We start from the raw sequence: 54060 nt of genomic DNA, 5'->3' as shown, positions 1-54060 counted from the left end.
GGTTTTCGTGGACACCTGGTTTTCATAATGGCCGGTAATCTGCGTGTCGCGGGTACAGGTCTTTGACACTGCCACATCGGCGCTACAGGAGTAGTTATCAAACGTCGATTTTGACACGGTCGTCTGTGTACACTGCTGGCTGCTGCCATCCATGATCCCGTCAGCCGTGCCCTCCGCGTTCTTACCAATGGTGATAAAAGGAGCCTTCGGATCAATGGCGGGGGCCGGGTTTGTGGTCCCGGAACTGATCACCGACTGTGCGGCATCATTGCCCTGAAGGGCCGCCTGCCCTTTGCTGGCCAGCCCACCGTCTCCGCCACTCACGCCACCGTAATACCCCTTCTCCGGCGGGTTGGCGGTATAGCCCGGAATGGCGCTGGTCACCGTACCGGGATTTTTCAGGGTGTCTGTCCCGCTGGATGCCGTGCCTTTGCCAAAACTTGCCCCCGCATCAAAGGCCGGATCAGCAGCACCGGCCAGGAGCGGAAACAGCATCAGCAGGGTGAAAAGTGACTTTCTCATCGTGCAGCCTCCAGTAACTGGCGGGCCGTTGCGGCACAGTCACCGCTTTCCGCCACCTTCTCCAGTGCCTTTTGCAACGGCAGACTGCCCCGGATGACGTCATAGTGGCCCGGGCAGGTCACCACCAGGGCGGGCACCGTAGTGATCTGGTACTGGCTGAACAGGGTCGGGTCAATTTGCACGCCGGCATCTTTGTCCTCCTTGTTCAGCTCAAACATGACGGCGGCAGTCTGGCGCATGTCGTTGTTAACCAGACCACGTAACGTGGGCGGGATGTTGTAGCGGCGCGCATCCTTCAGCATGGGGAGTAACCCTTCCCGGGGAATGCCGAGACTCACAAAATAGATGGCCGGAAAGGTGTCCTTGTCCCCCATCGTCGTGGTCTGCGCAGCAATATTGCCCTGCAACCGGTTAATCAGATCCTGCTGCGGCTGCGGTAAGACAGGCAGCCCTGCGCCCGGGTCAGGCATTCCTTCTTTCATCGCTGCCAGTGCGTCCTGCTGCCCTTTGATCCAGTTGTGGTCAGAGACGGAGATATCAGTCTGCGCACTTGCCAGAGCCTGTGGTGCGAGCGACACCATGACGCTGATCATCAGCGCCCGGAGATAAGCGGTATTCATTGGCATGTCCTTAGAGGAAGACGCAGTTACGTTTGCGCCAGAAGAGGTAACCAAAGTTCTTTTTGGAGGACGGGGAATTGTGTTTCATCCCCCAGGTCTGGGTGATTGCGCCGAACGGGTGGCAGTTGGTTGCCTCGGGGTACATGTTCACCATCTGATATCGCCACCGGTCTTTCGGAATAATGGGTGACGGATACTGGTTACAGACCGCGTTGTCAGCCCCGACAGAATTCCAGACCAGCCCCTCGCGGTGCATCTTGAACGCCATTCTCTCCCCGACCAGCAACGAGGTTTCCAGGGGTGAGAATTCGCCACTGGTGTAACCGGTCAGCGGATACATTGTCCCCTGGCTACCGGCACACCAGAAAAGAGGGGCGAGCGACATGCCCGCGGCACTGGCCACCGCATCCGCCGCACAGGCCGCCTGAGCCACCACGTTGCCGAACAATGCGGCTTCCGGGTTAATCAGCATCGAGAGCGTGCTGTCATTCCACAGCGGATCGACTTCCGACAGGTAGGCAATATCCATGTCACCGGTCTGTAAACAGCCCAGACTGGTGATGATATTGAGCCAGAAGATCAATGGGTATTTGTACCAGTGGACGTGATAGAACGCGCCGGCAGCGGGCCGGTCGCTCTGTCCGGACGTTCCGGTTCCTGTTCGCCCCAGGTCGATTTTGAACCCACCCATGTTGACCATCACACCCGGTTCACGCGTCACGTCCACCATCGCCATCGGCTCCCAGAATCCGATGGCCAGACCAATACGGTAGAGCACACCAACGGGGCAAATCTGGATCGGCGATGACGGGTTGGCGGTGTCCTTCTGCGGGCCGGAGGCCAGCTGGATGTTACCCAGCGTCATCGGGAACAGACATTTCCAGCAGACGTCCGTGATGGGGTTAACCCACCTGCCGTCACCGGCGTTACTGGCGGCGGAAGCCTGCACCGGTGTCCAGGACATCAGTACCAGCAGCAGACCGGCAAGCCATGTCAGTCGTTTCATTTCACCTCCCGCAGCCAGATACAGACCGGACCGTCTTCCGTGTCATGAATGGAGCCAATAAACCAGCCGTCACCGGCAGGCGCTGAGGGTTGCCAGTCACTGATGACCGTGTTCCCTTTTTCCCAGGCCGCAATCACATGCGGGGGAGCATCGTTTTCCATCCAGCGGGTGGCACAGGTCAGGTTATGCCGGTGCATCCAGTTGCCGAATTCAGCCCGGGTGGCTTCATCGCTGGCGGACTGAAAATAGTGCGGGTGTGTCCAGAAGCCGTTGCGGTCACGGGTAACCGTCACCGGCCTGATATGTTCAGGGTGAGTCATGGGGTATCTCCGGGAGTGCCGCAGCCACCGGACGGCGGGAGGGCTAAAGGAATGGTTAGTGCGTTTCGGATTTGATTGCGGCTTCCGTGATGAACGTCAGCCGTTCTTCTTTGGTCATACCCTCGAGGGCCAGAAGGCCGGCCCGTAAAACAATCGAGGGATAATAAAGGGGGTTCTCTGCAAGAATCGTTTTCAGTCGCAGAGCCGATCTTTCATCATGCCGGACGGCTGATATAGTGACATTCCGGCCCTTTGTACATTCAGGGTCTTTTTTCATGGCGTTACCTTGTCGGGGTTAATCGGAAACCGTGAGGACATTCAGGCTGAGGCGGAGCGCAACGCAGTGAGCACCGAACATCCTGAATGGCCGCGCGGTTGTATCAGGGGGTGTTTTTTGCGGGCGTCACAACGAAAGCATAACCGCTGTCATTTTCGTAGAGTGCACCGCTGGCTTCACCCTGCTCTATCCTGCGGCCGGCCTCTTCAATATAGAAGGCCAGGGTACTCTGGGTATAAAACCGCCCCCCCTGTGCCCGGACAATGAAATGTCTGTATCCCGACGTCCTCACGGGTGGGAATTGTCCTTCAGTTATATCGTCCGGAACATCACATCCAGTGGGGGAGTTAAACCAGCCCGGAGCCTCTGCAACTTCCCGTTGATGGGCCTCATAATTCAGTTCGCTATTAACCGCGTCAGCAGCGATACACTCCGTTTTGCCGGAGAGTGAAGGCTGGTTTTTCACTTTTTCTGCGATCTCGTTGAGGGTTCTCACCACGTCGCGGGTCAGAACCGCCTGTGTTGCCCTGACGGTTATGGTGACCTGTTTTAACGGAAAGTTCGTCGGGACGAATTCCGGTACCGGTTTTGTGATGTACCACCCTTCCCGCTCACTGCCCCGGATAAGTAAATTCAGCCACGAGCCGGCGTACCCATCGTTCACTGCCGCAACTTCGCTGTCCTGCATCGCCTGCTCAGTGACTCTCGGCGCCGTATAACACTGGCGCGCCCGGATAATCCGGCGGCTGATTTTTTGCCGGTCTGCCTCTGGCATCGTCACGCGCAGTGATTCTTCACGCGTCAGTTCGTAGCCTGCGTCAGTCAATGCTTTTTCCAGTTCGGCCAGCATCACCTGGTAGTATTCCCGGTTAGCAAAGGCATGAACCGCATCAGCATGTCGGGCACCGCCAAATTGTGCCGGCGGGACGGGGATTCCTTGTCTGGTTTCCCGTGCCAGGCGTTCACGTCGCGCCTCTGCTAGGTATTGGATCACCAGCCAGCTGACCAGTAAAATAATCAACACCATAAAGCCACCCAGCCCCTGCCCCATACTCAGGCAGGAAAACACATCCTGCTGCCCGTCCGGACTGGTTAAACAACTGATTAGCGCCATACGTTCATCTCCTCCATCCGGTTACGGATAAGACTGACGAGGTACAGGGGAAACGCCTCATCGCGTTGTTCCGGCACCGCCGGCAACAGACTGTTCTGCGCACACCAGTGATGCCAGGCACCCGCGATCAGCTCCGGTTGCCAGGATTCGATTTCGGGATAGAGCTGACAGAGCTGAGCGACAGCTTCATCGCAACCGGCCAGCTCAGCCTGTTGGTCAGCCCTGCGGGGTGGCGTGGCCGACAACAGTGACGGGTTTATCAGTGACATCCGGCGTTCTCCTGGGCCTCACCTGCAAACAACCTGTCGAGACGCTCAGAAAGCGACATCGTCTGGCCCTTTTTACGTTTCGCCCCGTCTTCTGCCCGCATGTTCTCCAGCAGGAGATGCACAATAAAGTCAGGAAAACCTTCGTCGCGTTTTTCCGGCTCCAGAGCCTCCTTCTGGTTCTGTCCGCACCAGTGAAGCCAGGCTTTAGTCACCAGTACCGGTTGCCAGGAGTCAATTTCAGGGTACAGCGCCTTGAGCCGTTCAGCGGTTCCGCTGCGGGTCGCGGTCGCTGGCGTTTTTCGGTCCTTTTTTTGGGGATGGCGTGGTGCGGATACCGCGTTACGGAGAGTGGGAAACAGGTCACCTAACGTCGTTGCAGTCATTTTTTTGCTCCTGATACCGGAATTTCTTCCACCTTCATCACACGGCCATCTCGCGAGATACGCGCCGGGATGTGTTCAAAACCAAACTTACGGGTCAGTACACCGGACTGGTCAAAGTAGATACGCTCATTCAGGGCATCACTGCTTTCCCTGATGTTGCCTTTCACCAGGATCACCTTAACGTCCGTCTTTCCGGCGATTTGCTGTCGGGTCCAGTTCACCTGCTCCCTGTCATCGCCATCGATGAAATAGAGCACCTGACTGAAAGGCACCTTATCCAGTGGGTTGACCGTGTCACCCTTACGGGCCACCACGTTTCCCTTCATATCGGTGATGGTTTCTTTCACGGTGAAGCTCGGGTCCCAGGCAAAACTGCGGTACGTCACCGCTTTACTGAGTCCTTCAACAGGGGCCGGACGAACGGCGTGTTCTTTTACCCGCGCGGTCGCCTCCTCCCGTAACCGGTCGAGTTCCCCGGTCTGCTCCATTCCCTTCAGGCGGTTCTGGATAAAGGTCAGCATGTCCTGTTCGGCAGGTTCGAACACGTTGCCCCAGGTCCCGAGATCTTTGGCACCACTGCCAGCAGAGAGCGTCAGCAGTATCAGGGCCGTCAGCTGAAGTCGTCTTTTCACAGGCCCCCCTGGGTTCGCCGGGCAATGTCGGCGCGGATTTCACCGGTAATGTCACGCTGCGGACTCATCACCGCCGGTTTCACCAGGATGATCGCGTTATGCGAAGCCTGCCAGGCTCCCAGGCTATCCGTCAGTGCCGTATTAAAGCGGGCCGTCAGGGCTTTCGCCCGTCCCTCATCGAGCTGCAACTGCGCGGACTGCTGCATAAAGAGGTCAACCGTGCCTTTCATATCGAACACCACCACCTCCGGTGTGACGGCTTTTGCCGTCACATAAGCCACGCCGGTCATGATCAGCAAACCTGCCAGCCCCAACATCCCGCCCCTGAGCCAGCGGGATGTTTTTCCGGCCATCACCACCCCATCCCGGACGGAATCGGCGTCGTATGCTTTGTCGTTTTGTTCACTCATGCTGCGTTCACCCATTCTTCAAGTTCACGAAGTTCTTCACCGAATTTCTTCTCGGCCAGCAGATAGGCCGCTTCTTCTGCTGACGCCCCGGCTTTCTGTGCATTCTGCATATAGGCAAAGTCTTCACCGCGCGAGCTGAACATGGCGCGGGTCACAGGGTCGACAAACAGACGGTGGAACGAACTGAATTCACCGGCGCTAATCAGCAGGGAGCTGTAACCGGTCTGTAATGCGGGCTGGAAGCCACGGATAACTTCTTTTTCCATGTCCGAGAACTGATCAGGGTTATCGGCAAGGTACTGTTTAAAGGCCTTCGCATCCTGCAACAGGGTGATTTTGGTGGAGCTGTTGTTCCAGGCCGCTTCCGCTTCCTTACTGGCGCTGAAGTCCTTGATACCCTGGGTGATGGTGATAAACGCGCCACGGTGGCGACGCACGGTACGGTAGCCGGTTTCGATAAAGCGTGCCGCGTGCGGGTTGGAGCCGCCGAGCAGTCGCCAGGCCTCGTCGATGATGCAGACTTTTTTGAGGTCGCGCGGGCTGTGGTACATCTTTTCCTGAATGGCCAGAATGAGCGAGAACAGGATGGACGAGAGCAGCTTCGGTTTGTCCTCCAGACTCAGCAGCTCCAGCACCGCAAAGCGGGTTTCGCCATCGAGGGTCGGCTTGTCTGCGTTGAAGTATTCGCCGTCCGGCCCCCAGGTGCAGTAGGTTTCGAGCAGCATGGCCAGCTCTGCGAGACGCGCGATAATCGTCGGTGTCTCGGCAAACGCCTGATTCACATCTGCGCGGGTAAGGTAGTTATGGACGTCATCGATACGCGCCTTGTTCCCTTTCTTTTCCCACGCATCCATCACCGCTTTTTGCAGGATAGCTTCGCAGACACCATCCAGCGGCTGTGTCGGGCTGGCCAGCACCGTCAGCAGACGCACAATCCCTTCCGCTGAGTGTTTGATGTCTTTGACGTTGGCGAATGGGTTAAATCGCAGCTTCGAGCCATCGAGGTACACCCCGCCGGCCTGGTGACAGTAGTTCTTGTAGCTGTCCCCCATGTCGATAACCCAGGCAAATCCGTTGGCATTCAGCACATCGCGCAGGATGCCCTGCGTCAGGAAGGATTTACCCGCCCCGGAGGTGCCGGTGACTGCGATGTTGAAGTTGGTGCTGCCGTTCTCTTCACCAAACATGTCAAAAAACGCCACCTGGTTACGGTAGGTCGGCAGCGGCATTCCCACGTTGGACAGCTGGCGCTCGGCCACCACCGGCATCAGACTCACCGCATTCCATGACTTGGCGCGAAGCGTAGCCCCGGTCATCTTCAGGTCTTCCCACATGCCTTCCTGCATCACGAACGGGAAACCGGCCAGCCAGTTACGCATCTGCTGGTAATGTACCGTCACCATCTCCAGCTCGTTCTTACGGAACACGTTGACGGCTGCCAGCTCGCAGGCCTGCGCTTCAGTGTTGTTGTCCGGGGCAAACAGGGTCAGGTTGAAGTAGGTACTACAGAGCGCAATTTCATTGCTGTTCAGCTGTTCGCGGGTGCGCCGCCATTCCTCAGCGGCCTTTTTGGTGCCAGGGAAGAGTGCGGCATACGCCGAGTTGGCTTTCTTGGAGAGGTCGGTGTCCTTACGAAAGGCCTCGCCCTGGCTTTTGGTCTGTTCTTCCAGTTCGGTCGTCCAGGTCAGCATAAACGGACAGGGGATGCCGAGGTCAGGGAAGCGCAGGTTTTGCAGGTTGTCTGCACCCTGCCACAGGGCAAAGCGGCGCGGGTTTTTACTGAGCTGCATGTTGATAATGCGGCAGGCAGATGCCGGCAGGCGTGTCCCGCGCGTGTCTATCGTCTCAGGCAGTTCAAGACGGATATGGGACGGGTGGACCTGAAGGTCAACGGCAGGATCGACAATCTGCCGGTTAAGTTTCTCGTCCTCGTTATAATCGCCGGAGGACGTCAGTACCTGTTCCTGCCGGTAATTCATCAGTTCACGTATCGCTGACAGAAAAGCGTTCACGTCGACGTTCTTGCTGTCAATACGTGCCGCCCCCAGGGAGACGCGAATGGTGTTACGGAGCTGAACCAGGTCGTCAATCACCCGCTGCGTCTGGGAGGCCCGTTTCAGCGGTGCGCCGTAGACAATAAAGATACGGTAGTTACGCAGGTACAGGGGATACTCACGCTCGTTGGCCAGACCATGAAGCGCGGAGCGTTGCCAGAATGCCCGGGTGATTTTATTAAGGTGTCCGGCCATCTGGCCTTTCCACATGTCGCTACTCACCCCGCGATCGATACGCTCCCCGACACACTTGCTGGCCGCCAGGATGACGGTCACCGGTGTTTTTCGGGGGAGCTTCTTGCGCAGCATGTCATCGAGAGCGGCCATGACCTGCTCGTTCGCCCCCGGCAGGGGGGCGGCTTCCATAATGAAACCCGCTGAACCGGCGTTAACGAAAATCTCATTCGTGTCGTCGTAATAGCGGTACGGCAGAGCCGCAACGAGGGACGGATAGTCCCAGGTCTGGGACAGGTTGTTACGGGCAGTGGCTGCCCCGTCCTCCTGCTTCCCGCTGTTCAGCATGTCCATCAGGTTTTTAATAAAGCTCATTTGCGGCCCTCCACAGCGGCCCGGATAAGCTCCAGGCGTTGCAGTCGTTCATCATCAGCCTGGCGGGAAAGGGGCTGGTCGTTGCCCCGGCTGAACTGCCAGTCACCCTGCATTCCCTGAATCGCCGCGCGCTCATCTTCCTGACGAAGGGATTCACCACGGAAGTCGGTCATTCTCCGCCCTCCCCGATAACGCGATAGCTCTCATCCCAGTGGGATTTGTTCTTCACGAACTCGACCACGGCGGGCTGGTGAAAGTTATCGTCCGTGTCCACCCAGGGCGCAATCCACAGACGCTGCGTGGCATCAGGGATACGCTGAACCGGAACGCGGCCTGCGGTGTTAACGGGCACCAGCGTGGTATGCGTGGTGCTGACCAGCGGCGTCACTACTGAGCCGGTGGTACTCGACCCTGTCGGGGCAGTCGCCAGCGGGCGCGGGGCAATCAGCTTAGCGGCGGCGGTTCCGGTTGCTGCGACGGAGACAGGACGCCACGGATTCACTTCCGGTGCTGTGTTACGCAGTGCCGGCAGGGTTTCACCCGCAGGCTTTTTTGTGGCTTTGTCGGTGCTCAGGTCGTCCAGACTTTTACCCTGTGCGGCCAGTTTGTTGGCCTCACCGGTTGTCAGGCACTGGTCGGTGGCGGTTTTGTTGCAGTCAAAATCAGAATTCAGACCGGCGCAGCCGGTCAGTGCGCTGCACAGCAGTGCAGCACCCAGTAGTGTTTTCATGGGGTAACTCCGGTTGGAAGTTCAGGGATATTTGCGGGGGGTGCTGATTTAAGGCTTATTAATCAAAAATAAGATAAAGATGGATATTACCTGAAGGATAAAACTGAACAGAACGCAGGTGAAAAACCACTCTATCGACAAAAAATGCAGATTCATTTGAATGAAGCCAAATACGATTATGGAAGCTGCCGCGATGAGCCAGGGCGCGATGGCTCCTGCATACACCCACGCCATTGCCTTTAAATCGTAAAAAACGAATCCGCTGAAGTGCGTGATCAACACACTCGCGAGAAGCCAGATGCGCCATGCGACAAAGTCCTGGTCACCGAGCCCCATCAGGTTCAGCGCCGCCCATACTGTCATTTCGATGGCAAAAATCAGCACCAGAATGGCAAGGTGGCGAAAGTCATACAGCGTTTTCAGCGATAATGGTTGCTTTTGGGTTTTGGTCATAACGAATCCACTTTCAGAGGGTTACAGGATTGAGAAAATGTTTACGGTTCATTCGTCTTTTACATCGCGTCGAACAAAGCCGTAACCCAGAGCCGTTTCAGGAGCGTCCAGCAGGTCGGCATTGGCTTTGCGCTCAGCGTCAAGCCATAACCTGACATCGGCATGTTCCAGCTTTCCTTTCCGCAGTACAGCTGTCCGTAGTGTTTTCCAGGCTTCTCTGTCACGCGGCTCATATACCCGAAGTTCCTTGTCGATAACCTCGTCCCAGCCGCCTGGCGTATTCAGTTCTGAAATCAGAAAAATGGCTAACACACTCAAAGCTGGCAACGAGTAAAGCCCATAAGGGAAAAGCTCATAGTTCAGCACTGTGGTAACGAAGACAGCTGACAACACAGCCAGCAGTATCCCGGCAAGCTTCTTGCTAATACATCCCACCCTCTTACCTTCAGACCATGCTTCACAAGCCTGTTTTATGGTCTTCAGCACCGCAATCCGGTCTTTCATATCTGTCTCCTTATTAGTTGATGGTGTCACCGAGGCGCAGCTGGCTGGCCTGGCGGAGAACATCATCAGGGTTGATGTTGCCGACGGAGGTGGTACTGGATGTGGTGGTCTGGCTGGCAGGTTGCGGAGCAACGGCGTTCTGCGCGGCGTTACCGGCTTTTTGCAGTTCTTCCTTTGCCTTTTCGTCTTCAGCGTCCTCGATGGTTTCAAGGCGGAAGCCCTTCTGGAACACAACGGTCACCTGGTTGCCTGCACCGATATCAATCACTGCATGATACTGCTCAGCGCGCTTAATCCAGTACTGGCTCAGCGTGTCGGCCGCCTTGCTGGCTCCGCCGCCTATACCCTGTTTGAATATATCGGCTGCGCCAACATCGGCAGTCGCACCAAGGCCGACGGATGGTGTGGCTGCAGATTTGATGCCTTCTCCAAAACCGGACAGGAGGCCTGCTGCACCGGCGTAGCCGACAATCATGCCGTTTCGCATGACCGGCTTGCCGCGAATGCCGCCTTTACCCTGGAAGCTGACATGCCCCTGAAACTCCATGTCCACGTGCTTGCCGTTTTTCAGGATGCAGCTGATGGACTGGGTGCGGACGTTTCCGCGCTCACTGGAAATATCGCCCCACATCTCACCCACAATAAAGCAGCCGTCAGCGTTGAACTCCTTGTTATTGGGCATCTGGATGTTGCCCTGCAGGCGGATGGTAACAGGACTGGTATTCTGCTGACCGGTAACGCTGGCGTTCGCGTCAGCTCCCTCAATCAGGACTGCATCAGAGAATGAACCAGAAGGAATCCAGGGCAGCTTTGTGGGTTTTTTCTTCAGGCTGTCATAGTTGAATTTTGTGGTCGACAGACCGCCTGTCATGCGCTGGCCTGAGCCACCCGGATAGAACCCTGCGCCCTGCCCCATATTCACACCAGTGGCGGCCGGTGTGCCTGTGGGGGTCACAGAGTATTCGGGCGGACGGGCCTGACCGGCAGCAACGGGACCGGGGAGTGGTGTTCCGTTCTGGCCGGCAGGTGATGTCTGCTGGCCAGTGGTCGGGTTGCTGCCGGGGGCTTTCGCGAGCTGGTCGCTCAGGCGCTGGATTTCAGCGTCCTTGTCGGCAAGCTTCTGGTCGGTTGCGAGTTTGTTCTGCGCAAACTGCTGGGAGAGCGTGGCAAAATTTTGCTCGAGCGCAGAGGTCTTGGCCTGCTGTTGGGCCAGTGCGGCATCGCTGACCTGCTGGTTGAAGGCTGCGGTCACAACGCCGGTCATGTTCGGTGCGGCAACCGGAGCAGGCTGCTTTTGCTCCTGTTGATACTGCCCGTACCAGATGACGCCGCCTGTCGCTGCGGCACCGCCTGCGATAACCGCCGCGAGGATGGTCAGCTGCTTGCGGCGCGTTTTCAGGTTTTCGTTCAGATTCATGGGTGGGTGTCTCCGTCATCTGAAAACACAATCCAGGCATAGCCTTCGCCGCCAGCATAAAGCTGGTTCTGCGAGAGCGTGACGGCCCTGACGCCCTTGCGCCAGAAGTCGCGCTCGCGAAGACTGCGGGTAATGTTGCCCGGATTGCTCATCCGGAAGCGCACGATGCGCAGATGGTTGCCGACGAACTGGCGTTCCGGTGTCAGGTGTACATCACTGGCGGGTGTGTATGCCGGCATCCGGCTGACCGGGTATTCCTGGTAGTCGTCAGGCGCCTGGCCATTGACCACTGTGCGGGACAGTGCGACCAGTGTCTTTTCATAGGTCTGCCCTTCTTCCCATGCTTTCGCGTCATCGTTCTTGCGAAGTGGTGGTGACATGGGGGTGAAGCGCAGGGTTTTGCCGTTGCCGGGCTGCGGTTTAACGTTCAGGCTCAGCGATGAGCCGTGGTCGGTCTGGATAAAGAGTGTGAAGTTCTGGCCGACAAGTGGGGACAGGATAAGCGCCCCATCATCGGTTGTGCTCTGGTCGTAGGCACCGGTTGGTCCGCTGATGCTTGTGATTAATTCTCCGTCGACAACAACCTTGCTCGGGTTGGTGTTGCTGAGAGTGACATTAAAGGCGGCGTCGTTCTCAAACGGAATGGCTGCGGGTGCGGAGGCGGCCCGAAGGCCGCCAGTAAAGAATCCCGCTGCCAGAAACACAGCAGCAGCTGCCGGTGAAATGCGAAATTTCATGGGCAGTCCTGTCAGTTGGTGGTGGATACCGGCTGGAGTTCTTCGAACGAGTGGAGGTTAATCACGCCATTCACATAACTCAGTTTCAGTCGGTAGATTTTTTCCTGGGGTTTCAGGAAGGTGGTGATTGCACCGTTAGTTGTGGAGGACTTCAGCGTGCCGCTGAAGTCCACGGAGCCATCGTTATTGACCCGGATTTCTTTCGTTTCGAACTGGGTGGTAATCCCTCCTTTTTTGATGCTTTCAGCTTCAATATCCAGGGCTTTCTTGAGTGCATCCCGGTCAGCTGAGGGGACGTATCCAAGAACCATTTTCTGGTTATTGTCGATGTTTTCCGGGGTGACGTTCAGTCGCCAGTAAATAAAGGAGGTGGCGAACTGAGTCATTCCGGTTGCATCTGCGCTGAGTGCGTCAGACACAAAAGGGCGGTTATATGTCATTGGGATGGTGATGGTTTTCTGGGTGGTGGCGAAATGCCACGCCAGCGAACCGGTTAATACATTCCCCGCAGCCATAAGAATGGAGAATGCGGAAAGTCCAATAAATGCATAGCTGAGTTGTTTATCCCGTTCCCCTTTAATTTTTAATTTCATGATGGTTACGCTCTCCAGTGCCGGAAACTTGAATCAGGTATCTGGCGAAAAGTCACTTTAAAAAGGATGGATGGCAGGTGCCAGTAACAGAAATTAAGCAACCAGTATGACCCCTGCCCTTTCTTCAGATATCTGACCAGGAGCCAGAGGATTCCCGCTATTACGGAAAGTTCGACAGACATATTGTTGAGCCCCCCCAGAACAACGAGGGGTGCTGTCACAATTAATTCATCTATCGGCAGACCTAAATAACGCTCCTGCTGATTCAGGGTTTCCGGGAAGTAGTATTTATCCTCTTCCCCGTTCATCGTTAGCTCGCGATGCTGAAAGCAACACGGGTAAAGATGATACAGATGACGATACCGACAAATACCAGAGGGGAGCGGGCCTTAATATAAATAAACAGACCCATAATGATTTCAGCAATATAGAACCATTTGACCAGTGATGAGCCGGAACCAAATGTTGAACTGACGGTTGTGGCCTGTGATGAGAGAAGGTCAGAACCGGATGCGAACGCCGGGTGTGTGACCATAAGTGCAATTAAGAATGCACTCGCTGTCTTTAAGTTAAATTTCATCTGGCGATTTTCGCGAGCCTTACGAAATAAAGACGCTACCGCCCATCCCTTACCGACGTTAAGGGCACTACCTTTGGTTAACATGCTTGTTTTCTCCGGAAGTAAACAAAAGTGATGTGCGTAAGTTGTTGTTTACGCGGGCGCAATTTTCCCATGACCCTAAAAAAAAAAAACTGTGATGCATGTCACATTTTCCAGAATCATTCGGATTTATCTGAATATGTAAGTGAGTAGGCTTTGTTGACCCGAAAGTTCTGAAATGGCTTACAGGATCTATAGCTATGAAAGTAAAAGAGAAAATGTGGGATGGTCGTGGCCGTCCACGGAAGTTCCAGCCCGGTGAGGCTGTGGAGTGGCGGCTGCGCGCGCCGGATAATTTGCTTATGGAGCTTCGAATATGTGCGAGGGCGAGCAACAGAAGCGTAAATGAGGAAATTATCGCAAGGCTGTTGTTGTCCCTGAATTATCAGCCAGGGAAGGCGGTAATTAAAACTGCGGAAGGCGAACGGCTCATTGCACTGGCGGTCAGGTTCGAGGAGTGGCTCGGGAATTTACTGAATGAAGTGGATGGTGAAGCTGAAGAGAAAAATAAGGTTCCGGTGCGCCAGGAGCGGTTGTGGATGTGGCGTGAAGGTGAGCGTGTGTTACTTCCTGGAAAAACTACAGGCTACAGTATGCGTATTCCGGAGAATCTTGCAGATGAAATCAGGGCCATGTCTAAGATTCATAACCGTAGCCTGAATGACGAAATGCTCACCAGGTTAATGAATACGCTGGGGTATTTTACAGAGCGCTTACTTGACCAGAATGAGGATGCTCAGGCGCTGAAAGTGTTATGTATGGAATTTGAGGTATTTTTAAAAGAAAAAATCACGGAAGTGGAAAAGGAAGGTCTTCCGTGGGATGAGGGTGAGTCTCAGTGATTGACATGGCCGGAAAAGTCCGGCCTGAAAAATTAATTGTTATCGTTGATGAAATGCTTTGATTCTGCATCGTCTTCGGCGGTGTTAATGCCGCTAAGAATCATATCCAGTGTGTCTTCGAGTTTTCCCTCGCCATCCTTCCCGGTCATTTTCAAATACATCTCAGCAAGTAGGGTTGCTATAAGTACCGTGCCTTCTCGCGAGCCAGCGGCTTTTCTGATTAGGTCTCTTCTGTAACCTTCCAGGTCGAACTGAGGGCCGTCCTCACCGTCTCTCTTGTAGACCAGTAAGCCGAGGCGTATTAACTCATTACATGTTGCAGATATATTTGCTTCGCTGGTTGAGGCGCCATTCTGAATGTCTTGTTGAACAATGTCGCGAACCTCTCGTTCAATTTTATCTTTAAGATAGATTCCCACCCTGGCCATATTTATAACCTTTCTTTGGTGGTGTCGGAACCGACACTACGCTTACGTTATTTGGCAGCAAGTCTGCTGCGGGATTTTTGCGGCGTTTGCCGGGTATTTGGTGATTATCAGGTTTATACAGTAGTACAATCCGACACTAATATGTACGACAGTGTGACACTGTACGACATGCAATTCAATGTAATTTAACACTATCTACAATTGTACGATATGCGTAACACATACCGACACCAACAGGTGTTCTAATGCTACGACATCTTAGTGTCGGTATGTACGACAAAAACGGGTCATGCTCTAAAATTCCGCATAACACGAACAGATATACCACTGAATCAAAAGAAAAAATCTGCAAGACGAAGTCTTGCGTGGGGTGTGATGTTTTAAGGGGTGAGTAAAGAGCGGCTTGTAAATACGGTAGCCTGCTCCGCTTTCATTATTCCAGCCAGGGGTAAAAGCCATGCCGGAAAGCGCTCACGCGCGTTTGTAGTGAATAAACTTGATTAAGACGATCTGGCGGGGTATTTTTTAAAGAGGCTCCCATTCGTGCTTATATTTCGTTAAAAGGCCAGATGATGAAAATAACATTGTTACCCGTTGCTGTGCTGGCCGTTTCACTTTCGGCGGGCGCAGCTCCCCAGATGTGTTTTGACCAGGCGGGAAAAGACTACCGTATTGATCCACTCCTGCTAATGTCAATTTCCATTAAGGAGAGCAGACTCCGGGCAGGTGCGATTAATGGATCAAACAGGAACGGGACAGAAGATGTTTGCGGGATGCAGGTGAACAGTTCTCATTATGGAAAGCTTAAAAACTTTAATATTACCCGTGACCGGTTGTTAAATGATCCCTGTATCTGTGTCTATACCGGTGCCTGGGTTCTGGCGCACAACTTCCGGTCGTATGGTAAAAACTGGGACAGCGTGGGAATGTATAATACCGGGCCCTCAAAAAAGCTCATCACTCAGCGCCGGGCATATGCCGAAGATATTAAAAATATATACCGCGTCTTGCTGGCAAGAAAAACGATCCTTTCTCAGCGTCTGGATCAAGGCGCGGGGATGGTAAATGCAGGGAAAACGGCAGAGATGGCATCTCAGAATAACACGCAATAAAAAGCCGCTCATCAGAGCGGCGTAATTTTCAGGCCTTCAGCTTTGCAAACTCCTCAGCCATTTTCCAGAGAACCTGATTTAATTTGATATCACCATCAATTCCGGTGACCTCACGCGTTCTGGTCGGTTTTCCTTTTTCCGTTCTGCCACGGATACCACCCCGGATCACATTTTCCTGCACCACGTTAAATGTGGTCCATAAATCCTGTCCCTTGTCGAGGACGCGGCGCGGGTTAATAATCTGCTCTGGTGTAATCGGTGCTGGTTTTCCGTCGTACTTAATTTCCAGAGCCGTAGCACCCAGCAGGCGCTGCTCAGGTAACGTGAGCTGAATGCTTTTCATCAGATCGATATTTTCATCAACCGCGTCAAATGTTTCCAGCACTGTATAAGCGCCCTCGATAACCTGCCCGACAATATCCCCTTTGTGAGGCACACGGATTTCACCAAAATCTTTCCAGGCAACCAGACCATTACTGCAAACCTGGCGAAACATGCCGGGGATCATTTTATAGCTGCTTGAGCCATCATGGCTGTTCAGCAGAATAATTTCCGGGACTTCTTTACCATTTATCTGGTCATGGCGACGCAGGCGAAGCATATGCTTTGTAAAGTCGCGTTTATCCTGGTCACGTGTGCGTGACTGGGTTGCATAATACGGCTGGAATCCCTCATCACGTAAACGATCAAGAATATTAATGGTCGGGATATAGGTGTAACGTTCTGAGCGAGAATCATGCTTATCAGCAGAAAACGCGCTCGGAACAATACGCTGTAATTCTTCATTTGTCAGCGGACGATCTTTACGGATTGAGGTAGGCATACGATAACGGCTTGCGAAACTGACCATTTTTTACTCCTGATTATTTAGTAAGTGATGAAGAAATAACGCGGTGGAAATTATCCAGCGGCATTACAGCTGCGACCGGGCGACCGTCTATAAACCAGACAGAGATATAATCCGGGCAATCGTCATTCATTAACGTCAGCTCAGTGGCATTCGCTGGCGGTGTAAAAATTGCCGGCTGTGGCTCCCCTTCCGTTGCGGCAAGGACCCAGCAAAACAGATCCGTGAACTGGGCCACGGTAAGGTTTGAATCACATCTTCCGGTAGATTCTTGAGCGGCGGTTTTGACGTTGACGTTTCGTGTGTGCATCCTGGTTTTCTCCTGTGGTGATGGTTGTCCATCTCCCTGGTGAGTTCTCTCGCGGCAAAGGGCAAAGGAGCAACGGCGAAGGGAGGAAGGAAAGGGGCGGAGACAAAAGTTTTTGCGTCCCGCAAAAACTTTTGGCGGAGTGCATTTCACCCCTTGGATGACGACCCGACGGTGCTACGACAAGCCCTCCGCGTGAGGACGCACGGGGGATGGCCTCACCGGGGGAACAGGATGCACACACCCGACACGTCGGAACGGCGTGGCGCCATTAAAGCGACGGCATCAGCCGGCGCGGTGAAGGCGTTCCGGACGGCACGGCCGGAGAAGCCGCAGCCCTTGACCTTCGCCATCAGACCCTAGCGTCAGCCCGAAACCGCTTGCGGGTTCGGCGGAGCCCGGCGGGTGCGTCAGCAGCAGCCCTGGCGGAGTGGGGCTCGACGACCGGACAGCAACGCTGGCCGGGAGCCGAAGGGGGCCATAGCCCTGCCCTTTTTCCGTGTTATGACCATGACGGAGCTGCAGCTGAGAAAGATAACCAGCAGGACGCCGGTTCTGATCGCAAGTGAGAAGGGAAGCACTGCAACGGGGAAAGGCAGGAGCGCCTGAGGCGCTTTCGCCCTCCCCGTTTCCCCGCAGGGGAAAGAGGTTTGTGCGGTTGCCCTGATGAACGCCACCAGGGCTGAACCGAATCCTGGATCAAGATTAATACTCACCTGACTCAATTTGCGACTCAAAATCCATCTCGGTCATAAGGTCGTCATGCCTCTGCTTCGCACGTTCTTCCTCAGCCCACGTCAGCATAAAGCCACGCATCGATGCTGCGCCCATGAATACAGGGCGGTCTTTAAGAGTTAATTTAGCCAGGTAGTCCAGCGCCATTCCCAGCAAACTGACCTCATAAATTTCGTAGTACGCGCCGCATGTTTTACCAGCCAGCTTTTCCATACGAGCCAGCACCACATCAGCACGAATGACGTCGAACGGATTACGCGAGTGAATATTGCGTACAAAGCCATCAGTGCGCAGGAGCGTTGTTTTATGTGTCATATTCGTTTCCCTCCGACTCAGGATTTCTTAGTAATTTCTGACAGTGCGCCACGGATGAAATACAGACAGGCATCAGTACGGGTGAACTTATCGCCGTAATGCTCATGGACCTGCTTCATACAGAACATGTTGTAATATCCCCGGCCTATAACCCGTGCAATTTTCCCCTCTATCTTCCTGGAAGATTCTTGAGCGGCGGTTTTGACGTTGACGTTTCGTGTGTGCATCCTGGTTTTCTCCTGTGGTGATGGTGTCCATCTCCCTGGTGAGTTCTCTCGCGGCAAAGGGCAACGGGAGCAACGGCGAAGGGAGGAAGGAAAGGGGCGATGACGAAAGTTTTTGCGGCCCTTCGCAAAAAGTTTTGGCGGCGTTCACTTCACCCCTTGTATGACGACCCGACGGTGCTACAAGCAGCCCTCCGCGTGAGGACACACGGGGGATGGCCTCACCGGACGAACAGGATGCACACACCCGACACGTCGGAACGGCGTGGCGACATTAAAGCGACGGCTCCGCCGGCGCGGTGAAGGCGTTCCGGACGGCACGGCCGGTGAAGCCGCAGCCTTTGACCTCAGCCATCAGACCCTAGCGAAGCCCGAAACCCGCAGGGGTTCGGCGGAGACTGGCTGGTGCGAAGCAGCTGCCTGGCGGAGTGGGGCTCGACGACCGGACGGCGCAGCTGGCCGGGAGCCGAAGGGGGCCATCGCCCTGCCCGTTTTTATCGTTCTGGTCATCCTGGTGGCGCTGGCTGATATCACTGTGATTTGACCGGAAACCTGACCCACACAGTCAAAACAGCAATTACCATTAACGCTAATGTATGCGTCCATTAGCATTAACTTGCAGTCCAGATGGTGGCTGACAGATGAGAATGACCGGGAAACTGAGGGGCACAGCGGTAGCCCCAGAGGCGCTTTCGCCCGCCCTGGCTCCCCGGAGGGGAGCACGGGTTTATGGGGTTGCCCCGATGACCGCACCGGGGCGTATCGTCTGGCGGGATCAGATCAGTTCCTCCCTGTTCCCCCCGCATTCCTGCTCATAGTGCATCATCGCCGTTTCCAGCAGGCCGTTAAGACACCCTGCCCCGCTTCCGTCCGGGTCACACTGTTCACACAGGTGAAGCAGGTTGGCCAGAAAATCGGTAACAACGGTTTCCACGCTTTCACTTTCGCGGTTAAGCCCGGTTTTACAGGCGAAAGCCCACAGCGCCTGTGCAGCCAGTGCGGCGTGGTCTTCCACACTGCGGATTTTTACCGGCTCAGGCTGACCGCTGAGGTGCTCAGCCATTGTCTCCAGCACAGTCGCCGGAATGCCGTTGAGTGTATTATTTTTCATGTTTCTCTCCCGGCGGCAGGTCTGCCCTGCCGCCCTCTCTGTCAGGCGGCCACTGAGGCCAGAAAGTTTTTCATGGCGTCAACACGCTCGCGAAATGCCAGACGTTCGTGCCACGCGTTGAAGTAGTAAACGGGCGTATAGCGCACACAGCTGGCCTTAAGGGTCAGCGTATTGCCGGTCACCACTTTCGCGGGAATACCCAGTAGTGCCAGCTGGATGAAGGCCATATCCGCCACCATCGGATCGATATCGGTACAGGTGGCGTAAAGCTGTTCAGACGGGTTCAGTCCGGCTTCCACCATCCAGTACGCAAAGGCGATCACCATTCCGGCACTGCCGCAGGCTGGCTCATCGAGCGCCATCCACCCGTTTCGTTTTATCGTCTCCTGAGCGCCAGGCATGAGTAATCCGGCCATCAGGCGGGAGAGGCAGGACGGCGAGAAATACTGCCCCATTTCGTCCGCGCCCAGCTCCTGCTCCATATACAGGGAGCCGAGAAAGTCATGAATTTCACCCGCCAGCCCTTCCACCATCAGACAAAACAGCTGTTTCATGGCGTCTATATCGGATGGCTGATAGCGGTCGCAGATCCGGCGGCTGTTCCCGATATTCTCCGGCGTGCGGATACGCGCCATATCCAGCTCGCTGGCCGCCAGGGTAATGAAATCACGGAACACCTCAGAACGGCGCAGGTTCGGCGCCGTATGGCGGAACACCTGGGCGAACTGCTTACGCGCCTCAGCAGGCGACATCATCCGTGCAGGGGCGGACTCTGCTGGCTGCACCGCTGGCAGCTCAGCCAGGAACAGGGATTCAAAACTCAGTTGTGACATGGTTCCTCCTTACCGGCCGCCCGTAGGCGGCCGTCTCCTGTTAAGCCAGTCCGAGCGCCGGATAGACGCTGACACCAAGCCCGGCATTAGCTTTGGCGGCGTTACCCGTTCCAGCCTTGACCACCGACATAAACAGCTCCCATTGAGAGAAGCGCAGCATGGGCACGCGAGCGGGTTTTCCGGCACGGAGGGCATTTACAAATACCTTCGCCTGTGCGACAGTTTGCGGGTCAAATTTCATGATCAATCTCCTTTGGTTGTGATTGCCGGTTCACCGTTACAGCGGCTACCCGGCGTTGAGAAAGCGGGGGAAACCCCGCTTTTTTAATGCGCGGAATTCAGTGGCGTATCGCGACAGAAACGGTTGATTACATCGCCAATAAGCTCCCGGTGATTCAGGGTGTGCAGGTCGTGACACTCGAAGAAACGCTCTCCGTACCGCACATAAATCGCGGTCACATCGCCGCCCGTGAACTCCATCGATTTGAATGACTCCCCGCCAAAGCCCCGGCACCAGTCCATCGGCGGCAGCGCTTCAAGCTGTCGGATGTAGCGGTTTTGCGTGATCTCCACCCACTGACGGCGAAATCCGATATTTTGCTTTTCCTGCACCTGGGCGAATGTCATCAGCTCCGCATCCGGATAGAGGCTGCGCACGCGATCCAGCGTTGCCGCTTCGTACTCGGTGACCCATTCACCGTTTCGTTGTTTCGCCCAGGCATACACGGCGTTGCTGGACGGAATGTAGAAAACCATTGGCACTGCGGTCGGGGTGTTAACGTTCATTTCTCTGGCTCCTGTTCAGTCAGGTTTCGTGCGGCGGCTGCCGCACGGCTGGAAAAGGGTTAAATGTCGATACCTGCGCGCTCAATCAGACGCACAAACTGTTTGAAGTGGTCAGCTTCGACGACATGGATATGGCTGAACTGTTTATTCACGCCGCTGCTGAGGGCGTAGAAATAGCGGACACTCATTTTTTCAGGGGCGCGTCTGCGCAGTTTCTTCAGCTCAGCAAGGCTGCTGAACTCCAGAACGTCCGCTTCCTCAGCAGAGTTTTTTTTCTGCTCAGCGACGAGGATCGCGTAAGAGACGGTTTTTCCCCCTATCTTCCTGGAAGATTCGGGAGCGGCGGTTTTGACGTTGACGTTTTGTGTGTGCATCCTGGTTTTCTCCTGTGGTGATGGTTTCCATCTCCCTGGTGAGTTCTCTCGCGGCAAAGGGCAAAGGGAGCAACGGCGAAGGGAGGAAGGAAAGGGGCGATGACGAAAGTTTTTGCGGCCCTTCGCAAAAAGTTTGGCGGCGTTCACTTCACCCCTTGTATGACGACCCGACGGTGCTACAAGCAGCCCTCCGCGTGAGGACACACGGGGGATGGCCTCACCGGACGAACAGGATGCACACACCCGACACGTCGGAACGGCGTGGCGACATTAAAGCGACGGCTCCGCCGGCGCGGTGAAGGCGTTCCGGACGGCACGGCCGGTGAAGCCGCAGCCTTTGACCTCAGCCATCAGACCCTAGCGAAGCCCGAAACCCGCAGGGGTTCGGCGGAGACTGGCTGGTGCGAAGCAGCTGCCTGGCGGAGTGGGGCTCGACGACCGGACGGCGCAGCTGGCCGGGAGCCGAAGGGGGCCATCGCCCTGCCCGTTTTTATCGTTCTGGCCATCCTGGTGACGCTGGCTGATATCGCTGTGATTTGACCGGAAATCTGACCCGGACTGATTTGAGAATGGTCATTATTAATGCTAATGTACGCATCCATTAGCATTAATAAACGGTGCATGAAATGGCTGAAGAATCCCGGACAGAACAGTCGCGGGCCTATTTTTACCGCAATTTTAAGTACACCCGTGAACACCTTGCGAGAGATTACCAGGCAGAACTGCAGCTTTATTCTGATGATTCCTGGGAATACCCTCAGCGCGCAGCCCGTCTCAGTGCTGCGGTGAAACGCTATAAAACCTACCGGATGCTCTGCTTCATTTTTGAAATAGCCGAAAGCGTGGATCTGGACTTAACGCCCCTTACTGTAAAACGCCTGTGCACCCGCCTTTTTGGCCGCTCGGGCAGTCAGGACATGATAGTGGCCATCTTTGGCCAGAAAGGTCGCCAGCACCGCAGCCGTGACAATACGCCCTCCACGCTGGATGAAATTGCACACCGTTACCGGCTTGCCGCACATTCCTGTCAGGCATCAACCCTGAGTGACATTGAAAGCGTGAAAAGGGATTACCAGGCAGGGATCAAGAAGGGAAGAGAGCAGGCAGCGCCGTAGGCGCTGCCGCCCTGCCCCGTTCCCCGGAGGGGAACAGCCCTTCCCGGAAGTAAAGGCGTGCGGTCGCGCAGGGAAGGAAAAAGGGGCTACCGGCGAACTGGCAACCCCTTCATAAAGGCGCTTCAGGCATGTCGTGGCAACTCAGCTCCTGAAAAGGCGGGGTTTCCCCCGCCTCCAGGTAGCTTACTTACCGGATTCGTAGGCCAGAACGGCAGCGACCTCCCGTTCTCCGTCCTTCAGCCGGATTTCGCAGAGCGATTTTCGGGTGAGGAATGTGAATATTAAGAGTGTTAAACACACGATTAATACGCACCAGATAACAGTACTTCGCGGCAGTTTCATAGCTGACTTCTCCTTGCCTTTCGGCAGGTAAGCGGCCATACTGTTGTTGATCAGACATGCAGTGGGCCTCGGGTTAATTGAAAAATTACTCGGGGCTTTCTGTTTTCTGCCACACAACAATTCAGTAACAAACCACCTTCACGTCATGAGGCAAAAAACCTCAAGCGCCATCGCCATTATATCCCGTTGTCAATCATCTGCCCAGGAATAACAGTCTGAAAACTGTATAGATTCACATCCTTTTTCGTTCAGACGTTAACCTCTTTGTGGCGCAGTTTGTTTGGCACCTGCCAGCGCTCGGCAGCCCGGACAGGTTCCGGTGTCTCCCGGACGATAAACGGGATTTCATACATCACTGCATACAGCGGCTCGCCGCTTATGCGCAGCCAGGTCAGTTCCTTCAGCGATGCGAACCGCGACTGCCAGCGCCAGAATGCACCCGCCAGCTCCCCCGCGTCGAACTCGTCGCTCCACCGGGTGTACCAGGTGCAGACGGTTTCCGGCGACTGAAAGTTGAGGTCGGTTTCAGCCTGCGCGAGCAGGTTCTGGCGTAACTTCCAGCGCTGGTCTACTTCACGTGATTCGCGGCGTATCTGTCGGGTGGTCTGAATTCCCGCCCTGTGCAGTCGTCTGCCCGTGCGGGTGTGCATGACTTCGGGGAACAGTTCGGCCTGTACGTCCAGCGTGAGCGGCAGCGGGCAGGCCTCTCCCTCCGTGGCAATCATCGTGTCCAGCGCCTCCTCGACCTGTTTCAGGTTCGAATGGCGGTTCTTTGGCACCCAGTTCAGACCCGGGATCTGACGTGCGACCGTGGCATTCAGGCGACCGCTGCCCGTGAGAAGGCGCAGGAAGGTGCGCACATACGGCATGGCGGGCAGCCGGGAGCCGCGTTCACGGGCAGATTCAACCTGGCTGATAGCCTGAATCGCGGCCTGACGGGCGGGTTTCAGGGAGACAAGGGCATGGGATGACGGGATCATGCTGTCACCTCCCCACTCATCAGGTTTGCCACGGTACTTGCCGTGCAGTTAAACCGGCGCATCCCTGCCATCTGTGCGATCAGCTGGCTGACGCGCTCAGGCTGGAGTGTCTCATTCTGGTACAGGGTGCGCACCACTTCGCCCCCCGAAGAAAGCAGAACCAGAAGCCAGTACGGCGACACTTCACCAGGGCTGCACACGCACAGATGCCAGTCATCCCTGTTATCCGCGCTGAAACGGCACTGTACCGGGAAAAAGCCACCAAATTCACTGCGGTACTCGGCGCAGACGCGCCAGCCCTGCGGGACAGTCAGCAGGCCGGTCACGGCATCGCTGAGGGCGCGGCGTGCTTCCTCGCCCTGCTGGCGGATAAACTCCAGATCGGAGGCGGTCAGGGTGTTGATTCGGGTCAGATCGTAATTCATGGTCATATGTGTTCCCGCCGCCCGAAGGCGGCGGCCTCCGGTGTTAAGCAGCGTGGTCAGTGTGGGTGTCTGTTGTCTCACCGGCCTGAACCGCTGGCGCAGGGCGCACCATCCAGTCAGGCAGCCAGCCCTGAGCATTCAGATCCTGTTCGGCGGCCTTCGCCGCATCGCGGCGTTTGAGCTTCACCACCTCACCCGCACGGGCGCTCAGTCCGGCTTCTTCATAGGTCTTGCCAATCTGGGCGATTTTGAGCTTGCCAAAGTAGCTCTCCGCATCAGGCTGCCACCATTTACGCAGGTCAAAGTCCAGCGCCGCTTCCAGCCCGTCCAGTTCACTGACATCCGTGCGGTTGTAAAGACGCTCCTGTAACCCGTCGATACCGTGCGCCGCGCAGAATCCCAGCAGGGTATTCACCTGCTCCGCAGACCATGACAGCAGCCAGGTGAAATCGAGATCCCAGTTGTCAGGCAGTGTGGCCTGTAACGCCTCACGCTGTGCTCTGAGAGCCATCAGTGCCTTCCCTTCCTCACCGGAGGGAGCCAGTGATGCAAGGTGATGCTGATTGGAGGACACAGAGGCTTTCAGGGGTTCATTGCGCTTGCCGTAAGTGCGGTCAAAGAGTGCAAGGCACAGCGTCCACGTCAGGAGCGCCACCGACACGTCAGGACGCCCCGCCAGTTCGGCCTGAACGGCGAGCGTCCGCTCGGCGGACATGGCCTTTACCAGCGTGGCAGGGAATGCGTCTGCGGGAATGTCAGGTGTGGTGTGTCTGATAACGTTATTCTCACGCTCCTGACGAACCTGTTCTTCTGCTGCCCTGTCTTCGTCAGTCAGTCTGCGGATGCCTGGCTGAACCTGAAAACTGTCCCCATCCCATGACACCCAGATACCGTGCGCGGCGCGAAACTCCGGCGTGGCTTCGCGGTAAGTCGCCTCGCAGTGAATATCGTCGATCTGCTGCTGAAGCTCGTATTCGTCGTCATACGCCGCACATCCTTCAATTGCATCTTCCAGCTCGTTAATACGTTGCTGTTCCTCTTCGGTCAGAACTGGCTCTGGCATGGCAAAACGATACAGTTCCCTGTCCTCGCCGCTGGCTCTGAGTTCTGTCATACGGAATTCAGACCAGCCCCAGCCCTGCTCCTGCTGAAGACGGGCGGCAAGCACGGTGAGTTTTCCGGCCAGCAAGGATTTCACCCGTGATGCATCGGCAAAGGTACTGTCTTTATCGCTGAACAGATCGGCGGTCAGCGTACCGCCAGCGGCGGTATAGGCTTCCTCGCCCACATACGCAAACATCGGATGGCTGATGGCCATTTTGTCGTCGGTGGCCATCCTGCGCAGGGTCTGTACAGAAGGATCACGCCACTGTTCAACAGCCTCTTTCCAGACCTGCTCCTGACGTTCATGGGTGTCCGCCAGCGTCAGCACCTCGCACTGTTCAAGGGAGATGCTATCCCGCACCAGCGCGTCCAGCAGGGAGGGCGCAAGGTTCGCCAGTTTCAGGCAGCGCTGGACGTGACGTGGGTGGTAACCCATCAGGGCGCCAATTTGTGAGGCGGTTTTACCTTCCTGTTCAAGGGTGCGAAAACCGATAATCTGCTCGGCAGGGTGCATGTTCTTGCGTCTGCCGTTCTCAATCATCGAGGCCGCCACCGCCATCTCCACGGGCAGGACTTTCACCGGAACAAACGGGGTTTCTGCATCGAGCACACCGCGCAGCACCAGAATACCCGTCCCCCTTCGGCGACCTTCCCCGCCGACAATGCCGATCGTGCCGTCCGGCAGTTCTGCACCAATCAGGTTTTGCAGGATACCCATTGCCTCAATGCTGTCTGCCATCTCTTCCACTTCCTGATCGGTATGCGGAATGATGCGCGTGTTCAGACCGGTACGCGACAGGCGGGAGTACGGGAAGATTTGCACGGGCGTGTCAGCGAGCAACTGAACGAGCTTCTGTTCAGTAGACTGCGCGATTTTTTCCGCTGACTTTTTAGCGGGGGTAGATTTTGCGGGTTTTTTTGCCGTAATATTGGTGGCGACCATGATTTTTACCTCTCAGTGATTGTTATGGTTCGCCGTGGCCGGATTGCCTTCCGGTCACGGCACTCAGTTAACCGGTGATGCGTTTCGGGTGAGCAGCCAGCGCCGCAAAGGACGGATAGCCGTCGAGCACCTGCATCATGGCTTTCGCCCCTTCCAGCATCGCGGTATCAGATACCGTAGCGCCGTTCTCACACACGGAAATCGTTGCCACGATCCCCGATTTCACATCTGAAAAACGCTCATACGTGCGGTTGCTGAACAGAACGCGCTTGCCCTCAGCCATGACCTGCCAGTTGTTGCAGTCATTAAAACGGGTGTCCACGTTGTCAAACTCGACCACATGGGTGTCGCTGGCCTGAATGCGCAGCAGCTTCACAATGTCATTGCTCTGTCCTACTTTTTTGCCCGACTGGCCGGAATTAAGGTTCTGCATGGTTCCTCCTTCTGTGGGTTAAGGCCGGATATCCGGCCTCCGGTTACAGCTGCACGTCTTGCAGTTTGCGTTTCAGATCACTCAGAAAATCCGCTTCAAACGACCACGCGCGCCAGTTGAGCAGCCCGTGAGTGCGGATCTCCGCCTGAATATCGCCATAGCGGTTCACCTCTGAGAGCGTGACAGTCACGCCCTCTTTCAGCGCAGTGGCCTGAGCCACGTATTCACGGGCGACCGCAACCGTGCCCTGCCCTTCCCCCATCTTCCTGGAAGATTCGGGAGCGGCGGTTTTGACGTTGACGTTTCGTGTGTGCATCCTGGTTTTCTCCTGTGGTGATGGTTTATCCATCTCCCTGGTGAGTTCTCTCGCGGCAAAGGGCAACGGGAGCAACGGCGGGGCGGCAGGAAAAGGGCGCTGACAACAGTTTTTGCGGCCCTTCGCAAAAAGTTTTGGCGGCGTTCACTTCACCCTTTGGATGACGAACCGACGGTGCTACAAGCCGCCCTCCGCGTGAGGACACACGGGGGATGGCTTCACCGGACGAACAGGATGCACACACCCGACACGTCGGAACGGCGTGGCGACATTAAAGCGACGGCTCCGCCGGCGCGGTGAAGGCGTTCCGGACGGCACGGCCGGTAAAGCCGCAGCCTTTGACCTCAGCCATCAGACCCTAGCGAAGCCCGAAACCCGAAGGGGTTCGGCGGAGACTGGCTGGTGCGAAGCAGCTGCCTGGCGGAGTGGGGCTCGACGACCGGACGGCGCAGCTGGCCGGGAGCCGAAGGGGGCCAGAAGCGGGATTCAGGTGTTCTGAGGGAATTTGCTGATCGGGTTTCAAAGCCGGTGGCCACGCCACGCCACGCCACGCCACGCCACGCCACGCAGGACAGTATCTGTGACAATTTGCCCTCACAACTCTTTCAGAACCGAACGTTGTGCATACAGGGGCGGAAAGGACAACGCCGCAGGCGCTGTCCTTTCCGCCCGTCCCTGTTACTGACCGTCGCCCTTACCGCCCTGAAGGATGAAGTGACCGCACAGGTACACGGCGCACTGGCGGGTCGTCGATTCGCAGCTCTCTTCCAGCACTTTTGCCGTAGTGACGGGGCTGAGTCCTGCCTCGCGTCGTCGTTCATTTATCAGCGTTTTGTACTGGCGCAATATGGAACGGGTGTCTGTTGAAAGCTGCATGGTGTTCTCCTCTTTCACGGGTAGCCGGAAGCATGTCTTCCGGCATCCTTTCAGGCCTCAAGCGCGGCGCACAGGCTCAGCATGACCTTTTTTTCTTCTTTCAGGGTGTCCTCAGCAGAACCACCTCCCTGCACCGCGCAATCGGCGATGCGTTGCATTTCACTGCCAGCCAGTTTCATCGCCATTGCGAGAGAGGCCGCCGGAACTGTCACGATGCGCTTCGCGCGGCGCTCGTCGAGCATGGTTTCAACAATTGCGTGTATCTGGCCAATGTCCGCGCCACTTTCGAGACAGGAACTCAGCCGGCGCATGACTTCATCCAGATCCTCATTATTCAGATCCCAGTCAACGCACATGCTGCGGATATCATTTCGGTTCCAGCTTGCGAAAACGTATTTCTCGCCATCAAGGTCGGAACACCGGAACATTTCAAGGGCAATTTCTCGTGCTGTGCCAATCATCTTTTTCTCCTTAAATCGGGCGGCATCGCCGCCCGTGATCAGTCAGTCAAGCGCACGCCAGATCGTGGCGCTGGCGGGATGGTTATCTGCGAAAGCCATCAGCTGCTCATGGCGGCGGCAGAAGTGGCGGCACAGCTCCTCATGGTCATGGTTGCTGTGAAACCAGCTGCGGTGATTCAGTACCAGTGCGGTGAGGATGATCCCCGCAACGTCCCCGCTGATGGTCTGCTCGAACCAGTTATCCGGATTGCAGAAGGTCACGCTCTCCACGTCCGGTGCCATAAAACCGCTGCCGTCCGGCAGGCGGTAAAACTGCCAGAAACCACCCTGATAATCGGGGCAATAACGCTGTGCATAGGCGTACACGGACGCCTCAGCGGTCATATAGTCGCCGCCGAACATGTCAGGCAAAAAAGTCAGACGCTGTGCGCCCTCAAGACGAACGGCATCACAACAGGTCACGGTCTGGTTCATAGATCCTCCACGGTTAACATATCCTCGGTTCCGGCATCGCCGTGACGACACGACAGACCGGCGAAAAGCGGAGGACGCAGGGGCGATGCCGCAAGCCGCAGCGCAAAGCCTTCACGGGCTGAATGCACCGTGAAGGGTGCGAACGGGTGAGGACGGCGGCGACAGCGAACCCTTGTGGCCGATGCGGCCGGGCTACAGTGAAGTCACGGCTATGCCGTCGCCGCACGGAGTTTCAGGGGAGTTTTACTGTCCCGACGCGGCCCGGCGGGCGGCGGCGGATAAAAGCGGAAGGCACTGACAACCTTATTTTGTACTGTTTGGTTAAAAAATGTAGATTTATGGGTTGCGTTTTATGGGAGCCAGGTGATGCGCGAAGAAATTTTAGATAAGGCTACAAAAATTGAATCCCTGCTGTGCAGGCTTGGGGCAAGTGGTCGGGGAATGCATGAGAAATTAAGCTCAATTGAACAAATTATCGATACCACTTTTGTAAAAAAATACGCTGGATCGCCAGCGTGCGTAACAAAGCTGTGCATGAAGCGGATTTTTACGTCGACATTGACGATTTTCTAGAAGGCGCAAATCAAGTTATTGCGTATCTGGAAACGACAATCTCCGAACTACACCAGACGACAAAGAATGACGATAGTAAGGAATCAAAGAGCTGGGATGAATTGTCAGGATGGGAGAAAGCAGGTGCTGTCGCTGTAATTGGCGCAGGTATAGCTATAACTCTCTTTAAGATATTTGAGTAGGTTCTAAATGTCTGATAGCCGGGGTCTTTCCCCCGGCTCGTTATCAGGCCGCCAGTGCGTCTTTGAGCGCGTACACATCTTTTCGCGCCGCCTGCACGGACTCTGGCTCCGGCCGTCCGGCTTCCCATGCCTGTCCGGTACGGTGCTCCAGCTCGCGCTCATAGTCGCGCAGGACGCGGGAAAGGAGGGATGCCGGCACACTGACCAGCCGGTTTGCCGCTTCACGCTGACGGTCCAGGAGGTCGCTGACGTCTGAATTCGTGACACCTTCACGGCGGTAATCCGCCATTTTCATTGCACCGATGGCCTTCATTACGGCACGAATTTCGGCCACATCCGGTTCGGGCTGGTTTTCACGGCAGGCCACGCTAATCCCCTCTTCCGTCCAGATCAGCAGGGTCAGGGGTTCGTCAAAAGTGAACATGTTTTCAAGCTGCACACAAAGTTCTTCACGGGTTCCGTACATTGTTTTTCTCTCTTTATCAGTGTCAGAGGCCGGGCCTTCGCCCGGCCGGGTCAGTCAGTCCTGAAAGGTTTCGTCCAGCACCAGGGCTTCGCGATACGCTTCCAGTAACAGGGTGTTAATACGACGCAGGCTCTGGGCGGCCATACGTTCAGCCAGCGTGGCCGCATCGTGGCGGTGCTGCGATTCGAGGCGATTCAGCAACATCCGCACATCGCACATGGCATTACTCAGCGCGGCCACGTCCGCGCGCAGACCTTCAAGCCCCGGATAGTTCATGCGGCCTCCGGCCAGTCCGGATAAAATCCGCTGTCATTCGCCGCCGGCATTCTTCTTGCCCGTTCGACCTGAGCCAGACGACGCACGCCGGCGGCGTGGTACTGCTCCAGCATTTCAATCCCGATATAGCGGCGGCTGGCTTCGGCGGCAGCCACACAGGTGGAGCCGCTGCCGGCGAACGGGTCCAGGACAATCGCGCCCGGGCGTGTCAGGGATTCAATCAGCGGACGCAGGCTCTGCACCGACTTCTCAGTCGGGTGGTGGTGGTTGCCCGTGTATTTCCAGGGGATCACGTCCGGAATGGGACGGTCCGGCGTCTGCGGACGGCCCTTCGCCAGCAGGTAGGCGTTTTCATGGGTGTAGCCCACGAAAGTTGATTTGGAGGCGTAGCTTTTGGCAAAGACGACATGCCCGACAACGCGGAACCCGGCCACTTTCCAGGCATTCAGGAACAGCTCTGCACGGTTCCAGGCGTAAAAGCTCACCATCAGACTGTCGTTTTTCAGGACGCGATACATTTCGTGGCACGCAGGCTGGAGCCATTCTGCTGAATTGTCCCCGGCCAGGGTGCGGCCGGTGCGGTCCTTGTAGCCCACAAGGTATGGCGGATCGGTAAGAATAAAATCGACGGCACGCGCCGGAAAACGGGACATCACCTGTACGCAGTCACCCAGGATAAAACGGGACATAGACACACTCCTCTCTGATATGCGGCACCCTGTTGCGCCGTGCCGCCACAAAAACCCGGCTCTGAGCGGAGGGCGCAGGGGCGATGCCGCAAGCCGCAGCGCAAGCCTTTCGCGGGCTGAATGCACCGTGAAAGGTGCGAACGGGTGAGGCCATCGACAACGTGAACCCTTGTGACCGCAGCGGCCGGGTTAGCGTGAAGGCACGGCGTTGAACCCCGCCGCCGGCGAGGCGGCATAAACGCGGAGGGAACCGACACCCTTTGTGCCCCGAACGCCAGGACATTACTGCCCGCGGTTGCCCTGTTTTCGTGTGATACATGGCGGGTGAAAATGAGGGGGTGTTATGTGATCATCCGTTCTGAAACCATCTGAAGGGTTTTCACTTAAAACGAATGGCATGATTTCGGGACACCTCCCTCCCCGGGAGGTGTCCATTTTTTTAGTCTCAGCACCCCTTGATCCTACCCGAGAATAGTGAACACGGGACTAAGTGAGTTAACTCTCAACCAGAGGTGACTCATGACTAAACCAGTATCAACCAGCAAAAAGCCCCGTAAGCAACATACACCTGAATTTCGCAACGAAGCCCTGAAGCTTGCTGAGCGTATCGGTGTGGCCGCCGCGGCCCGTGAACTCAGTCTGTATAAATCGCAGCTTTATGCCTGGCGCAGCAAGCTGAAAAATGCCCATTCCTCTTCCGAACGCGAGCAGGATATGACGGTTGAAATTGCCCGCCTTAAGCGGCAACTGGCGGAGCAGACAGAGGAGCTGACCATTATCCGAAAGGCCGCGACATACTTCGCGAAGCACCTGAAATGACGGATGTCTTCATCGAAAATCATCAGGCTGAGTTCACGTGTGCTTCGGATTGCCCGCAGCGGCTGGTATGCCTAGCGTCTGCGCCACCATCAGCAAAGCCCGCGTCAGCAGTTCCGCCTCATCTGTGATGCGGCGGTCCGTAAGGCCTTCACAGAAGCAAAACAGCGTTATGGAGCGCCTCGTCTGGCAGACAAACTGCCGGAGTACAACGTCAAAACCATTGCTGCCAGTCTGCGTCGCCGGAGGCTAAAGGCGAAAGCCGCACGGAAGTTCAGCCCGGTCAGTTACCGTGGGCACGGTTTACCCGTGTCAGAAAACCTGTTGAAACAAGACTTCAGGGCTGGCGGCCCGAACCAGAAGTGTGCGGGTGACATTACATATCTGCGCACGGACGAAGGCTGGCTCTACCTGGCGGTGGTCATCGATCTGTGGTCCCGTTCCGTCATTGGCTGGTCTATGTCGTCGCGCATGACAGCGCAGCTGGCCTGTGATGCGTTGAAAATGGCGCTCTGGCGGCGTAAACGCCCGGAAAATGTCATCGTTCACACGGATCGTGGTGGGCAGTACTGCTCATCGGATTATCAGACCTTACTGAAACGGCATAATCTGCACGGGAGCATAAGTGCCAAAGGTTGCTGTTATGACAATGCCTGCGTGGAAAGCTTCTTTCACTCGCTGAAAGTGGAATGTATCCACGGAGAGCGCTTTGATAGCCGGGAAATAATGCGGATGACGGTGTTTAATTATATTGAGTGTGATTACAATCGTTGGCGTCGCCACAGTGCGTGCGGCGGTCTCAGCCCTGAGCAAGTTGATAACCTGAAGCTCGCTTAGGACCGTGCCCACATTACGTGGGTAAGATCAGATTTACCTGTTCTTGAACACTTAATTGAACCTCTTAACCGTTTTTTGGGTTCCACTGCTCCCGAAACCCCTTATGCCAGTATCCTGCTCCAGACTTTTTATCATAATCAAAAAAAACCCACATCGAAGTATCGGTGTGGGTTAATGGACAAATGACTCGTTATTTTTTTTAAAATCCCTGCAGCGCAACCTGAGGGGGTAATTTCATTATAGCTTCAACTTACATGTTTGCAAAAAAAACAAAACACTGAAATATTTATTTGTCAATAAACTTTAGAATGTATAAACCATTAATCAAGTATGAATATTAAATAAATCCATATCCAGTTATTTTATAACACTGCATTTTCTAGTAAACCTAAACTATACTTTTCATAAAATATTCATTTCTTACAGTCAGTCTGACTGTCGGTCTACAGTAGCGGATTTTGTTTTTAAAAATCAAATTAATGAAACATGATCAAGCAGGTAATTATATGATAAACAAATATTTTATTTATATACTCCTGACTATACATTTGACTTTTCAGGTCCGGGGTCAGTCCATGGAGTATAACGTCTGGTATTCAAAAGATGGAGTCTTGTACGGTCTTACACAGACATCAGACTCCAGACCTGTTCTGATAAGCATATCCTCGCATGGGCTCAAAGACGTGGGAATGATTATAACCTATCAGGTTAACTCACCCTGCCAGGGGAATGGGCAAGAAAAACTAAAAATAGATAATTATCTGGTTTTTAGTAAGATGACCTGTAGCGCTCTGGGTATGTACTTTATGAAATCATATAGTATTACAGATCCCCCGATAATGAAGTACGTACTCAGCCGGTTGAGATCTGATTATACTGTAATACTTATGGATGATATTAAAGTCTGGGCGGGAAATATCAACAAACCACTTTATGGGATAGGGCATGTGACAGCTCCTCACTAAAGGAAGAGGCTTCTCACTTCGCAGGCTGTAACTGGCATAGAGCCAGACTGTACAGACTTACGCAAGCCTCCGCGGGCTTTGACGACGAGACCCGCCGCCGTTAGTTCCGTTATAGCCTTGTGCTGTAGCCAGAGCGGGCATTCGCTACCCGTTAGTGTTGTGCGGCAAAGAGTAAGCGAGCCTTATGGCGGTTTGCTATCCCCTGCTTCTTATGGGATAGCGCCTTGTTGTCGCGGCGTAAGGCGTTGACCAGGTGGCGAGGGTTTACGGGACATTTGCTAAAATCCCGTAAGACAGTTCAGCCGGCGCTGATGGTCACCAGCTTCCAGTAATCGTCGTTGCTGACAGCCTCCCAGCCACAGCTTTTCAGCAGCGTATTCATCCCGTCAGCACGGCCGCCAATTCTGGCCGGCACCGGCATAACCTGCATTCCGTCATCATTGAAACCGACATCCAGCGCGCTTTTCAGTAGACAGATACTGTTCACCGATGCAGAAGGCTGAATCTGACGTCGACCGCTCCACTCACTGTCGCTGAGGACGTGATACACCCAGTCGTACTGCTTCGCCAGCTCCAGCGCGTAGGTCAGGCGAAAAAGGTCATTCTGCTCAGACAGTTCACCGGTGCAGCTGCGCCAGAGATAATCCAGCTTATGGCGCAATCGCGCACGAACGCCGAGCGTTCGACCCTGATTGAGTATCCAGTCAACATCGGTGGCCACGTCACGTGAAAAGCGGCGCTGTTTTTTCGCCTGCGCAAACCAGCGGGTAATAAACAGGTTTTCCTGCGATTCCGACTCCACCAGGCCATCTTCCCTGGCAGTCAGCAGAGCTATAAGAGCACACCATGCCAGGTGACCCGTTTTTTCCATATTTCTCATATCATCACCAGCCCGGGGGCTGTCCTTCAGCACTGATGTTTGTCATCCAGTTCCACCAGTCGGCTGTTCATCTGGTCGGGGTGTTCCCGGTATACCTCACCCCTGACCGGTGCCCGCTATCCCGTCAGGAACGCTATCGTCCTCACTGTCCGGAGCACCAATCAGCCAGACCGGGTACCAGAATGGCCGATTTTAGCAAGACGAATAAATGATGCGTTCAGCTAGCTACCTGACGCTGCCTTAACGAGACAAAGCCGTCATCATAGCATTGAGGTCGTATCTTGCGGGAGTTTTCCGTAGTCTGCGCGCCAACCTCACATTTCAACAAGAACTTATTTGCACCAAAGCACCAAAAATCATCAAAAAAATTGCATCATCTGCATAAAATCATGACCCTACTCACAGTGATGTTTTCTTTTCTCTGCTGATTATAAATTATTAGTTGTCATACAAAAAATCTCTTTGCTGTTCCTCGTGCCCCTGCTCCTTATACTACAAAAAGTTGCAGGACTATTTACTTACACGTAAGGAGAGACTATGACACAACATCATTTCAAGGCAGAACCCTTCGACCTGCCCTTTGCTCCCGCCACCACCGCACTGGTGATGATCGATATGCAGCGTGATTTTGTTGAGCCGGGTGGTTTCGGTGAAGCGCTGGGTAACGATGTCTCCTTTGTACGTACCGCCATTGAGCCATGCAAACGCGTACTGAATGCGGCACGTGCAAAAGGTATGCTGGTTATTCACACCCGCGAAGGACATCGCGCCGATCTCAGCGACTGCCCGGCAGCCAAGCTGACTCGTGGCGGTCACACTTTTATCGGCGAAAAAGGCCCGATGGGTCGTATTCTGGTGCGCGGTGAGAAAGGTCATGACATCATTCCTGAGCTCTATCCGATTGCCGGTGAGCCTGTTATCGATAAGCCAGGCAAAGGCGCGTTCTATCAGACCGACCTGCACCTGATCCTGCAAAATCATCAGGTAAAAACCCTGATTGTTTGCGGCGTGACCACCGAAGTTTGTGTGAACACCACCGTGCGTGAAGCCAATGACCGTGGCTATGAGTGCATCATTCCAGAAGACTGCGTAGGCTCCTATTTCACAGAGTTCCAGAAATATGCGCTGGAGATGATCAAAGCCCAGGGCGCTATCTTTGGCTGGGTCAGCAATGCTGACAACATCATCAATGGACTGAAGTAAGTTGCTATGCATCCCATTTCGCTGCGCGCCCTGAGCATTGGTTATCTTGCCAGTCAACGGTTAGCTGTCACGCCAGACGGGATGCTGCACATTCATAGCGTATTCAGACACACCCTGAATGTGCAATTGCAGGATGGCAAGTTGCTGCCGCTGATTTCCGCACACAGCAGTCTGAACCATCCCGATGCCGTCAGAATCGCAGTGTCTGAACAGTGGGACTGGCGTAATGCGGGGGAAATTCAGCGGAACCAGCAGACGCTGCGCTGCCGTGAATGGCAAATCGCCTTAGCCGCCGTGCCTGTCTGGACGCCTGTTCAGGATGCTGACTTATCACTTCACGAGCCAGAACAGACGCAAACATTCCTTGAAGGTCAGTTACAGCAGTGGTGCCAGCAACAGCGAGTCGACAGCGTGTTGCGCCTGCTGCCCAACGATGCCTTAGGTATTCAGGTTGATATATCCCCTGATCAGACAGACGCAAAACTGGCAGAGATGGCAGACCGCATTGTCGGTTTTGGTGGTGGGTTAACCCCCAATGGTGACGATTATCTGCTTGGCTATTTCGCAGCATTCCGGGCAACCCGGCATCCACAGCTAGCGCTACATCAGCAGCAGCTAGTGAACGTTATCGTTCCCCGGCTTCCCCGCACCAACGACATCAGCCGCCACTATTTGCAACGGGCGCTGGAAGGACATTTCTCAGAGGCACTTTGCCAGTTAGTGGCGCAGCTCTCCCGGCCTTTTTGCCCTCATACACTGCGGCAATACGCGACGACGGTGATGACCTTTGGCGCATCCTCTGGCGCGGACTGTATGGCTGGCTTTCTGCACGGATTACGTAATCAACTCCCCTTCAGGCAGTAACGCCGTTTTTATTTCTTCGGGCCAATGCCCGACATTAACAGGTACGACATATGTGCGTAGTACACCGTGTTTTTAACAATCTCTATCGGGATTCTGTTTCCCTGATGCAGATCTCCGCCAGCATCAATCATCTGCCCGGAATTGAGCAGGCATCCGTTGTTATGGGCAGTGAAACCAACCAGGCACAGCTAGTGGATGCCGGGCTGAGTGGTGATTATACCGCCGGGCCTAATGACCTGATTATCGCCGTTAAAGGTGAAGCCAGCGCCTGTGAACAAGCGCTGGAGCTGGCAAAAGAGAAGCTCAATAGCAAACCAGCTGAAAGCAGCGAATCAGGTATGGTGCAGAGCCCGCTCACCAGCATTGCGATGGCAAAGGATCAGAACGCCGATGCTAATCTGGCCCTAATTTCCGTCCCTGGCGATTATGCCGCAGCTGAAGCCATTAAAGCGCTGCAACTGGGCATGAACGTCATGCTGTTCAGCGACAACGTTTCGCTGGAGCAGGAAAAAGCGGTCAAGCTGTTAGCCCGGGAAAAAAATCTGATCGTGATGGGGCCGGACTGCGGCACCGCAATTGTCAACGGAACCCCGCTCGGCTTCGCCAACGTGGTTCGTCGTGGCGAGATTGGTGTGGTTGGCGCCTCCGGAACCGGTTTGCAGGAAGTGACCTGCCGCATTGATCAACTGGGTGCCGGGATTTCTCAGGCACTGGGTACCGGAGGCCACGATCTGCATGAAGCGATTGGCGGGATCAGCATGTTACAGGGATTACAGGCCCTGGCGAAGGATGACGAGACACAAGTGATTGTGCTGATCTCTAAACCACCTGCTCATAACGTGGCGGAGATGATCCTCACCGAAGCGCAAAAAACAGGAAAACCGGTGGTGGTGAACTTCTTGGGCGCAGCGCCAGAAAGCATCACGCGCCCAGGTATCGATGCAGCAGTTACACTGGCTGATGCGGCTGAAATGGCGGTGGCGTTGCTCAATAAAGCTGCCGGTGCACACGATACGCAGACGATATCCGACACCGATCGCCAGATGCTTGAACAGCAATGCCAAAAGTTGGATGCCCGCCGTCAGTCACTGCGCGGCGTGTTTGCTGGCGGCACCTTCTGCTATGAAGGGCAGCTTATTTGCCAACAACACGGCATTATCGCCAGTTCCAACACTCCGGTAAAAGGCAATCAGCCGCTGGCTGACCATTGGCACAGCAACGGTCATACCCTGATCGATATGGGGGACGACGACTTCACTCGTGGGCGTCCACACCCGATGATCGACCCGACGCTGCGTAATCAACGCATTCTGGATGAGTTGAACGACCCGACGACCGCCGTCGTGCTGTTTGATCTAGTACTCGGTTACGGTGCCGCTGCAGAACCTTCCGCGGATTTACTGAGCGCTCTGACCTCCGTCAAACGTGACAACGGTCCACTGCTGATTGCTCATGTTTGCGGCACCGATGCCGACCCTCAACAACGAATTCAACAAATTAACGTACTGTGCGAACAGGGGGTTCTGGTCGCAGGCTGCAACGCACAAGCTGCCCAGTGGGCCGCGACCGTTGTCGAACTTCAGGTGCAGAAAGAAGGAAAACAAGCATGAACCCGTTATTTTCTCGGCCGCTGAGCGTGATCAACGCAGGTCTTGCGAGTTTCGCCGAAAACATCCAGCACGCAGGTGGTCAGGCCGTTGCGCTTAACTGGCAGCCACCGGGCGCTGGTGATCGCAAGGCAGGTCTGGATCTGGCGGGTCTGCTGGCCCACCCTCTCGTCGAAGCCGCCAACCAGATGGCAATGGTGCGTTATCTCTCTGCACAACCAGCACTGGTTGATGTGATGAGTGCTGCTGACGTAATCCCCGCCATGCGCGAGCGTAAACTTATCCTGCATTCCGGTCCACCGATTGCCTGGGAAAGCATGTGTGGCCCGGTCAAAGGCGCCATCATTGGTGCGGTGTTGTTTGAAGGTTGGGCTGCTAATCATCAGGGAGCAGAAGCACTGGTACTGAACGGTGTAATTGAACTTTCCCCTTGCCATCACTATGACGCGGTCGGCCCGATGGCAGGGGTCATCAGCCCGTCAATGCCGCTGTGGGTCATTGAAAACATAGCTAACGGGAAACGCGCTTACAGCAACTTCAATGAAGGTTTGGGTAAAGTGCTGCGCTTTGGCGCAAACAATGACGAAGTGCTTAAACGCCTGGCGTGGATGAAAATGGAACTCGGCCCGGCAATGAAAGCCGCTGTGCGTGGGATGGGCGGACTGGAACTGAAACCGTTGATGGCGCAAGCACTGCATATGGGCGATGAAGTTCATAATCGTAATGCTGCCGCAACGGGTCTGCTGCTGAAGCGCTTATTCCCTGCTCTACTGTCCTGCAATCTTCCACAGGATCAGGTACAGCGCGTGGTGACCTTTATCACCAGCAACGACCACTTCTTCCTCAACCTGTCGATGGCAGCCTGTAAAGCAATGATGGATGCCGCCACGGGCGTACCATTCAGTTCAATGGTCACGGTGATGGCGCGTAACGGCGTGAACTTCGGCATTCGCTTGTCTGGCACAGGAGACCAATGGTTCCAGGCTCCGGCAAATCCAGTGGAAGGACTGTTCTTCCCAGGCTACGGCTTGGACGATGCCGCTGCCGATTTGGGTGACAGTGCGATCACCGAAACCGCAGGCGTGGGCGGTTTTGCAATGGCCTCTTCTCCAGCCATCGTGAAATTCGTTGGCGGTACTCCGGCTGATGCCACCAACCACAGCCGTCGGATGCAGCTGATTACGCTTGGCAACAATCCAGCCTTCACCTTGCCTGCGCTAAATTTCGCGCCAACTGCCGCCGGGATTGATGCACGCAAAGTGGTGGATCGCAGCATCCTGCCGATCATCAACACCGGGATCGCCCATAAAGAAGCGGGGGTCGGCCAGATTGGAGCCGGGATCACTACCGCCCCGATGGTCTGCTTTAACGAAGCATTACTCGTACTGGCCAACACTGTGGCACAAGGAGCTGTGAAATGAACAAATCTCTCGCCGTCGTGGCAGTGGGTGGTAACGCCCTGATCCTGGACGATAAGCAGAACAGCATTCCGGATCAGTACCATGCCGTTACCGAAGGCGTGCGTCATATCTGCGACATGATTGAAGCCGGCTGGTCGCTGGTGCTGACCCATGGTAACGGGCCGCAGGTCGGTTTCATCTTGCGTCGCTCGGAACTCTCTAGTCGTGAAGTTTCACCTATTCCCCTGGATTACGCTGTCGGCGATACCCAAGGTGCTATTGGCTACATGTTCCAGAAAGCATTGAGCAACGAACTGCGATGCCGTGGCATTCAGAAGCCAGTCGTGGCTGTGGTGACGCAGACGCGTGTTGATGCTAATGACCCGGCGTTCAGCCATCCAACCAAGCCGATTGGAGCGTTCTTCGATCACGAAACCGCACTGGAACGCCAACGCGAACTGGGCTGGACATTAATGGAAGATGCCGGTCGCGGCTGGCGTCGTACCGTACCATCCCCGCAGCCGCTGGAGATAGTCGAGCTGGACACCATCGCCATGCTGCTGAAACAGGGCTGCATTGTGATTGCCTGCGGCGGTGGCGGCATTCCGGTTATTCGTGATGCCAACGGACAGTTGAGCGGTACAGAAGCAGTTATCGACAAAGACCTCGCCTCCGCCCTGCTGGCGGAACAACTGGGCGCAGAACTGCTGCTTATCCCAACAGGCGTTGAACAGGTAGCCATTAATTTCGGTACGCCTGAACAACTCTGGCTCGACAAACTCAGCATTAGCGAAGCAGAAAAACTGATTGCTGAAGGCCAGTTCGGTGCAGGCAGCATGCAACCGAAGGTTGAAGCCATTCTCGGCTTCGTGTCGCACAGCCACGCAAAAGGACAAAAGGGACGCGGGTTGATCACAAGCCCACAGGCAATTAAAGCAGCCCTTGAACATAAAACCGGCACCTGGATTGGTGAAGATTAACCTTTTAACGGGTGGCAACCGCCATCCTGGAGATAACACAATGAGCAAAACTACTTTACTCGCCGTCAACGGCACCCTGATGCGCGGTCTTGAGCTGAACCACAACATGCAAAACGCTGGCGGTGTGTTTGTTCGCGAAGCGACAACCGACGCCCACTACCGTTTGTGGACCATCAACGACAAACACCCGGGGATGATCCGCGTCACCAATGGTGGTACAGAAGTGTCTCTGGAGATTTGGGAACTGCCACTGGTCTCTCTGGCGGATCTGCTGGTCAGTGAACCTGCGGGCCTGAGTATCGGTAAATTGCGTTTGAGCGATGGCAGCGAAGTGCTGGGCGTGCTGGCTGAACCGTGGCTCGTTGAAGGGCAGAAAGAGATATCCGACATTGGCTGTTGGCGTCTCTACACTGGACATCTTTACATTGCCTGATCATTAGAACGTAAGGGAACTGACTATGCGTAAGACCTCCGGAAATATCAATACCGCCTCCGGGTTGCGTATTGCGATGATTTTACTAGGTATTGCTGTGACACCAGTGCTGCTATCTTCCTCAAGCCTCGGCAACCAACTTTCGTCTTCAACCCTGCTGACCGTGGTGCTTGCAGGTGGGCTGATCCTGACGCTGCTTGCCGCGATTACCATCAGCGTGGGCGAAAAAGCGCGCTTACCGACTTATGGCATTGTGAAATATGCTTTTGGTGAGAAAGGCGCAATTACTATCAATATTCTGATGGCAATCAGTCTGTTTGGCTGGATTGCGGTTACCGCCAATATGTTCGGCCATTCGGTTCACGATCTTCTGGCTGAGCACGGCATTGCCCTGCCGGTTCCACTGCTGGTGTCGATAGGTTGCATGATTTTTGTTGCCTCCACCGCGTTCGGTTTTGAGGTGCTGGGCAAAGTGGCGCAAGTTGCTGTACCTGTGATTGCTCTGGTTCTGTGCTACATCCTGTGGATTGTGACCCATACAGATACGCCGGTGGTGGCGCAGCAGCTGCCAGCCATGAATACCGGTGTAGCAATTTCAACTGTGGTCGGTACCATTATTGTGCTGGTAGCGACGCTGCCTGATTTCGGCAGCTTCGTGCATAACCGCAAGCATGCGCTGATCGCGTCAATCCTCACGTTTCTGGTGGCGTATCCACTGCTGTATTGGGTCGGTGCAACCCCTAGCGCGTTAAGCGGTAAAGGGTCGTTGCTGGCTGCGATGGCTGTATTTGGGGCAGTCCTGCCTGCGGCTCTGCTGCTGATTTTCGCCTGTATCACGGGGAATGCCGGGAACATGTTCCAGGGAACCCTGGTGGTTTCCACCCTGTTCAGCCGTTTTCCAAAGTGGCAGGTAACTCTGGTACTGGGCATTTTAGCCGCGGTTGTCGGTAGCCTCGACATCATGAACATCTTCATTCCGTTCCTACTGTTCCTCGGTATCGCCACGCCACCTGTTGCGGGCATTTATATTGCAGATTTTCTGCTCTATCGCCGTAACGGTTATCACGACACCGTGCTGCAACAAGAGCCTGCGGTGAAAGTGCTGACCTTTGTTGCCTGGGCTATTGCCAGTTTTGTCGGCTTTGCCACCGCCAATGGCATCTTTACTCTGACCACCATTCCGTCCGTCGATTCAATTCTGGTGGCCTGTATGGGGTATGCAATTCTGAGTCGTATTCATCAGCTACCGGTCACAGACAACATTTGATAAACGTGGAGTTACTGGTCACAGGCGAGTGGGCTATGACATGATAGTCATGCCCCCTCGCCTGTTTTTTGCCCCTCGTGACTCCAGGTGAACAACAACAACCGGAGCCGCTCATGTTTATTTCTGATGAAGTCCTGCGTATCGTTCATCTTGTCGCCAAATACCAGAGCATCACGACAGCTGCGGAACAGCTCAACAAAGTCCCCTCTGCCATTAGCTATACGATTAAAAAACTGGAAGAAAGCCTTGGTATTGCGCTGTTTATTCGTAAAGGACGAACGCTCGTCTTAACACCGAGCGGCGAATATTTCATTCAGCACAGCATTACAATTCTGCACGATCTTGATGTCCTCAAACGCAACACCACACTGATTGCCACAGGGGTCGAAAAAGAGCTAACAGTAGCGGTCAACAATATTATTCCAGGCCACGCCATCGTACAGTATATCGCCGAATTCGAACTCACCTTCCCCGGTACGCAATTGACGGTCAATACCGAGGTATATAACGGGTGCTGGGACGCGCTTTACAACAAACGCGCTGACTTAGTGGTTGGCGCGCCGCATGCCGTCCCATCGAGCGATGGCATCGTCAGCGAACCCGCTGGGCAGCTTGAGTGGGATTTTGTCGTTGGGCCGGCACACCCATTGGCAGCGCAGCTTCAACCTCTGGAAAACCGCCAGCTACGGCAGTACACCGCAGTGTGCATTCGCGATACCGCGATTCATTTCAATCCGCTACAAGCATGGTTACTTGAGGGGCAAAAAGCACTGTTTGTTCCCGATTTTGCGACCGCGATTGGCCTTATCGAACAAAACGCTGGCATTGGCTATGTGCCACATCATCTGGCCAAAACTAAGCTCAACAGCGGGCGACTAGTCAAAAAACCGATGCAGGAGCATAAGCATGCCACCCGCTTGTTTAACGCCACCCGCAGCGAAGGATTAGGTGAAGCCGCCCGTTGGAGTATGCAGTTCCTTCAGCAGCCAGCCATCAAAATGATGCTCAACGGCATTTAATTGAAAAACAAAAACGCCGCACGATCGCACGGCATAGCTTGATACCGTATCCAGCCGCAGCGGCTTCATGGCGGGCGGAAACCGTTAACAAAGCGGCAAAAGTCGGTTACGGTAGCTGCTCATAAAAACGCCTATTCTGCGCCTTCTGACGACTGACCACGGATTTATGCCAGGTCAGTTCCCACGTTTCTTTGTTGTATTCCAGATGTTTCAGATTCCCCCGCTTCAGCTCCCGGTTGAACACTTTCCACTGTCGGTGCAGCTCGAACTCCAGCGCCTTTAGCTGTGTTTTAATCGGCTTCTGCAGAAAGAGGATGTTCATTTCAGCCAGCACCGCTGGCCTGTACCTCTTCCGGGACCAGTTCATCAGAATGATGGCTGTGCCGGAGACTGTCGTTGAGGTGGAATTCCCCTGCCTGAAAACGCTTTCTTATCTGACGATAGAGCCAGAATTCATAGCGCCCGGAATTCAGGCCTGTGGGCTCACCGTCCTCACCGAACTCAAGCAGGTATGGGCACAGCCGCAAGGGTAATGTTTCCGGCGGGCATTCCGCCAGCGGCCGCTGTGAAAGCGTCTGTTTTTTTCTAAACGCCATTCTGAGACAGCTCAGCGCCTCCGCCCACGGGCTGTCCTTCCTGGACCACGCTGGTGAGGTCAAGTGACAGATATAATGGCCGCAGGTGACGCAGGATTCACATCGTCATACCGTCAACGGCCTGCCACTGCCGCGCCAGTTTGCTGATGGGTTTCACACTCATGCGTTGTGCGGCGGTTTTCAGAGTCTCCCGGGGCATGATTTTCCAGGCGCGACGGCGGACTTCGCCAAAGGTGGTGGGGTCCGGAACGCTGTCGTCAACATAAAGCGACAGCAGACGTCCGATTTTAGAGGTTTCTCGCCGGTGTTTTTCCTGCACGTCAGCCATAAGCTGTTTAGCCACGCTGCGGCTCTTATCCTCAAGCTGTCTCATATGGAAAAACATCGCATCCACCAGGTTGTCGCTGAACTGGCGATAGCGGAGCCAGACATAACACAGCAGATAAAGGTGGGTTTGCTCCTGCTTCAAATTGCGGAGATCGTAAACGGTGTAGACATTTGCCAGGCTGGCATAGTAGGGCTCCGTTTGGAAAAAGAGAAATATTGTACGTCAATACTAAATTTTGACCAAACTGATACAGTAAGTAATCATCCCAGGCGCTCTGGCCGGACGATGAGGCGATTCAGGCCGGGTATGAGTCAGCAACGCCTTCATCCCGCAGAAGATCCCGGCACTATTCTGACCCTGCCATCCCGGCCGTCCCCGTGATTAAACGTGTATTCCGGCTTACCCTGCGGGCCGCACAGGGCCTTACCGGCTCCATTTTTGCCCTGACGGACGTTACGCTGCGCAGCCCGGATCACACCCGCGTCAGCAAGCGGGCAAAGCCGGTTAATGTCAGTGTCAGGGCACCCGCCCGGGTGAAACCGCGCACCGGGTGACGGATTCCACCGGGCTGAAGGTCTCTGGTGAAGGCGAATGGAAAGTCAAAACACACGGCAAAGAGCGCCGCCGTATCGGGCTGCTGATGGCAAAACACATGAAATCATCTGCGCAGGCCTGTCGCCGGACAACGTAACGGACCCGGAAACCTTCCCGGGCCTTATCCGGCAGACTCACAGAAAAATCAGGGCAGCAGCGGCAGACGGAGCTTACGGCACCCGGCGGTGTCACGATGAACTGCGGCGAAAGAAAATCAGCGCCCTTATCCCGCCACGCAAAGGAGCAGGATACGGGTCAGGGGAGTCTGCAGACCGCAATCGTGCAGTGGCGGATCCGCGTGTGACCGGGCGTCATGCCCGGTGGAACGGACAACAGATGACAGTCTGCCGCCCGATAGCGGAAACGGCGATGTACAGGGTAAAACAGGTGTCCGGAGGTTCACTGACGCTGCGGGATTATGACGGGCAGGAAGCAGGGGCGTTGTCGATGGGCGGGCGCTGAACAGAATGACGACGGCAGGAATACCAGAAGGCGTGCGTGTCGCCTGAAAACACGACCCGCCACGGGGATCCGTGCCCGAAATCTGATTTATTCAACAACCCCCCCAGTCCCATCAAAGTTAGCTGGGATTTCAGTCGGAAGTACAGACACCGTAGTACTGAATACAGTTCTGCTACAGGTGGGACCATGGTCCCAGTCTCATTGAAGTACGGTCGGATTTGGGTCTGAAATACAGACGCCGTAGTGCTGAATACAGTTCTGCTACAGGTGGGACCATGGTCCCAGTCTCATTGAAGTACGGTCGGATTTGGGTCTGAAATACAGACGCCGTAGTGCTGAATACAGCTCTGCTACAGGTGGGACCATGGTCCCAGTCTCATTGAAGTACGGTGGGATTTGGGTCTGAAATACAGACGCCGTAGTGCTGAATGCAGCTCTGCGACCACGTGGGACCATGGTCCCAGATCGTTTTCAGCAGATTGTGTGCACTGGGACTGGGCGATGCTGTTCGGGACTAAAATCAGCCCCGGAACAGCAACATCTTCGGACAGGGATAGTAATCCAGAAGTTAAGAAAAGAGGGGGGATATCAATTCTTATTACAACGACTGATTTTGCTGTAATTCCCGAAGTATACCCTCGATTTTCTCTATGCACTCTGCCGGCAAACGCGTCTTATCAAGATTAAAAATAACCTTATCCCCTTTGTAGAGAACGGATGCTCCTGGTACAAACTGATGCCGCATACTGAGGTTAACTTTAGCACTGGAACTCTCTTTTAGTTTTCCAGTCAGTAACCCGATAACCTCATCGGCTTCAAAGATCACACCCGCTTTTTTCTGTTCATGAAGCTGATCAGTCAATTGCTGCAGCAACTCTTCTTTTCCGGTGAATGCCTTGTACAAAGCCTCACCGGCCCGCGCGGAAAGCTCACCTGGATGTATAAAGAGAGCAACGACGGGTTTCGGTAAGCGTGCAGTGTTTATGCAGCGTGTGATGATCTTGCGGGAAATATTTTCTGCATCTGAGAGAGCTGAAACATTTCCGCCAAACTCATTTTCCAGCCGGTATGCGTATCGTTTACCACGCTCATAAGCACTGGTAGGCCGATAGTCATTACCCAGGCGGGATAATGCCATCATCTGTTCATCATCGAGATCGCCGACCAGAATTCGGTAATCGGAAGAGGTCAGTATGGCTGCTTTGCGACGACGGCTTCCATCGGCGACCTCAATGACCCCCGATACACGACGTCCGAATGCAGGGGTTTGCTGACCACTCAGCAAGAAAGAGGGGATCAGATCATCAAGCGCGTCTTCTGTCAGCAACTCCTGGTCACGCTCATTGCCGGACCAGACCCGGGAAGCCGTTTCGGCAGCGTCACCCGGAATGGCTTCGAGGGTAAATTTCACTTCACGGCCACAGACCGGAAGTAAAATGGAATTTCCCCGCGCCATGGCGCCAACCCGTGCAATTAATGAATCGACCATCGGCGCTGCGGGAGCAACGGAAGCTGGCTGCTCGATTTCTGCAGGCGCGTTTTTCACTGAATGTTTTGGAATAACAGGTGCACGTTTCATTATCTGATCTCCCAGCGAGGTTTAATCAGGCGATCAAAAATTTCATTGCAGACCGGCTCCCAGATGGCAAGTGCATTTCGCCATGCACCTGTTGAGGAGCGCTGATCGATAGCCTGTTCGAAAACAGTTCTCATACGGATCTGGCCTTTACCGACCTCATCAGTCTCACGCACCACGTTTTTGAGAACCATACTTCCCCAGGCATCGCGGATCTGCTCTTCCATCCACGGTGACTGTGAACCGTTATTGTTGCTGTACTTGGTGAGCAAAATTCTGACATCAGGTTCAAATCCCTGCAGATCAACGTTTTTTAACAGATCGCGCAGCATGTCAAAAAACTGCAGGGCAGACGTGTAATCAAACAGTTCAGCTGGGGTCGGGACGATCAGGACATCAGCAGCACATACCACGTTAATGGTACCAATACCCAGGTTTGGCGCACTGTCGATAACAATGACATCATAATCATGAGCAACCGTTTCGATTGCAAGGCGGAGCATCATATGGGGTTCTGTTGGTAATTTTCCGTCGTCATAACGCCCCATAAGCTCAGTTTCAATACGATGCAGCGCCAGACAAGAAGGGATAATATCAAGTCCAGGCCAGCAGGTAGGTTTCACCGCATAGGCTGCATCATCACGCTCACCCAGATAAAAGGGCAGTAACGTGTCTTCAGCATGGATGTGCAAATCAGGAACCCATCCGTGATACATGGAAGCCGTGCCCTGTGGATCATTACCTTCGACAAGCAGAACGCGGAGTCCTTTTAATGCCAGGTCCTGAGCTAAATGGACTGATACAGAAGTTTTATAAACGCCACCTTTATGTGCAGCCACACCAATGACCGGGGGAACACTGTTATCTGGTCGACGCAGGCGTGTACCAAAAACATCGCGCATATGATTAATTTGTTCGATCGTGTAACCGACTCTCTGCTCAACCCGGCCACGCATTTCCATATCCGGGTGAGGGAGACGACCCGCTTTTTCGGCATCACGGATTGCCTGGGATGAGACGCCAATTAAATCAGCAGCTTCTCCAACCCGCCAGCGACGCGTAATTTTTCTTGCCTCAGGGCTGTCATCATTGAACTGAGCAACTGCAATAGCTTTCGTCATTTCATGACCAGCTGCTATGCACTGATCGAGCGTATTCATCAATCCCATTGTACATTCCTTGAACTTAACTTTGCATTGATATATTAAATCTTGATAAAACAGGCAAAGCAACACTAAATTTGCAAACCTGTCCTAAAAATGCAAAGTTGGTCAAAATGTGAGTCTGGTTAAACCTGAATGCATTTATCCAGACTGTACTGACATATCTCAGTTAATATCTGCCGCTCGCCGCAGTAAGGATGCGAACGTAGATCGCATCCGTCGAGGAAGCGGAATAGCTGCGTAATTATATGATCCACCTGACGCTCTTTAGCCGAAAAGGGTATGTGATGATGGATTTGAGCAATTAAAAATTGACTGTCGTATGCGGTATATTGACTGAGGTATGACTGACGTTATGAAATAAAAACGGTGACTGGTCGCTCTTTTCTGCATACCGCAGTCAATTTTATGGTGTGTCAGCAATGTTCTTTTGCTTCTTCAGCCAGTAAGGTAACTGGTCATGATATGGAATTTTTGCTGTGTGGTGTGCTTACAGATTTTTGCTCAGGTTATTCATAGGGTAGATCCAGTAGTTGATCCTTAAGGAGATCATAGTGAGATCAAAAAGAGATCCCCGGATCGTGCTGTGCCCCATTATCGCTGGCCTGAAGGTGGGGAGGTATTCACTGAGGTATGTCAGATATTGACTGTTGTGCGCAATCTCACATATTGCGGTATGCAATTGTATTAACTGGGGTATGTATTTCCGTTGACTGAGATATGCGTATATACTTGCTTTTGTGGATAACTGTTGGTGTTTAAAATGACTAAGGAAAATAGTGGGTTACCTCTAAATCTTGAAGAGGTGAACAAGACAACAGGCAAAGTTGTTAAGCTGGATGTCAACAGCACCAGTACCGTTCAGCCTGTAGCGCTCATGAGGCTTGGTCTCTTCGTTCCTACGTTAAAATCGACATCAAGGAGCAAGACTAACCGCAAAAACGTCACAGATGCGACTGAGGAGCTCGTACAGCTCTCTATTGCCAAAAGTGAAGGGTATACCGATGTCAGGATCACAGGATCACGTCTTGATATGGATACTGACTTCAAAGTCTGGCTCGGGATCATTCGCTCGATGTCTGAGTGTGGCGTGAAAAATGACACACTTGAGTTATCCTTTGTCGAATTCGTGAAGATGTGTGGTTTCGATTCCCGCCGCTCAAATAAGAAAATGCGCGACCGGATCAGCAATTCACTGTTTAAGCTGGCTTCAGTCACCCTCAAATTTCAGAGCGAAACGAAAGGGTGGACAACACACCTGGTACAGTCCGCCTATTACGACATAAACGAGGATATTGTTGAGATCAAGGCTGAGCCTAAACTCTTCGAGCTGTATCACATGGACAGGCGGGTTTTGCTTCGACTAAAAGCCATCGATGCCCTGCAGCGTAAGGAGTCTGCTCAGGCACTCTACACCTACATTGAAAGCCTCCCACAGAATCCTGCTCCCATTTCCATGAAACGCATGCGGGACAGACTGAATCTGACGTCAAACGTCTATACGCAGAATCACACGGTTCGCAAAGCCATGACACAGCTGAAGGATATCGGCTATCTGGATTACACCGAGTTCAAGCGTGGCCGCTCCACATACTTCAGTGTGCATTATCGCAACTCAAAACTTATCAGCAGTACGGTGAAAGTTCCGCGCAAGCCAGAAGAGGAAACGCCGGAACAGAATTACGATGAGGTGATTAACGCCCTGAAAGCCGCGGGGATTGATCCCCAGAAACTGGCAAAGGCTCTCGCCAGTGTCAAACCTGATAATGACTGAGGTATGCGGAATTACATATAATTGACTGTGGTATGCAGGCTGCATACCACAGTCAATTATCCTTCCCGCTAAGACCCTCCCGTTCATCCACAAAATTGACTGTCATATGCAGATTTGGTTTCAGGAATGCAAATATTGACTGCGGTATGTGATGTTATGGGATTCCTGTGGCTGACATTGACTGCGGTATGTTCCTGAGCGCACCACAGTCAATATCCTGTGCGGGTGATGAGTGCTTCTTTGTCCTGGCTGGTCTATTTGTCCGGGGGTAATGAACGCAGAATATCCGCGGCATCACGGCCATCTCCGGTAAACGGAACGGCAATTGTTGCGGCCAGCTCCAGCGCAAACACCCGGGTATACACTTCCATCGAACGCGGATCCTTGTGGCCAGCCAGCGCCTGAATCACTTTCTTCGGCTGGCGGTGATAGAGCATGTGCATAATGTAGCTGTGGCGGAAGGTGTGCGGTGTTACCGGAACCGAAAAATGCACTCCGTCCGCGGCAGCGCGGCTGATTGCCTGTCTGAGCCAGTTGCGCATCGTTTCATCAGTGACGTCCCACAGCGGCTCCCGGCGGCGGGGGCGGGTGGTGATCATCCAGCTCTGCATCTGGCGCACGTAATTCTCATCGGTGAGAGGCACCAGGCGCACTTCGTCTTTCGGCGGACGGCCCCGGCGGGCCCGCACTTTTTCTGACAGCACCTTTACGAACGGGCGCAGCCCGTCGAGATCAAAGGATTCCGGGGTCAGCGTCCGGGATTCCCCGATCCGCACGCCGGTGTTCCAGAAAGTCGAAAACAGCATGTAATGACGCAGGTCCTGCATATAGAAGAGGAGGGCGCTCACTTCCGGAGCCAGCAGATACGCCGGCGTCACCCCGTTCGCGGTGGCCAGACGACGCATGGCCAACGCAGTCGCAAAATCGACGCCAGGGGCAATGGGGAGAAGCGAAACGCGTTCTGGTGAATTCTGCAGGGGAATCATGGTGTTCATCAGTTATTTTTCACGTAGCGCACGACAATGTGGGATACAGCTATATTGCACCTGAACGGACGATCCAGCCATGATAATAAATCGCCGCACGTGGATCCTTTTGTTGTGATAAGTCACATTATTGTGGGTAAACCCAAATCTGTAAAGGATCCTTTTAAGACTATGATCAGCGTCAAAACCAGCAACAGCAGGCCCTCCCGGTTGTTTCGCGATGTTTGGGAGAATTGGGGTAATACCAGGACAAACATGCTCCTTTGAGCATGGTGTTGAGTTGTGCGCAAGCCAAAGCTGAACGGATTAACTGAACGCATTAACGGTCGTTTTTTGGATGAATGTCTGAGTGAGCTCAGGCCCGGCGATATTTTGCATGCCCGGTAAATCATTAACGACTGGCGGCAAGACGAAAACTAGCGCAGACTTCATTCATCTTATTACTGGATACCATCTGAATTTGCTGCAGATGGATAAAAGGAAAATTCACATGTACACAAGTAAATATTACTGACTGATATCTGTATCTAATATTTTTGGCATATTTTTCATGTTAAAATGGTAGTGGGTTTTAAATAGTTGAATTCATATATATTAACTTTTGATAAGAGAACTATACGGATGCATTGTCAGTAATTGTAATTAAAACCCCATGTTACGTTGTGGGTGAAATACCTTTATGCCAGCCAGGTAAGATATTCACCACTAAAAATTAAATCCTTAAAAAACAGATAGTTAAATATTTTTTATTATCGCATCATTAACATTAAGGCAAAAAATAATGACAAATATACTGTGTGGTTATATAAAAAAGGAAATTGAATCCACCTTGTCGGTTAAATTCAAATCAAGGTCTTTTTATATGGGTGTTTATGTATAATTCATCATTATTTAAATTGCAGGTTTGCAGTGGAGATCATTTTTTCTCATGTGGCCTGGAGCCTCTCCTGACTCAGGTTTCTATCTCAGCGATACGATGTCAAGGTAGTATAATAATCTATGATCTCGAATCTCCTGGACCAATTAAGGAAATAAAGGACTCTGTTTGCCATATAATTTTAATAGGTACTAGTGATTTGATTTTTAATTTCATTGCCAGACTTGATTTTAAGGCTGATATATATTTTATATGTAAAAATAGTGCGATTGATGTTTATTTCAAAAAAATCACTAGTATAATAACAGGAATTATGCAGAGGAAATGTTATTGGTCAGGCGTTAAATATTTTTTACCCTGTTCTAAGGTAAGGTTAACAAAAAGAGAAATTGAAGTTATACATGCTATTGGTAATTATCCAACTGACCATGGATTAGCAAGTCAGCTAAATATTAATGTTAAAACTGTATCTCATTTCAAAAGAAGTGCAATACAAAAGATGGGTATAACGAATAAGGTTGAATTTATTTCCCTGGAAAGGGAAGCTAAAAACATCCGTACTTTGTATGAATTTTTGAATAAAAAACTGGCTCTATCAAATTCAAGAGATGCAGACATTTGCAGGCTGATAAGTTGTTCAAATAGTTTGTTTTATGAGCAGGCTGATAATTCCGTTGGATGAACGCATGATTCTTAATAATCAATAATTTTGTGAACCATATTTACTGAAATTATATTTTTCACAATATAGATACGGTGAGTTTGTTTTTATAATCAACACTGCGTCCTTGTTTAAATAACCGATATCCACATCTGTAACAGAGGATTTTTTTAAGTAGAAGTCCGGTAGCAGATTTGATAGTATTTTTGCAGGTATGTTATCTGAATTGGAAATAATTATTTCGACTGTATTCCATATTGGACTTATACCATATTTTTCTATTGTAAAAAGAACCGTTCGCTGGATGGTAAATTCATTTCCTGAAGATGTTCGGGCCTTTCCTGTTATAGTTGCAATTCCTTTTTGTGAGCCTATTTTATAGTCCAGCACCCCATGAAATGAGGATTTTGAATTGTAAGTTTCAATGTTTCCACGACAGGTGATGTTAGATGGAACAAAAAATCCCATATAAATAGCAAATGTGGTTGATGCGATAAATAATATGCATGTTATTAACATGTAATGTTTTTTTGCAAAGCTGAGTGTGATATTGATGATTTTCACTTAAATTTCTCCTGGTCTCGAGAATATACTGCTACAAACACTGTTGTTATTTTCAATGCTCAGGTTACATGATACTACTGATAGAATATTTGAATTGTCATAAGCTGTTATATAAACATATTTATCCCCATTGCAGTTTTTTATATGCTCATTTATATAATTGTTATGAAGACTGTGACTGTTTGTATCACTATTTAAAAAATAATGACATTTGCCTTTTGCGTTGTTCACATGAATATAATCAGAGAAGTAGTTGTTAAAGTCAGAATTATAAACTGACGATATGGCATATATACTCACCGGAGCTATCAGGAAAGACAATAAAACAACTACTGTGAGCGTGATATTTTTCTTTTTCTTAAAAAAATATTTTTTACTTCCATTGCAATTATCACTCTTTTCTGTTTCTGAAAGCCTGGTTATCAGAATGTCAGGATCGATTGTTAGTCCTTTCCTTGGTATCGTTTTTATTACGGTTTCGTTGAAACCAATCTGTATAAATGATTTCCGTAGAGAAAGTATATGTTGATAGAAAACATTGAAACTAACTTCACGATGTCGTACTCCCCATGCGAACTCCATAAGTTCGGTTTGAGATACTACTGAGTCTTGTCTTTGTATTAATAATGTTAAACATTTTGACTCTGTATCTTTAATTTTTTTCTCTTCATTTGTATCCTTATTACAAATAATGAGACTGTCTGGATTGAATTCTATAACATTATTAATGAGATAACTCTCATTTGATTTTTCGTTGGACATTTTTGTGTTCTTCAGATTAATAACTAACTTGCGTGCATTATATTCAGGATTGGATAAAAAATAACCTCTTTATGGTAACCGTTTTTTTCAACAGAAAGTGTATTAAATTAAACAGTATTGCAATGCAATAGTAACATGGAAAAATCAATGATTTCAACTGGATAAAATTCATTTGTTATTTTTAAACCCCCGATCAACTAAATTAATCGCCATAAAAATAACATATTTTGTTTAAACAATGTGTTTTAAGGTGTGTATTTATGAAGGTGTGTGTATTTTATTTTCAAAAAAATACAATTATTGTGTTTAACCTAATAATATCACAAACAATTTTTAAATTAAAACTATTGTTTTTAACTGAATGCTCTGTGTTTTTTTCATTCTAGTGCTGAATAAAGCGCTGTTTATTATGTAATCAGTAGCTTATGGTGAATCGCCACGGGTTTAACAAACACTCAGGGTCATCTACAATGGTGTAAAACGAAGAGTCCATGCGCGGTACGTGTTCTCCCGGAAAGGGCGTTGTTGAATAAATCAGATTTCAGGCACGGATCCCCGTGGCGGGTCGTGTTTTCAGGCGACACGCACGCCTTCTGGTATTCCTGCCGTCGTCATTCTGTTCAGCG

General features: G+C 53.2%; 65 protein-coding genes and 4 pseudogenes (1 of these 69 only partly in view). 18 read left to right on the top strand and 51 right to left on the bottom strand.

What is annotated here, in order from left to right; translation table 11 throughout:
• From traN to ACS603_RS20945, 20 genes are all read right to left on the bottom strand, one after another.
• A protein-coding gene (traN, locus tag ACS603_RS21040; RefSeq protein ID WP_474944877.1) for a type-F conjugative transfer system mating-pair stabilization protein TraN crosses the window boundary here: on the bottom strand, nucleotides 1-522 show its 5' portion. Its footprint begins 1338 nt before the window's first position; the window shows 522 of its 1860 coding nt (coding positions 1-522); the start codon lies at nucleotides 520-522; its stop codon lies off the left edge, out of view.
• On the bottom strand, nucleotides 519-1142 hold the full coding sequence (trbC, locus tag ACS603_RS21035) for a type-F conjugative transfer system pilin assembly protein TrbC (RefSeq protein WP_014063887.1): 624 nt from the start codon (nucleotides 1140-1142) through the stop codon (nucleotides 519-521). The genes traN and trbC overlap by 4 nt, the downstream gene beginning before the upstream one ends.
• A 10-nt stretch (nucleotides 1143-1152) precedes the next feature.
• Nucleotides 1153-2148 carry a conjugal transfer pilus assembly protein TraU gene (gene traU / locus ACS603_RS21030; RefSeq protein ID WP_014063886.1) on the bottom strand — a complete coding sequence of 332 codons (996 nt, stop codon included), beginning with the start codon at nucleotides 2146-2148 and terminating at the stop codon, nucleotides 1153-1155.
• Nucleotides 2145-2468, bottom strand: coding sequence for a hypothetical protein (locus ACS603_RS21025; RefSeq protein ID WP_474944876.1), 324 nt, complete (start codon nucleotides 2466-2468; stop codon nucleotides 2145-2147). Before ACS603_RS21025 ends, traU begins: the two co-directional genes overlap by 4 nt.
• A 55-nt stretch (nucleotides 2469-2523) precedes the next feature.
• Nucleotides 2524-2745, bottom strand: coding sequence for a hypothetical protein (locus ACS603_RS21020; protein WP_014063884.1), 222 nt, complete (start codon nucleotides 2743-2745; stop codon nucleotides 2524-2526).
• 103 nt (nucleotides 2746-2848) lie between these two features.
• Nucleotides 2849-3859, bottom strand: a complete 1011-nt coding sequence (locus ACS603_RS21015; protein ID WP_474944875.1) for a hypothetical protein — start codon at nucleotides 3857-3859, stop codon at nucleotides 2849-2851.
• Nucleotides 3850-4128 (bottom strand): hypothetical protein, encoded by a 279-nt coding sequence (locus tag ACS603_RS21010; protein WP_474944874.1) that lies wholly within the window; start codon nucleotides 4126-4128, stop codon nucleotides 3850-3852. The genes ACS603_RS21015 and ACS603_RS21010 overlap by 10 nt, the downstream gene beginning before the upstream one ends.
• Entirely contained in the window at nucleotides 4119-4511 is a 393-nt protein-coding gene (locus ACS603_RS21005) for a hypothetical protein (protein WP_474944873.1), read from the bottom strand. The genes ACS603_RS21010 and ACS603_RS21005 overlap by 10 nt, the downstream gene beginning before the upstream one ends.
• A complete protein-coding gene (gene traW / locus ACS603_RS21000) occupies nucleotides 4508-5143 on the bottom strand; it encodes a type-F conjugative transfer system protein TraW (protein WP_474944872.1) in 636 nt (211 codons plus the stop codon). Before traW ends, ACS603_RS21005 begins: the two co-directional genes overlap by 4 nt.
• Nucleotides 5140-5553, bottom strand: a complete 414-nt coding sequence (gene trbI / locus ACS603_RS20995; protein ID WP_474944871.1) for a type-F conjugative transfer system protein TrbI — start codon at nucleotides 5551-5553, stop codon at nucleotides 5140-5142. The genes traW and trbI overlap by 4 nt, the downstream gene beginning before the upstream one ends.
• Entirely contained in the window at nucleotides 5550-8156 is a 2607-nt protein-coding gene (gene traC, locus ACS603_RS20990; protein ID WP_474944870.1) for a type IV secretion system protein TraC, read from the bottom strand. Before traC ends, trbI begins: the two co-directional genes overlap by 4 nt.
• Nucleotides 8153-8329 carry a hypothetical protein gene (locus ACS603_RS20985; RefSeq protein ID WP_474944869.1) on the bottom strand — a complete coding sequence of 59 codons (177 nt, stop codon included), beginning with the start codon at nucleotides 8327-8329 and terminating at the stop codon, nucleotides 8153-8155. The genes traC and ACS603_RS20985 overlap by 4 nt, the downstream gene beginning before the upstream one ends.
• Nucleotides 8326-8886 carry a type IV conjugative transfer system lipoprotein TraV gene (gene traV, locus ACS603_RS20980; RefSeq protein ID WP_474944868.1) on the bottom strand — a complete coding sequence of 187 codons (561 nt, stop codon included), beginning with the start codon at nucleotides 8884-8886 and terminating at the stop codon, nucleotides 8326-8328. Before traV ends, ACS603_RS20985 begins: the two co-directional genes overlap by 4 nt.
• A gap of 48 nt (nucleotides 8887-8934) precedes the next feature.
• Nucleotides 8935-9339, bottom strand: a complete 405-nt coding sequence (locus ACS603_RS20975; RefSeq protein WP_474944867.1) for a hypothetical protein — start codon at nucleotides 9337-9339, stop codon at nucleotides 8935-8937.
• 48 nt (nucleotides 9340-9387) lie between these two features.
• On the bottom strand, nucleotides 9388-9843 hold the full coding sequence (locus tag ACS603_RS20970) for a hypothetical protein (protein WP_474944866.1): 456 nt from the start codon (nucleotides 9841-9843) through the stop codon (nucleotides 9388-9390).
• 13 nt (nucleotides 9844-9856) lie between these two features.
• The gene (gene traB, locus ACS603_RS20965; protein ID WP_474944865.1) at nucleotides 9857-11260 is read right to left on the bottom strand and encodes an F-type conjugal transfer pilus assembly protein TraB; all 1404 of its coding nucleotides are present in this window, start codon (nucleotides 11258-11260) and stop codon (nucleotides 9857-9859) included.
• Nucleotides 11257-11997: a type-F conjugative transfer system secretin TraK gene (gene traK / locus ACS603_RS20960; protein WP_474944864.1), complete on the bottom strand. Its 741-nt coding sequence runs from the start codon at nucleotides 11995-11997 to the stop codon at nucleotides 11257-11259. Before traK ends, traB begins: the two co-directional genes overlap by 4 nt.
• Before the next feature lie 11 nt (nucleotides 11998-12008).
• Nucleotides 12009-12590, bottom strand: coding sequence for a TraE/TraK family type IV conjugative transfer system protein (locus ACS603_RS20955; RefSeq protein ID WP_014063869.1), 582 nt, complete (start codon nucleotides 12588-12590; stop codon nucleotides 12009-12011).
• 5 nt (nucleotides 12591-12595) lie between these two features.
• A complete protein-coding gene (gene traL, locus ACS603_RS20950) occupies nucleotides 12596-12898 on the bottom strand; it encodes a type IV conjugative transfer system protein TraL (RefSeq protein ID WP_474944863.1) in 303 nt (100 codons plus the stop codon).
• Between the two features lie 2 nt (nucleotides 12899-12900).
• Nucleotides 12901-13254, bottom strand: coding sequence for a type IV conjugative transfer system pilin TraA (locus ACS603_RS20945; protein WP_474944862.1), 354 nt, complete (start codon nucleotides 13252-13254; stop codon nucleotides 12901-12903).
• Between the two features lie 197 nt (nucleotides 13255-13451).
• Between ACS603_RS20945 and ACS603_RS20940 the strand changes: the two genes are divergently transcribed.
• The gene (locus ACS603_RS20940; protein WP_474944861.1) at nucleotides 13452-14093 is read left to right on the top strand and encodes an Arc family DNA-binding protein; all 642 of its coding nucleotides are present in this window, start codon (nucleotides 13452-13454) and stop codon (nucleotides 14091-14093) included.
• 32 nt (nucleotides 14094-14125) lie between these two features.
• On the opposite strand, the gene ACS603_RS20935 is transcribed toward ACS603_RS20940, so the two are convergent.
• The gene (locus ACS603_RS20935; protein WP_474944860.1) at nucleotides 14126-14521 is read right to left on the bottom strand and encodes a relaxosome protein TraM; all 396 of its coding nucleotides are present in this window, start codon (nucleotides 14519-14521) and stop codon (nucleotides 14126-14128) included.
• Between the two features lie 572 nt (nucleotides 14522-15093).
• Here ACS603_RS20935 and ACS603_RS20930 point away from each other — a divergent pair.
• Nucleotides 15094-15633, top strand: coding sequence for a lytic transglycosylase domain-containing protein (locus tag ACS603_RS20930; protein ID WP_474944887.1), 540 nt, complete (start codon nucleotides 15094-15096; stop codon nucleotides 15631-15633).
• A 28-nt stretch (nucleotides 15634-15661) separates the two neighbouring features.
• On the opposite strand, the gene ACS603_RS20925 is transcribed toward ACS603_RS20930, so the two are convergent.
• From ACS603_RS20925 to ACS603_RS20910, 4 genes are all read right to left on the bottom strand, one after another.
• Nucleotides 15662-16483 carry a DUF932 domain-containing protein gene (locus ACS603_RS20925; protein WP_474944859.1) on the bottom strand — a complete coding sequence of 274 codons (822 nt, stop codon included), beginning with the start codon at nucleotides 16481-16483 and terminating at the stop codon, nucleotides 15662-15664.
• Between the two features lie 13 nt (nucleotides 16484-16496).
• The gene (locus ACS603_RS20920; RefSeq protein ID WP_474944858.1) at nucleotides 16497-16790 is read right to left on the bottom strand and encodes a hypothetical protein; all 294 of its coding nucleotides are present in this window, start codon (nucleotides 16788-16790) and stop codon (nucleotides 16497-16499) included.
• A 702-nt stretch (nucleotides 16791-17492) separates the two neighbouring features.
• Nucleotides 17493-17837 (bottom strand): hypothetical protein, encoded by a 345-nt coding sequence (locus ACS603_RS20915; RefSeq protein ID WP_474944857.1) that lies wholly within the window; start codon nucleotides 17835-17837, stop codon nucleotides 17493-17495.
• Nucleotides 17838-17854: 17 nt separating this feature from the next.
• Entirely contained in the window at nucleotides 17855-18064 is a 210-nt protein-coding gene (locus ACS603_RS20910; RefSeq protein WP_474944856.1) for a hypothetical protein, read from the bottom strand.
• Nucleotides 18065-18466: 402 nt separating this feature from the next.
• On the opposite strand from ACS603_RS20910, the gene ACS603_RS20905 reads away from it, so the two are divergent.
• Nucleotides 18467-18589 carry a hypothetical protein gene (locus tag ACS603_RS20905; RefSeq protein WP_474944855.1) on the top strand — a complete coding sequence of 41 codons (123 nt, stop codon included), beginning with the start codon at nucleotides 18467-18469 and terminating at the stop codon, nucleotides 18587-18589.
• Between the two features lie 247 nt (nucleotides 18590-18836).
• Here the strand turns inward: ACS603_RS20905 and ACS603_RS20900 are convergent, their stop codons facing one another.
• The 5 genes from ACS603_RS20900 to ACS603_RS20880 form a co-directional block, all read right to left on the bottom strand.
• On the bottom strand, nucleotides 18837-19172 hold the full coding sequence (locus tag ACS603_RS20900) for a hypothetical protein (protein ID WP_474944854.1): 336 nt from the start codon (nucleotides 19170-19172) through the stop codon (nucleotides 18837-18839).
• 41 nt (nucleotides 19173-19213) lie between these two features.
• Nucleotides 19214-20005, bottom strand: coding sequence for an N-6 DNA methylase (locus ACS603_RS20895; RefSeq protein ID WP_474944853.1), 792 nt, complete (start codon nucleotides 20003-20005; stop codon nucleotides 19214-19216).
• A 40-nt stretch (nucleotides 20006-20045) separates the two neighbouring features.
• On the bottom strand, nucleotides 20046-20246 hold the full coding sequence (locus ACS603_RS20890; protein WP_474944888.1) for a hypothetical protein: 201 nt from the start codon (nucleotides 20244-20246) through the stop codon (nucleotides 20046-20048).
• 83 nt (nucleotides 20247-20329) lie between these two features.
• Nucleotides 20330-20791 carry a hypothetical protein gene (locus ACS603_RS20885; RefSeq protein WP_474944852.1) on the bottom strand — a complete coding sequence of 154 codons (462 nt, stop codon included), beginning with the start codon at nucleotides 20789-20791 and terminating at the stop codon, nucleotides 20330-20332.
• A gap of 59 nt (nucleotides 20792-20850) precedes the next feature.
• Entirely contained in the window at nucleotides 20851-21165 is a 315-nt protein-coding gene (locus ACS603_RS20880) for a hypothetical protein (RefSeq protein ID WP_474944851.1), read from the bottom strand.
• Between the two features lie 401 nt (nucleotides 21166-21566).
• On the opposite strand from ACS603_RS20880, the gene ACS603_RS20875 reads away from it, so the two are divergent.
• Both ACS603_RS20875 and ACS603_RS20870 read left to right on the top strand, forming a co-directional pair.
• Nucleotides 21567-21689, top strand: coding sequence for a hypothetical protein (locus ACS603_RS20875; RefSeq protein ID WP_254916106.1), 123 nt, complete (start codon nucleotides 21567-21569; stop codon nucleotides 21687-21689).
• 102 nt (nucleotides 21690-21791) lie between these two features.
• On the top strand, nucleotides 21792-22280 hold the full coding sequence (locus ACS603_RS20870) for a cytoplasmic protein (RefSeq protein ID WP_474944850.1): 489 nt from the start codon (nucleotides 21792-21794) through the stop codon (nucleotides 22278-22280).
• 183 nt (nucleotides 22281-22463) lie between these two features.
• Here ACS603_RS20870 and ACS603_RS20865 read toward each other — a convergent pair whose 3' ends face one another.
• The 11 genes and pseudogenes from ACS603_RS20865 to ACS603_RS20815 all read right to left on the bottom strand — a co-directional run bounded on the left by ACS603_RS20865 (nucleotide 22464) and on the right by ACS603_RS20815 (nucleotide 28634).
• Entirely contained in the window at nucleotides 22464-22583 is a 120-nt protein-coding gene (locus ACS603_RS20865) for a type I toxin-antitoxin system Hok family toxin (protein WP_274205380.1), read from the bottom strand.
• Nucleotides 22531-22680: pseudogene (locus ACS603_RS20860) on the bottom strand (DUF5431 family protein); the annotation flags it as partial. The gene ACS603_RS20865 and the pseudogene ACS603_RS20860, both read right to left, overlap by 53 nt.
• 190 nt (nucleotides 22681-22870) lie before the next feature.
• The gene (locus tag ACS603_RS20855; RefSeq protein WP_474944849.1) at nucleotides 22871-23602 is read right to left on the bottom strand and encodes a plasmid SOS inhibition protein A; all 732 of its coding nucleotides are present in this window, start codon (nucleotides 23600-23602) and stop codon (nucleotides 22871-22873) included.
• Nucleotides 23599-24033, bottom strand: a complete 435-nt coding sequence (psiB, locus tag ACS603_RS20850) for a conjugation system SOS inhibitor PsiB (protein ID WP_474944848.1) — start codon at nucleotides 24031-24033, stop codon at nucleotides 23599-23601. The genes ACS603_RS20855 and psiB overlap by 4 nt, the downstream gene beginning before the upstream one ends.
• 37 nt (nucleotides 24034-24070) lie before the next feature.
• On the bottom strand, nucleotides 24071-26074 hold the full coding sequence (locus tag ACS603_RS20845) for a ParB/RepB/Spo0J family partition protein (RefSeq protein ID WP_474944847.1): 2004 nt from the start codon (nucleotides 26072-26074) through the stop codon (nucleotides 24071-24073).
• A gap of 67 nt (nucleotides 26075-26141) precedes the next feature.
• A complete protein-coding gene (locus ACS603_RS20840; protein ID WP_474944846.1) occupies nucleotides 26142-26507 on the bottom strand; it encodes a hypothetical protein in 366 nt (121 codons plus the stop codon).
• 43 nt (nucleotides 26508-26550) lie between these two features.
• Entirely contained in the window at nucleotides 26551-26823 is a 273-nt protein-coding gene (locus tag ACS603_RS20835; RefSeq protein ID WP_474944845.1) for a hypothetical protein, read from the bottom strand.
• Between the two features lie 344 nt (nucleotides 26824-27167).
• Nucleotides 27168-27410 carry a hypothetical protein gene (locus tag ACS603_RS20830; protein WP_474944844.1) on the bottom strand — a complete coding sequence of 81 codons (243 nt, stop codon included), beginning with the start codon at nucleotides 27408-27410 and terminating at the stop codon, nucleotides 27168-27170.
• 91 nt (nucleotides 27411-27501) lie between these two features.
• Nucleotides 27502-27699, bottom strand: a complete 198-nt coding sequence (locus tag ACS603_RS20825) for a hypothetical protein (protein WP_474944843.1) — start codon at nucleotides 27697-27699, stop codon at nucleotides 27502-27504.
• A 50-nt stretch (nucleotides 27700-27749) separates the two neighbouring features.
• The gene (locus ACS603_RS20820; protein ID WP_474944842.1) at nucleotides 27750-28160 is read right to left on the bottom strand and encodes a hypothetical protein; all 411 of its coding nucleotides are present in this window, start codon (nucleotides 28158-28160) and stop codon (nucleotides 27750-27752) included.
• A 42-nt stretch (nucleotides 28161-28202) separates the two neighbouring features.
• Nucleotides 28203-28634, bottom strand: coding sequence for an antirestriction protein (locus ACS603_RS20815; RefSeq protein WP_160890696.1), 432 nt, complete (start codon nucleotides 28632-28634; stop codon nucleotides 28203-28205).
• Nucleotides 28635-29149: 515 nt separating this feature from the next.
• On the opposite strand from ACS603_RS20815, the gene ACS603_RS20810 reads away from it, so the two are divergent.
• Nucleotides 29150-29389 (top strand): hypothetical protein, encoded by a 240-nt coding sequence (locus ACS603_RS20810; protein ID WP_474944841.1) that lies wholly within the window; start codon nucleotides 29150-29152, stop codon nucleotides 29387-29389.
• A gap of 43 nt (nucleotides 29390-29432) precedes the next feature.
• Here ACS603_RS20810 and ACS603_RS20805 read toward each other — a convergent pair whose 3' ends face one another.
• Genes ACS603_RS20805 through ACS603_RS20795 form a run of 3 tightly spaced genes read right to left on the bottom strand, consistent with a single transcriptional unit; the run spans nucleotide 29433 to nucleotide 30820 of the window.
• Nucleotides 29433-29855, bottom strand: coding sequence for a DUF1380 family protein (locus ACS603_RS20805; RefSeq protein WP_474944840.1), 423 nt, complete (start codon nucleotides 29853-29855; stop codon nucleotides 29433-29435).
• Nucleotides 29856-29909: 54 nt separating this feature from the next.
• Nucleotides 29910-30131, bottom strand: coding sequence for a hypothetical protein (locus ACS603_RS20800; protein ID WP_014063848.1), 222 nt, complete (start codon nucleotides 30129-30131; stop codon nucleotides 29910-29912).
• Nucleotides 30128-30820 (bottom strand): DNA methylase, encoded by a 693-nt coding sequence (locus ACS603_RS20795; protein WP_474944839.1) that lies wholly within the window; start codon nucleotides 30818-30820, stop codon nucleotides 30128-30130. The genes ACS603_RS20800 and ACS603_RS20795 overlap by 4 nt, the downstream gene beginning before the upstream one ends.
• Nucleotides 30821-31339: 519 nt before the next feature.
• On the opposite strand from ACS603_RS20795, the pseudogene ACS603_RS20790 reads away from it, so the two are divergent.
• Nucleotides 31340-32473 (top strand): annotated as a pseudogene (locus tag ACS603_RS20790) (IS3 family transposase).
• A 1263-nt stretch (nucleotides 32474-33736) separates the two neighbouring features.
• On the opposite strand, the gene ACS603_RS20785 reads toward ACS603_RS20790, so the two are convergent.
• Nucleotides 33737-34318, bottom strand: a complete 582-nt coding sequence (locus tag ACS603_RS20785) for a DUF2913 family protein (protein WP_474944838.1) — start codon at nucleotides 34316-34318, stop codon at nucleotides 33737-33739.
• 537 nt (nucleotides 34319-34855) lie between these two features.
• Between ACS603_RS20785 and ACS603_RS20780 the strand changes: the two genes are divergently transcribed.
• The 8 genes from ACS603_RS20780 (at nucleotide 34856) to ACS603_RS20745 (ending at nucleotide 43091) form a co-directional block, all read left to right on the top strand.
• Nucleotides 34856-35521, top strand: coding sequence for a cysteine hydrolase family protein (locus ACS603_RS20780; RefSeq protein WP_474944837.1), 666 nt, complete (start codon nucleotides 34856-34858; stop codon nucleotides 35519-35521).
• A 6-nt stretch (nucleotides 35522-35527) separates the two neighbouring features.
• Nucleotides 35528-36385 (top strand): oxamate carbamoyltransferase subunit AllH family protein, encoded by an 858-nt coding sequence (locus ACS603_RS20775; RefSeq protein WP_474944836.1) that lies wholly within the window; start codon nucleotides 35528-35530, stop codon nucleotides 36383-36385.
• A gap of 50 nt (nucleotides 36386-36435) precedes the next feature.
• Nucleotides 36436-37995: an acyl-CoA synthetase FdrA gene (gene fdrA / locus ACS603_RS20770; protein WP_474944835.1), complete on the top strand. Its 1560-nt coding sequence runs from the start codon at nucleotides 36436-36438 to the stop codon at nucleotides 37993-37995.
• Nucleotides 37992-39413, top strand: a complete 1422-nt coding sequence (locus ACS603_RS20765; protein WP_474944834.1) for a YlbE family protein — start codon at nucleotides 37992-37994, stop codon at nucleotides 39411-39413. The genes fdrA and ACS603_RS20765 overlap by 4 nt, the downstream gene beginning before the upstream one ends.
• Nucleotides 39410-40372, top strand: a complete 963-nt coding sequence (locus ACS603_RS20760; protein ID WP_474944833.1) for a carbamate kinase — start codon at nucleotides 39410-39412, stop codon at nucleotides 40370-40372. Before ACS603_RS20765 ends, ACS603_RS20760 begins: the two co-directional genes overlap by 4 nt.
• Nucleotides 40373-40412: 40 nt before the next feature.
• Entirely contained in the window at nucleotides 40413-40805 is a 393-nt protein-coding gene (locus tag ACS603_RS20755; RefSeq protein ID WP_474944832.1) for an allophanate hydrolase-related protein, read from the top strand.
• A 25-nt stretch (nucleotides 40806-40830) separates the two neighbouring features.
• On the top strand, nucleotides 40831-42072 hold the full coding sequence (locus tag ACS603_RS20750) for a cytosine permease (RefSeq protein ID WP_474944831.1): 1242 nt from the start codon (nucleotides 40831-40833) through the stop codon (nucleotides 42070-42072).
• Nucleotides 42073-42185: 113 nt separating this feature from the next.
• Entirely contained in the window at nucleotides 42186-43091 is a 906-nt protein-coding gene (locus ACS603_RS20745) for a LysR substrate-binding domain-containing protein (RefSeq protein WP_474944830.1), read from the top strand.
• Between the two features lie 109 nt (nucleotides 43092-43200).
• Here the strand turns inward: ACS603_RS20745 and ACS603_RS20740 are convergent.
• Nucleotides 43201-44204 (bottom strand): annotated as a pseudogene (locus ACS603_RS20740) (Tn3 family transposase); the annotation flags it as partial.
• A 74-nt stretch (nucleotides 44205-44278) separates the two neighbouring features.
• On the opposite strand from ACS603_RS20740, the pseudogene ACS603_RS20735 reads away from it, so the two are divergent.
• Nucleotides 44279-45118, top strand: a pseudogene (locus ACS603_RS20735) (IS5 family transposase); the annotation flags it as partial.
• A gap of 551 nt (nucleotides 45119-45669) precedes the next feature.
• Here ACS603_RS20735 and ACS603_RS20730 read toward each other — a convergent pair.
• The gene (locus ACS603_RS20730) at nucleotides 45670-46650 is read right to left on the bottom strand and encodes a ParB/RepB/Spo0J family plasmid partition protein (RefSeq protein ID WP_474944829.1); all 981 of its coding nucleotides are present in this window, start codon (nucleotides 46648-46650) and stop codon (nucleotides 45670-45672) included.
• Complete coding sequence (gene sopA, locus ACS603_RS20725) at nucleotides 46650-47816, bottom strand: plasmid-partitioning protein SopA (RefSeq protein ID WP_474944828.1); 1167 nt, start codon at nucleotides 47814-47816, stop codon at nucleotides 46650-46652. The genes ACS603_RS20730 and sopA overlap by 1 nt, the downstream gene beginning before the upstream one ends.
• 757 nt (nucleotides 47817-48573) lie before the next feature.
• On the opposite strand from sopA, the gene ACS603_RS20720 reads away from it, so the two are divergent.
• Nucleotides 48574-49584 (top strand): RepB family plasmid replication initiator protein, encoded by a 1011-nt coding sequence (locus tag ACS603_RS20720; RefSeq protein WP_474944827.1) that lies wholly within the window; start codon nucleotides 48574-48576, stop codon nucleotides 49582-49584.
• Between the two features lie 254 nt (nucleotides 49585-49838).
• Here ACS603_RS20720 and ACS603_RS20715 read toward each other — a convergent pair whose 3' ends face one another.
• Nucleotides 49839-50579: a tyrosine-type recombinase/integrase gene (locus ACS603_RS20715; protein WP_474944826.1), complete on the bottom strand. Its 741-nt coding sequence runs from the start codon at nucleotides 50577-50579 to the stop codon at nucleotides 49839-49841.
• 863 nt (nucleotides 50580-51442) lie between these two features.
• On the opposite strand from ACS603_RS20715, the gene ACS603_RS20710 reads away from it, so the two are divergent.
• The gene (locus ACS603_RS20710; protein WP_474944825.1) at nucleotides 51443-52129 is read left to right on the top strand and encodes a response regulator transcription factor; all 687 of its coding nucleotides are present in this window, start codon (nucleotides 51443-51445) and stop codon (nucleotides 52127-52129) included.
• Between the two features lie 18 nt (nucleotides 52130-52147).
• On the opposite strand, the gene ACS603_RS20705 is transcribed toward ACS603_RS20710, so the two are convergent.
• Together ACS603_RS20705 and ACS603_RS20700 are read right to left on the bottom strand one after the other, a co-directional pair.
• On the bottom strand, nucleotides 52148-52672 hold the full coding sequence (locus tag ACS603_RS20705; protein WP_474944824.1) for a hypothetical protein: 525 nt from the start codon (nucleotides 52670-52672) through the stop codon (nucleotides 52148-52150).
• Nucleotides 52673-53434: a winged helix-turn-helix domain-containing protein gene (locus ACS603_RS20700; RefSeq protein ID WP_474944823.1), complete on the bottom strand. Its 762-nt coding sequence runs from the start codon at nucleotides 53432-53434 to the stop codon at nucleotides 52673-52675.
• Nucleotides 53435-54060: the final 626 nt, after the last annotated feature.

The organism is Enterobacter sp. Li2LvB3, from assembly GCF_056156645.1.
Note: the sequence above shows the minus strand (reverse complement) of the source record. Positions and strands in the feature narration are given on the sequence as shown.

Coding starts and splice junctions, on each gene's coding strand:
- trbC (WP_014063887.1), bottom strand. CDS start 1,142: ATGAATACCGCTTATCTCCGGGCGCTGATGATCAGCGTCATGGTGTCG.
- traU (WP_014063886.1), bottom strand. CDS start 2,148: ATGAAACGACTGACATGGCTTGCCGGTCTGCTGCTGGTACTGATGTCC.
- ACS603_RS21025 (WP_474944876.1), bottom strand. CDS start 2,468: ATGACTCACCCTGAACATATCAGGCCGGTGACGGTTACCCGTGACCGC.
- ACS603_RS21020 (WP_014063884.1), bottom strand. CDS start 2,745: ATGAAAAAAGACCCTGAATGTACAAAGGGCCGGAATGTCACTATATCA.
- ACS603_RS21015 (WP_474944875.1), bottom strand. CDS start 3,859: ATGGCGCTAATCAGTTGTTTAACCAGTCCGGACGGGCAGCAGGATGTG.
- ACS603_RS21010 (WP_474944874.1), bottom strand. CDS start 4,128: ATGTCACTGATAAACCCGTCACTGTTGTCGGCCACGCCACCCCGCAGG.
- ACS603_RS21005 (WP_474944873.1), bottom strand. CDS start 4,511: ATGACTGCAACGACGTTAGGTGACCTGTTTCCCACTCTCCGTAACGCG.
- trbI (WP_474944871.1), bottom strand. CDS start 5,553: ATGAGTGAACAAAACGACAAAGCATACGACGCCGATTCCGTCCGGGAT.
- traC (WP_474944870.1), bottom strand. CDS start 8,156: ATGAGCTTTATTAAAAACCTGATGGACATGCTGAACAGCGGGAAGCAG.
- ACS603_RS20985 (WP_474944869.1), bottom strand. CDS start 8,329: ATGACCGACTTCCGTGGTGAATCCCTTCGTCAGGAAGATGAGCGCGCG.
- traV (WP_474944868.1), bottom strand. CDS start 8,886: ATGAAAACACTACTGGGTGCTGCACTGCTGTGCAGCGCACTGACCGGC.
- ACS603_RS20975 (WP_474944867.1), bottom strand. CDS start 9,339: ATGACCAAAACCCAAAAGCAACCATTATCGCTGAAAACGCTGTATGAC.
- ACS603_RS20970 (WP_474944866.1), bottom strand. CDS start 9,843: ATGAAAGACCGGATTGCGGTGCTGAAGACCATAAAACAGGCTTGTGAA.
- traB (WP_474944865.1), bottom strand. CDS start 11,260: ATGAATCTGAACGAAAACCTGAAAACGCGCCGCAAGCAGCTGACCATC.
- traK (WP_474944864.1), bottom strand. CDS start 11,997: ATGAAATTTCGCATTTCACCGGCAGCTGCTGCTGTGTTTCTGGCAGCG.
- ACS603_RS20955 (WP_014063869.1), bottom strand. CDS start 12,590: ATGAAATTAAAAATTAAAGGGGAACGGGATAAACAACTCAGCTATGCA.
- traL (WP_474944863.1), bottom strand. CDS start 12,898: ATGAACGGGGAAGAGGATAAATACTACTTCCCGGAAACCCTGAATCAG.
- ACS603_RS20945 (WP_474944862.1), bottom strand. CDS start 13,254: ATGTTAACCAAAGGTAGTGCCCTTAACGTCGGTAAGGGATGGGCGGTA.
- ACS603_RS20940 (WP_474944861.1), top strand. CDS start 13,452: ATGAAAGTAAAAGAGAAAATGTGGGATGGTCGTGGCCGTCCACGGAAG.
- ACS603_RS20935 (WP_474944860.1), bottom strand. CDS start 14,521: ATGGCCAGGGTGGGAATCTATCTTAAAGATAAAATTGAACGAGAGGTT.
- ACS603_RS20930 (WP_474944887.1), top strand. CDS start 15,094: ATGAAAATAACATTGTTACCCGTTGCTGTGCTGGCCGTTTCACTTTCG.
- ACS603_RS20925 (WP_474944859.1), bottom strand. CDS start 16,483: ATGGTCAGTTTCGCAAGCCGTTATCGTATGCCTACCTCAATCCGTAAA.
- ACS603_RS20920 (WP_474944858.1), bottom strand. CDS start 16,790: ATGCACACACGAAACGTCAACGTCAAAACCGCCGCTCAAGAATCTACC.
- ACS603_RS20915 (WP_474944857.1), bottom strand. CDS start 17,837: ATGACACATAAAACAACGCTCCTGCGCACTGATGGCTTTGTACGCAAT.
- ACS603_RS20910 (WP_474944856.1), bottom strand. CDS start 18,064: ATGCACACACGAAACGTCAACGTCAAAACCGCCGCTCAAGAATCTTCC.
- ACS603_RS20900 (WP_474944854.1), bottom strand. CDS start 19,172: ATGAAAAATAATACACTCAACGGCATTCCGGCGACTGTGCTGGAGACA.
- ACS603_RS20895 (WP_474944853.1), bottom strand. CDS start 20,005: ATGTCACAACTGAGTTTTGAATCCCTGTTCCTGGCTGAGCTGCCAGCG.
- ACS603_RS20890 (WP_474944888.1), bottom strand. CDS start 20,246: ATGAAATTTGACCCGCAAACTGTCGCACAGGCGAAGGTATTTGTAAAT.
- ACS603_RS20885 (WP_474944852.1), bottom strand. CDS start 20,791: ATGAACGTTAACACCCCGACCGCAGTGCCAATGGTTTTCTACATTCCG.
- ACS603_RS20880 (WP_474944851.1), bottom strand. CDS start 21,165: ATGCACACACAAAACGTCAACGTCAAAACCGCCGCTCCCGAATCTTCC.
- ACS603_RS20870 (WP_474944850.1), top strand. CDS start 21,792: ATGGCTGAAGAATCCCGGACAGAACAGTCGCGGGCCTATTTTTACCGC.
- ACS603_RS20855 (WP_474944849.1), bottom strand. CDS start 23,602: ATGATCCCGTCATCCCATGCCCTTGTCTCCCTGAAACCCGCCCGTCAG.
- psiB (WP_474944848.1), bottom strand. CDS start 24,033: ATGACCATGAATTACGATCTGACCCGAATCAACACCCTGACCGCCTCC.
- ACS603_RS20845 (WP_474944847.1), bottom strand. CDS start 26,074: ATGGTCGCCACCAATATTACGGCAAAAAAACCCGCAAAATCTACCCCC.
- ACS603_RS20840 (WP_474944846.1), bottom strand. CDS start 26,507: ATGCAGAACCTTAATTCCGGCCAGTCGGGCAAAAAAGTAGGACAGAGC.
- ACS603_RS20835 (WP_474944845.1), bottom strand. CDS start 26,823: ATGCACACACGAAACGTCAACGTCAAAACCGCCGCTCCCGAATCTTCC.
- ACS603_RS20825 (WP_474944843.1), bottom strand. CDS start 27,699: ATGCAGCTTTCAACAGACACCCGTTCCATATTGCGCCAGTACAAAACG.
- ACS603_RS20820 (WP_474944842.1), bottom strand. CDS start 28,160: ATGATTGGCACAGCACGAGAAATTGCCCTTGAAATGTTCCGGTGTTCC.
- ACS603_RS20815 (WP_160890696.1), bottom strand. CDS start 28,634: ATGAACCAGACCGTGACCTGTTGTGATGCCGTTCGTCTTGAGGGCGCA.
- ACS603_RS20805 (WP_474944840.1), bottom strand. CDS start 29,855: ATGTACGGAACCCGTGAAGAACTTTGTGTGCAGCTTGAAAACATGTTC.
- ACS603_RS20800 (WP_014063848.1), bottom strand. CDS start 30,131: ATGAACTATCCGGGGCTTGAAGGTCTGCGCGCGGACGTGGCCGCGCTG.
- ACS603_RS20795 (WP_474944839.1), bottom strand. CDS start 30,820: ATGTCCCGTTTTATCCTGGGTGACTGCGTACAGGTGATGTCCCGTTTT.
- ACS603_RS20785 (WP_474944838.1), bottom strand. CDS start 34,318: ATGAGAAATATGGAAAAAACGGGTCACCTGGCATGGTGTGCTCTTATA.
- ACS603_RS20780 (WP_474944837.1), top strand. CDS start 34,856: ATGACACAACATCATTTCAAGGCAGAACCCTTCGACCTGCCCTTTGCT.
- ACS603_RS20775 (WP_474944836.1), top strand. CDS start 35,528: ATGCATCCCATTTCGCTGCGCGCCCTGAGCATTGGTTATCTTGCCAGT.
- fdrA (WP_474944835.1), top strand. CDS start 36,436: ATGTGCGTAGTACACCGTGTTTTTAACAATCTCTATCGGGATTCTGTT.
- ACS603_RS20765 (WP_474944834.1), top strand. CDS start 37,992: ATGAACCCGTTATTTTCTCGGCCGCTGAGCGTGATCAACGCAGGTCTT.
- ACS603_RS20760 (WP_474944833.1), top strand. CDS start 39,410: ATGAACAAATCTCTCGCCGTCGTGGCAGTGGGTGGTAACGCCCTGATC.
- ACS603_RS20755 (WP_474944832.1), top strand. CDS start 40,413: ATGAGCAAAACTACTTTACTCGCCGTCAACGGCACCCTGATGCGCGGT.
- ACS603_RS20750 (WP_474944831.1), top strand. CDS start 40,831: ATGCGTAAGACCTCCGGAAATATCAATACCGCCTCCGGGTTGCGTATT.
- ACS603_RS20745 (WP_474944830.1), top strand. CDS start 42,186: ATGTTTATTTCTGATGAAGTCCTGCGTATCGTTCATCTTGTCGCCAAA.
- ACS603_RS20730 (WP_474944829.1), bottom strand. CDS start 46,650: ATGAAACGTGCACCTGTTATTCCAAAACATTCAGTGAAAAACGCGCCT.
- sopA (WP_474944828.1), bottom strand. CDS start 47,816: ATGGGATTGATGAATACGCTCGATCAGTGCATAGCAGCTGGTCATGAA.
- ACS603_RS20720 (WP_474944827.1), top strand. CDS start 48,574: ATGACTAAGGAAAATAGTGGGTTACCTCTAAATCTTGAAGAGGTGAAC.
- ACS603_RS20715 (WP_474944826.1), bottom strand. CDS start 50,579: ATGAACACCATGATTCCCCTGCAGAATTCACCAGAACGCGTTTCGCTT.
- ACS603_RS20710 (WP_474944825.1), top strand. CDS start 51,443: ATGTATAATTCATCATTATTTAAATTGCAGGTTTGCAGTGGAGATCAT.
- ACS603_RS20700 (WP_474944823.1), bottom strand. CDS start 53,434: ATGTCCAACGAAAAATCAAATGAGAGTTATCTCATTAATAATGTTATA.